48 protein-coding genes and 1 tRNA gene (1 of these 49 cut by a window edge) are annotated in these 57,412 nt (G+C 69.3%); 24 read left to right on the top strand and 25 right to left on the bottom strand.

Annotated features, from left to right (window positions below; translation table 11 throughout):
* A protein-coding gene (locus ACFQ7F_RS08585; protein WP_383268101.1) for an SCP2 sterol-binding domain-containing protein crosses the window boundary here: on the bottom strand, positions 1 to 19 show its start. It extends 470 nt beyond the left edge of the window; 19 of the gene's 489 nt are visible here — the first part of the coding sequence; the start codon lies at positions 17 to 19; its stop codon lies beyond the left edge, outside the window.
* Between the two features lie 69 nt (positions 20 to 88).
* Here ACFQ7F_RS08585 and ACFQ7F_RS08580 point away from each other — a divergent pair, with 69 nt between their 5' ends.
* Both ACFQ7F_RS08580 and ACFQ7F_RS08575 read left to right on the top strand, forming a co-directional pair.
* The gene (locus ACFQ7F_RS08580; protein ID WP_383268098.1) at positions 89 to 829 is read left to right on the top strand and encodes a TetR/AcrR family transcriptional regulator; all 741 of its coding nucleotides are present in this window, start codon (positions 89 to 91) and stop codon (positions 827 to 829) included.
* A 171-nt stretch (positions 830 to 1,000) separates the two neighbouring features.
* Positions 1,001 to 2,923, top strand: a complete 1,923-nt coding sequence (locus tag ACFQ7F_RS08575; protein ID WP_383268096.1) for an AMP-dependent synthetase/ligase — start codon at positions 1,001 to 1,003, stop codon at positions 2,921 to 2,923.
* A gap of 437 nt (positions 2,924 to 3,360) precedes the next feature.
* On the opposite strand, the gene ACFQ7F_RS08570 is transcribed toward ACFQ7F_RS08575, so the two are convergent.
* Both ACFQ7F_RS08570 and ACFQ7F_RS08565 read right to left on the bottom strand, forming a co-directional pair.
* Positions 3,361 to 7,302, bottom strand: a complete 3,942-nt coding sequence (locus ACFQ7F_RS08570) for a trypsin-like peptidase domain-containing protein (RefSeq protein WP_383268093.1) — start codon at positions 7,300 to 7,302, stop codon at positions 3,361 to 3,363.
* A 38-nt stretch (positions 7,303 to 7,340) separates the two neighbouring features.
* Positions 7,341 to 7,718, bottom strand: a complete 378-nt coding sequence (locus tag ACFQ7F_RS08565; RefSeq protein ID WP_383268091.1) for a trypco2 family protein — start codon at positions 7,716 to 7,718, stop codon at positions 7,341 to 7,343.
* Between the two features lie 145 nt (positions 7,719 to 7,863).
* Between ACFQ7F_RS08565 and ACFQ7F_RS08560 the strand changes: the two genes are divergently transcribed.
* The 3 genes from ACFQ7F_RS08560 (at position 7,864) to ACFQ7F_RS08550 (ending at position 9,729) form a co-directional block, all read left to right on the top strand.
* Positions 7,864 to 8,247: a nuclease-related domain-containing protein gene (locus ACFQ7F_RS08560; protein ID WP_383268089.1), complete on the top strand. Its 384-nt coding sequence runs from the start codon at positions 7,864 to 7,866 to the stop codon at positions 8,245 to 8,247.
* Positions 8,248 to 8,418: 171 nt separating this feature from the next.
* Entirely contained in the window at positions 8,419 to 8,991 is a 573-nt protein-coding gene (locus tag ACFQ7F_RS08555; RefSeq protein ID WP_383268086.1) for a hypothetical protein, read from the top strand.
* 297 nt (positions 8,992 to 9,288) lie between these two features.
* Entirely contained in the window at positions 9,289 to 9,729 is a 441-nt protein-coding gene (locus ACFQ7F_RS08550; protein ID WP_383268083.1) for a VOC family protein, read from the top strand.
* A 187-nt stretch (positions 9,730 to 9,916) separates the two neighbouring features.
* Here ACFQ7F_RS08550 and ACFQ7F_RS08545 read toward each other — a convergent pair.
* Positions 9,917 to 9,989: transfer RNA gene (locus ACFQ7F_RS08545), tRNA-Arg, on the bottom strand.
* Positions 9,990 to 10,258: 269 nt separating this feature from the next.
* Here ACFQ7F_RS08545 and ACFQ7F_RS08540 point away from each other — a divergent pair.
* The 4 genes from ACFQ7F_RS08540 (at position 10,259) to ACFQ7F_RS08525 (ending at position 16,206) form a co-directional block, all read left to right on the top strand.
* Complete coding sequence (locus tag ACFQ7F_RS08540; protein ID WP_383268080.1) at positions 10,259 to 11,950, top strand: dynamin family protein; 1,692 nt, start codon at positions 10,259 to 10,261, stop codon at positions 11,948 to 11,950.
* Positions 11,951 to 11,955: 5 nt separating this feature from the next.
* A complete protein-coding gene (locus tag ACFQ7F_RS08535) occupies positions 11,956 to 13,845 on the top strand; it encodes a GTPase (RefSeq protein ID WP_383268078.1) in 1,890 nt (629 codons plus the stop codon).
* 173 nt (positions 13,846 to 14,018) lie between these two features.
* A complete protein-coding gene (locus ACFQ7F_RS08530) occupies positions 14,019 to 14,438 on the top strand; it encodes a single-stranded DNA-binding protein (RefSeq protein WP_383268075.1) in 420 nt (139 codons plus the stop codon).
* 310 nt (positions 14,439 to 14,748) lie between these two features.
* On the top strand, positions 14,749 to 16,206 hold the full coding sequence (locus tag ACFQ7F_RS08525) for a Cys-Gln thioester bond-forming surface protein (RefSeq protein WP_383268072.1): 1,458 nt from the start codon (positions 14,749 to 14,751) through the stop codon (positions 16,204 to 16,206).
* 170 nt (positions 16,207 to 16,376) lie between these two features.
* Here ACFQ7F_RS08525 and ACFQ7F_RS08520 read toward each other — a convergent pair whose 3' ends face one another.
* A complete protein-coding gene (locus tag ACFQ7F_RS08520) occupies positions 16,377 to 16,718 on the bottom strand; it encodes a hypothetical protein (RefSeq protein WP_383268071.1) in 342 nt (113 codons plus the stop codon).
* A 212-nt stretch (positions 16,719 to 16,930) separates the two neighbouring features.
* On the opposite strand from ACFQ7F_RS08520, the gene ACFQ7F_RS08515 reads away from it, so the two are divergent.
* From ACFQ7F_RS08515 to ACFQ7F_RS08495, 5 genes are all read left to right on the top strand, one after another.
* Positions 16,931 to 18,166 carry a helix-turn-helix domain-containing protein gene (locus ACFQ7F_RS08515; protein ID WP_383268068.1) on the top strand — a complete coding sequence of 412 codons (1,236 nt, stop codon included), beginning with the start codon at positions 16,931 to 16,933 and terminating at the stop codon, positions 18,164 to 18,166.
* A 142-nt stretch (positions 18,167 to 18,308) separates the two neighbouring features.
* Complete coding sequence (locus ACFQ7F_RS08510) at positions 18,309 to 18,695, top strand: NUDIX hydrolase (protein WP_383268185.1); 387 nt, start codon at positions 18,309 to 18,311, stop codon at positions 18,693 to 18,695.
* Between the two features lie 34 nt (positions 18,696 to 18,729).
* On the top strand, positions 18,730 to 19,017 hold the full coding sequence (locus tag ACFQ7F_RS08505) for a hypothetical protein (protein WP_383268065.1): 288 nt from the start codon (positions 18,730 to 18,732) through the stop codon (positions 19,015 to 19,017).
* Positions 19,017 to 19,828, top strand: a protein-coding gene (locus ACFQ7F_RS08500; RefSeq protein ID WP_383268062.1) for an IS5 family transposase whose coding sequence is annotated in 2 segments (ribosomal slippage) — positions 19,017 to 19,364 and positions 19,367 to 19,828 — 810 coding nt in all. Because the reading frame shifts where the segments join, the coding sequence is not laid out codon by codon here. The genes ACFQ7F_RS08505 and ACFQ7F_RS08500 overlap by 1 nt, the downstream gene beginning before the upstream one ends.
* Before the next feature lie 262 nt (positions 19,829 to 20,090).
* Positions 20,091 to 20,729 carry a hypothetical protein gene (locus tag ACFQ7F_RS08495; RefSeq protein ID WP_383268060.1) on the top strand — a complete coding sequence of 213 codons (639 nt, stop codon included), beginning with the start codon at positions 20,091 to 20,093 and terminating at the stop codon, positions 20,727 to 20,729.
* A 483-nt stretch (positions 20,730 to 21,212) separates the two neighbouring features.
* Here the strand turns inward: ACFQ7F_RS08495 and ACFQ7F_RS08490 are convergent, their stop codons facing one another.
* A complete protein-coding gene (locus tag ACFQ7F_RS08490; RefSeq protein ID WP_383268057.1) occupies positions 21,213 to 21,746 on the bottom strand; it encodes a hypothetical protein in 534 nt (177 codons plus the stop codon).
* A 269-nt stretch (positions 21,747 to 22,015) separates the two neighbouring features.
* On the opposite strand from ACFQ7F_RS08490, the gene ettA reads away from it, so the two are divergent.
* Genes ettA through ACFQ7F_RS08475 form a run of 3 tightly spaced genes read left to right on the top strand, consistent with a single transcriptional unit; the run spans position 22,016 to position 24,817 of the window.
* A complete protein-coding gene (gene ettA, locus ACFQ7F_RS08485; RefSeq protein ID WP_383268054.1) occupies positions 22,016 to 23,680 on the top strand; it encodes an energy-dependent translational throttle protein EttA in 1,665 nt (554 codons plus the stop codon).
* Between the two features lie 7 nt (positions 23,681 to 23,687).
* The gene (locus ACFQ7F_RS08480; RefSeq protein WP_383268051.1) at positions 23,688 to 24,134 is read left to right on the top strand and encodes an acyl-CoA thioesterase; all 447 of its coding nucleotides are present in this window, start codon (positions 23,688 to 23,690) and stop codon (positions 24,132 to 24,134) included.
* Complete coding sequence (locus tag ACFQ7F_RS08475) at positions 24,131 to 24,817, top strand: hypothetical protein (protein WP_383268048.1); 687 nt, start codon at positions 24,131 to 24,133, stop codon at positions 24,815 to 24,817. The genes ACFQ7F_RS08480 and ACFQ7F_RS08475 overlap by 4 nt, the downstream gene beginning before the upstream one ends.
* A 30-nt stretch (positions 24,818 to 24,847) precedes the next feature.
* Here the strand turns inward: ACFQ7F_RS08475 and ACFQ7F_RS08470 are convergent, their stop codons facing one another.
* A complete protein-coding gene (locus ACFQ7F_RS08470) occupies positions 24,848 to 25,762 on the bottom strand; it encodes a PDR/VanB family oxidoreductase (RefSeq protein WP_383268046.1) in 915 nt (304 codons plus the stop codon).
* Between the two features lie 36 nt (positions 25,763 to 25,798).
* Positions 25,799 to 26,428 carry an MSMEG_1061 family FMN-dependent PPOX-type flavoprotein gene (locus ACFQ7F_RS08465; protein WP_383268183.1) on the bottom strand — a complete coding sequence of 210 codons (630 nt, stop codon included), beginning with the start codon at positions 26,426 to 26,428 and terminating at the stop codon, positions 25,799 to 25,801.
* 212 nt (positions 26,429 to 26,640) lie between these two features.
* Between ACFQ7F_RS08465 and ACFQ7F_RS08460 the strand changes: the two genes are divergently transcribed.
* A complete protein-coding gene (locus tag ACFQ7F_RS08460; protein ID WP_383268043.1) occupies positions 26,641 to 27,312 on the top strand; it encodes a TetR/AcrR family transcriptional regulator in 672 nt (223 codons plus the stop codon).
* A 16-nt stretch (positions 27,313 to 27,328) separates the two neighbouring features.
* Here ACFQ7F_RS08460 and ACFQ7F_RS08455 read toward each other — a convergent pair whose 3' ends face one another.
* The gene (locus tag ACFQ7F_RS08455) at positions 27,329 to 27,742 is read right to left on the bottom strand and encodes a globin (protein ID WP_383268040.1); all 414 of its coding nucleotides are present in this window, start codon (positions 27,740 to 27,742) and stop codon (positions 27,329 to 27,331) included.
* A 202-nt stretch (positions 27,743 to 27,944) separates the two neighbouring features.
* Between ACFQ7F_RS08455 and ACFQ7F_RS08450 the strand changes: the two genes are divergently transcribed.
* Complete coding sequence (locus ACFQ7F_RS08450) at positions 27,945 to 28,919, top strand: methyltransferase domain-containing protein (protein ID WP_383268038.1); 975 nt, start codon at positions 27,945 to 27,947, stop codon at positions 28,917 to 28,919.
* A 59-nt stretch (positions 28,920 to 28,978) separates the two neighbouring features.
* Here the strand turns inward: ACFQ7F_RS08450 and ACFQ7F_RS08445 are convergent, their stop codons facing one another.
* The 13 genes from ACFQ7F_RS08445 to ACFQ7F_RS08385 form a co-directional block, all read right to left on the bottom strand.
* A complete protein-coding gene (locus ACFQ7F_RS08445) occupies positions 28,979 to 30,340 on the bottom strand; it encodes an FHA domain-containing protein (RefSeq protein WP_383268036.1) in 1,362 nt (453 codons plus the stop codon).
* Positions 30,341 to 30,449: 109 nt separating this feature from the next.
* Entirely contained in the window at positions 30,450 to 31,793 is a 1,344-nt protein-coding gene (locus ACFQ7F_RS08440) for a VWA domain-containing protein (RefSeq protein ID WP_383268034.1), read from the bottom strand.
* Positions 31,794 to 31,908: 115 nt separating this feature from the next.
* Entirely contained in the window at positions 31,909 to 33,273 is a 1,365-nt protein-coding gene (locus ACFQ7F_RS08435; RefSeq protein ID WP_383268032.1) for a protein phosphatase 2C domain-containing protein, read from the bottom strand.
* A 2-nt stretch (positions 33,274 to 33,275) separates the two neighbouring features.
* Entirely contained in the window at positions 33,276 to 35,879 is a 2,604-nt protein-coding gene (locus tag ACFQ7F_RS08430) for a tetratricopeptide repeat protein (RefSeq protein ID WP_383268029.1), read from the bottom strand.
* On the bottom strand, positions 35,876 to 37,195 hold the full coding sequence (locus tag ACFQ7F_RS08425; RefSeq protein ID WP_383268027.1) for a hypothetical protein: 1,320 nt from the start codon (positions 37,193 to 37,195) through the stop codon (positions 35,876 to 35,878). The genes ACFQ7F_RS08430 and ACFQ7F_RS08425 overlap by 4 nt, the downstream gene beginning before the upstream one ends.
* A gap of 39 nt (positions 37,196 to 37,234) precedes the next feature.
* Entirely contained in the window at positions 37,235 to 38,251 is a 1,017-nt protein-coding gene (locus ACFQ7F_RS08420; RefSeq protein ID WP_383268024.1) for a glutamate ABC transporter substrate-binding protein, read from the bottom strand.
* 17 nt (positions 38,252 to 38,268) lie between these two features.
* Positions 38,269 to 39,732 carry a hypothetical protein gene (locus tag ACFQ7F_RS08415; RefSeq protein ID WP_383268180.1) on the bottom strand — a complete coding sequence of 488 codons (1,464 nt, stop codon included), beginning with the start codon at positions 39,730 to 39,732 and terminating at the stop codon, positions 38,269 to 38,271.
* Positions 39,733 to 40,018: 286 nt separating this feature from the next.
* Complete coding sequence (locus ACFQ7F_RS08410; protein WP_383268021.1) at positions 40,019 to 41,026, bottom strand: N-acetylglucosamine kinase; 1,008 nt, start codon at positions 41,024 to 41,026, stop codon at positions 40,019 to 40,021.
* Positions 41,017 to 42,282, bottom strand: coding sequence for a 6-phospho-beta-glucosidase (locus tag ACFQ7F_RS08405; RefSeq protein WP_383268018.1), 1,266 nt, complete (start codon positions 42,280 to 42,282; stop codon positions 41,017 to 41,019). Before ACFQ7F_RS08405 ends, ACFQ7F_RS08410 begins: the two co-directional genes overlap by 10 nt.
* An 8-nt stretch (positions 42,283 to 42,290) precedes the next feature.
* The gene (locus ACFQ7F_RS08400) at positions 42,291 to 43,199 is read right to left on the bottom strand and encodes a carbohydrate ABC transporter permease (RefSeq protein WP_383268015.1); all 909 of its coding nucleotides are present in this window, start codon (positions 43,197 to 43,199) and stop codon (positions 42,291 to 42,293) included.
* 8 nt (positions 43,200 to 43,207) lie between these two features.
* Positions 43,208 to 44,143, bottom strand: coding sequence for a carbohydrate ABC transporter permease (locus ACFQ7F_RS08395; protein ID WP_383268012.1), 936 nt, complete (start codon positions 44,141 to 44,143; stop codon positions 43,208 to 43,210).
* Between the two features lie 10 nt (positions 44,144 to 44,153).
* Positions 44,154 to 45,494 (bottom strand): ABC transporter substrate-binding protein, encoded by a 1,341-nt coding sequence (locus ACFQ7F_RS08390; protein ID WP_383268009.1) that lies wholly within the window; start codon positions 45,492 to 45,494, stop codon positions 44,154 to 44,156.
* 62 nt (positions 45,495 to 45,556) lie between these two features.
* On the bottom strand, positions 45,557 to 46,735 hold the full coding sequence (locus ACFQ7F_RS08385) for an ROK family protein (RefSeq protein WP_383268007.1): 1,179 nt from the start codon (positions 46,733 to 46,735) through the stop codon (positions 45,557 to 45,559).
* A 365-nt stretch (positions 46,736 to 47,100) separates the two neighbouring features.
* Here ACFQ7F_RS08385 and istB point away from each other — a divergent pair, with 365 nt between their 5' ends.
* Positions 47,101 to 48,315 (top strand): IS21-like element helper ATPase IstB, encoded by a 1,215-nt coding sequence (istB, locus tag ACFQ7F_RS08380; protein WP_383268004.1) that lies wholly within the window; start codon positions 47,101 to 47,103, stop codon positions 48,313 to 48,315.
* Positions 48,316 to 48,385: 70 nt separating this feature from the next.
* On the opposite strand, the gene ACFQ7F_RS08375 is transcribed toward istB, so the two are convergent.
* Positions 48,386 to 49,465, bottom strand: coding sequence for a mechanosensitive ion channel family protein (locus ACFQ7F_RS08375; RefSeq protein WP_383268001.1), 1,080 nt, complete (start codon positions 49,463 to 49,465; stop codon positions 48,386 to 48,388).
* A gap of 266 nt (positions 49,466 to 49,731) precedes the next feature.
* On the opposite strand from ACFQ7F_RS08375, the gene ACFQ7F_RS08370 reads away from it, so the two are divergent.
* Positions 49,732 to 50,268, top strand: a complete 537-nt coding sequence (locus tag ACFQ7F_RS08370) for an HNH endonuclease (protein WP_190080400.1) — start codon at positions 49,732 to 49,734, stop codon at positions 50,266 to 50,268.
* Positions 50,269 to 50,327: 59 nt separating this feature from the next.
* Here the strand turns inward: ACFQ7F_RS08370 and ACFQ7F_RS08365 are convergent, their stop codons facing one another.
* Complete coding sequence (locus tag ACFQ7F_RS08365; RefSeq protein ID WP_383267999.1) at positions 50,328 to 51,116, bottom strand: hypothetical protein; 789 nt, start codon at positions 51,114 to 51,116, stop codon at positions 50,328 to 50,330.
* A 99-nt stretch (positions 51,117 to 51,215) separates the two neighbouring features.
* A complete protein-coding gene (locus tag ACFQ7F_RS08360; protein WP_383268177.1) occupies positions 51,216 to 54,206 on the bottom strand; it encodes a beta-N-acetylglucosaminidase domain-containing protein in 2,991 nt (996 codons plus the stop codon).
* Between the two features lie 359 nt (positions 54,207 to 54,565).
* On the opposite strand from ACFQ7F_RS08360, the gene ACFQ7F_RS08355 reads away from it, so the two are divergent.
* The 3 genes from ACFQ7F_RS08355 to ACFQ7F_RS08345 all read left to right on the top strand — a co-directional run.
* Positions 54,566 to 54,784, top strand: coding sequence for a hypothetical protein (locus tag ACFQ7F_RS08355; protein ID WP_383268174.1), 219 nt, complete (start codon positions 54,566 to 54,568; stop codon positions 54,782 to 54,784).
* Between the two features lie 72 nt (positions 54,785 to 54,856).
* A complete protein-coding gene (malQ, locus tag ACFQ7F_RS08350; RefSeq protein WP_383268171.1) occupies positions 54,857 to 57,178 on the top strand; it encodes a 4-alpha-glucanotransferase in 2,322 nt (773 codons plus the stop codon).
* A gap of 20 nt (positions 57,179 to 57,198) precedes the next feature.
* Positions 57,199 to 57,412, top strand: a 214-nt coding sequence (locus tag ACFQ7F_RS08345; protein WP_383267997.1) for a hypothetical protein, incomplete at its 3' end; no start/stop codon positions are given.

Genomic DNA, 57,412 nt, shown 5'->3' with positions numbered 1-57,412 from the left:
CGCCGACGCCGTCCGTCATGACAATCTCCTTACTCAACAGTAAACTTACTAAAGGGTAAGGTAGCCCCGAGTCTGGGAGGCTGCAAGGGTGACGGTCAACGGGAGAACTGAGGGACGGCGGAAGCGCGTTCCGCGCCAGGAGCGCGAGCAGCAGATCATCGATGTGGCGGTGACGGTCTTCGCCAAGCGCGGCTATCACGCCGCGTCCGTGGACGAGATCGCCGAACTGGCCGGGATCTCCAAGCCGATGGTCTATCTCTACCTCGACTCGAAGGAGGGGCTCTTCCTCGCCTGTCTGCGGCGCGAGGCCGACCGCCTTGTGGCCGCCTTCCAGGGCGCCGCGCAGGCAGTGGGGGGCGCGCAGGCCGGTGGGGGCGCGCCCGAACTGCGCCTGCACGCGGGCCTCTCGGCGTTCTTCGCCTTCGTCGCCGAGCACCGCGACAGCTGGGTCGTCCTGCACCGCCAGGCGTCGGAGCTGAGCGAGGCGATCGCGTCCGCGGTCGCCGACGCGCGGCGCGCGGTGATGACCGAGGTCGCGGGCCTCGTCCGGGACGGCATCACGGAGAGCGCCGGCGGATCGCAACTCGACGACGAGGACGCCGACTTCGTCGCGTACGCACTGGTCGGCGCCGCGGACTCGCTCACCGACTGGATGAGCGGCCATCCGGGCCAGTCACCGGAGGGTGTGACGCTGCGCCTCATGAACATGGTGTGGGTGGGGATGGGGCGGGTGCTCGAGGGGGAGGTCTGGGTGCCGGGCGAGGGGGCCGTACCGGCTTCGGCGCCAGCTTCGGTACCGGCCTCCGCGCCGGCCTCCTCGCCTGAGTGAGCCTCTTGTCACCGAAATGACGGCCGCCCGCTGCCTTCTTCGCTGTCCGCCCCATTGAACTTTCCTTACGCATGAGTAAGTTGACTTCCCGGTAAGTACGACCACCGCACCACCGCACCACCGCATCACCTCTGCACGTCAGCTGGTAGCAGCCGGGAGCCGGGAGCCGTCATGGGCGTACGCAAGGATCTGAAACGGGCGCAACGCCACAGCGAGCTGGCGGAGCGCGCCACGGTGGAGCTCATCCGGGACGAGCACGGCACCGTGCGCGAGGCGCGTACCGCCCGGCTCGCGGCGAAGGCCACCGCGGGCAGCACCGCCGACATCCCCTTCACCAACGCCGCCGAGGCACCCGACGCAGTCGTCATGCGCCGCAAGCAGGGCGACCAGTGGCGCCCGGTCACCGCGGCGGCCTTCGCGCGCGAAGTCACGGCCGCGGCCAAGGGGTTGATGGCCGCCGGGCTCGAACCGGGCGGCCGGGTCGCACTGATGTCCCGTACGCGATACGAGTGGGCCGTACTGGACTTCGCGATCTGGGCGGCGGGCGGACAGACCGTGCCCGTGTACGCGACGTCGGCGGCTGAACAGATCGAGTGGATCGTGCGGGACTCCGGCGCGACACTGCTGATCACGGAGGCGGCGGAGAACGTCGCGACGGCCGAATCGGCGATCGGAGGCCTCGCAGAGCCGCCCCGAGTCCTCTGCATTGACGAGGGCGCCCTGAGCGAACTCGAAGCACAGGGGCGGGAACTGTCGGACGAGGAAGTGACCAAGCGAAGGTCCGCCCTCACCCCGGACTCCATCGCCACCATCTGCTACACGTCGGGCACGACCGGCAAGCCCAAGGGCTGCGTCCTGACCCACGGCAACCTGCACGCCGAGGCCGCGAACACGGTCGACCTGCTGCACCCCATCTTCCAGGAGATCACGGGCCAGGTCGCCTCCACGCTCCTCTTCCTGCCGCTCGCCCACATCCTGGGCCGCACCATCCAGATCGCCTGCATGCTCGCCCGTATCGAGCTCGGCCACTGCCCGAGCATCAAGCCGGACGACCTGCGGCCCGAACTGCGCTCGTTCAGGCCGACGTTCGTCGTCGGCGTTCCGTACCTCTTCGAGAAGATCCATGACACGGGGCGCGCGACCGCGGAGAAGATCGGGCGCGGGGCGTCCTTCGACCGGGCCGAAGGGATCGCGGTGCGGTTCGGCGATGCGTATCTGAACAAGTTCCTCGACCAGCGCGGCCCCGGCCCCTCGATCGGGCTCCGCATCGGCTGGGCGCTGTACGAAGTGCTCGTCTACCGCCGCATCCGCAAGGAGGTCGGCGGCAGGCTGCGGTACGCGATCAGCGGCGGCTCACCTCTCGACCGGCGCCTCAACCTCTTCTTCTTCGCCGCGGGCATCGTCATCTACGAGGGGTACGGCCTGACGGAGACCACGGCCGCCGCGACCATCACGCCACCGCTGAAGCCCCGCCCCGGCACGGTGGGCCTTCCGGTGCCGGGCACGGCCGTGCGCATCGCGGACGACGGCGAGGTGCTCATCAAGGGCGGCATCGTCTTCGGCTCGTACTGGAACAACCCGGCCGCGACGGACGCCGTACTGCGGGACGAGTGGTTCGCGACCGGTGACCTGGGGGCGCTCGACGAGGACGGCTATCTCACGATCACCGGGCGCAAGAAGGACATCATCGTCACGTCCGGGGGCAAGAACGTCTCCCCGGCGATCCTGGAGGACCGGCTGCGCAGCCGGACGCCGATCGGTCAGTGCATCGTCGTCGGCGACAACCGGTCGTACGTCGGGGCGCTCATCACGTTGGACCCGGAGGCCGTCGAACACTGGCTCGCCGTACGCAAACGCCCGAAGAACACCCCGCTCGCCGAAGTGTGCCGGGACCCGAAGATGATCGCGGAGGTCCAGAAGGCGGTGGACTACGCCAACACGGCGGTCTCACGGGCCGAGTCCATCCGCAAATTCTCACTCGTCGAGGGCGAGTTCACAGAGGACAACGGACTTCTCACCCCGTCGCTGAAGATCAAGCGGCATGCGGTGGCGGCGGCGTACGAGGGCGAGATCGAGGCGCTCTACGGTGAGTGAGGCGAGGGGGTGCCCCGGCCCTCTCAGGAGGAGCATCTGCGGGCGGCAATGACGTGGGTGATGGCGGTGCCGGTGGCGCCACCGGTTCCAGTCTTTCAACGGCCGGATCACGCCCGGAAGTTCCCGATCCGTACTTCGGTGGGGCAGGATCGGGCCGAGCGGGCGATGGCGCACTGGCCCACCAAGGGGGAGGCGGGCGGGCGCCCGGCACAGAACACGGGGTACGTGCGCGTGCAGGCCGGGCGGGGAGCCTCATGGCGTAGAGGAAATGCGCCGGTCTCCTCCGTTCTGCGCCCGGTTAGGGGAGGACGGTGGAGGGCAGGGCGTACCGCCCGCGCTGAGCTCCCCTCCACGGCCGGTACTGCTCGACCACGGGCGTCGGCATTGCGGGAAGACGCCGGCGCCTGTGGGGTCTGCTGCCTGGTCGTGATCCCCCGTCACTCTTCACTGGTGAGGTGAAGCAATAAGGGGGAAACTGTATCGCCTGCGGCGGCGGACCTGACCCAGTATCCTCGTGAGGCTTTATCACCGGCTTCATGAAGTGCCAGGCCCACAAAATTCAATGCATCTGTATCTCGTTCTTCTAGTTTTAGAATTTCACAGGCGACCTGGCGTTCCTTCAGGTCCGGATCGAGCACAGCACGACATCGGGACGCGATGGATGAGCCGCTATGGCTGGCCGCCTCGAGCAACACTCTGGCCTCTCCCCAATCGCCGTCGAGAGTTGCAAGTGCGGCCAAACTAAGACGTGCCGCTATGAGGATTTCGGGCGGCCGCCCGTCTGAAATATCAAGGACCCTCCGCCACGCATCAACAGCACCTTCCTTGTCCCCTTGACTTGCCAGTAGGTTGCCCAGGTTGTTCATGGCGCCCGTATGGTCGGCGGCGGCGGCCTTGCGATACCAGGTCCGGGCGCGCGCCGGGTCCGGCGGAACAAGCTGCTCGGCCAGGAGGTAGCCCAGGTTGTTCATGGCGTCGGTGTTGCCGGCTTCGGCGGCTCTGCGGTACCAGGCCCGGGCGTTTTCCAGGTCCGGGGGATCGAGTCGGTCGGCCAGGAGGTAGCCCAGGTTGAACATGGCGTTGGTGTCGCCGGCTTCGGCGGCTCTGCGGTACCAGGTCCGGGCGCTTTTCAGGTCCGGCGGATCGAGCCGGTCGGACAGCAGGTTGCCAAGGCTGAACATGGCGCCGGTGTCGCCGGTTTCGGCGGCTTTGCGGTACCAGGTCCGGGCGCTTTTCAGGTTTGGTGGATCGAGCTGGTTGGACAGGAGGTAGCCGAGGTTGTTCATGGCGTTGGTGTTGCCGGTTTCGGCGGCTTTGCGGTACCAGGTCCGGGCGCTTTCCAGGTTCGGTGGATCGAGCTGATTGGACAGGAGGTAGCCGAGGTTGAACATGGCGTCGGTGTTGCCGGCGTCGGCGGCTTTGCGGTACCACGTCTGGGCGCTTTCCAGGTCCGGCGGATCGAGCTGGTCGGACAGCAGGTTGCCCAGGTTGTTCGTGGCATTGGTGTTGCCGGCCTCGGCGCCCATGCGGTACCACGTCTGGGCGCCTTCCAGGTTCGGTGGATCGAGCTGCATGGCCAGGAGGTAGCCGAGGTTGTTCATGGCGATGGTGTTGCCGGCGTCGGCGGCTTTGCGGTACCAGGTCTGGGCGCCTTCCAGGTCCGGTGGATCGACCTGGATGGCCAGGACGTAGCCCAGGCTGAACATGGCGTTGGTGTGGCCGGCGTCGGCGGCTTTGCGGTACCACGTCTGGGCACCCTCCAGGTCCGGCGGATCGAGTTTGTCGGCCAGCAGGTTGCCCAGGTTGAACATGGCGTTGGTGTGGCCGGTGGCGGCGGCTTTGCGGTACCACGTCTGGGCGCTTTCCAGGTCCGGCGGATCGAGTTTGTCGGCCAGGAGGTAGCCGAGGTTGAACATGGCGTCGGTGTTGCCGGTGGCGGCGGCTTTGCGGTACCACGTCTGGGCGCTTTCCAGGTCCGGCGGATCGAGCTGGTCGGACAGGAGGTTGCCCAGGTTGTTCATGGCGTCGGTGTTGCCGGCCTCGGCACCCATGAGGTACCAGGTCCGGGCGCCTTCCAGGTCCGGCGGATCAAGCTGTTTGGACATGAGGTAGCCCAGGCTGAACATGGCGTCGGTGTGGCCGGCTTCGGCGGCTTTGCGGTACCACGTCTGGGCGCCCTCCAGGTCCAGTGGATCGAACTTTTCGGACAGGAGGTAGCCCAGGTTGTTCATGGCGTCGGTGTTGCCGAGGGCGGCCGCCTTGAGGTACCACGCCTGGGCGCCCTCAAGATCGGGAGGATCGATCTTTCTCTCCAAGAGCAATCCGTAACTCCGCATAGCTGAGCTATTGCCCCGATCGGCAGCTCGCTGATACCAGTTTCGGGCGGCGTTCAGATCAATTGGTGAAGTCTCGTTGGCGTACAGCCAACCTAGGTTTCGCATGGAAAGTGCGTCGCCTGATTCAGCGGCAGCCAGAAGAGCCACCTGGGACATTTTTATATTGCCGCGGTTATAGGCAGCAGTGCCGATCAGAGGGGCATCGTCCGTGTCGGCCGCGGATAGCCCGCGGGTCCAGAACCAGTCCGGGATCGGGCGGGTTTCCCCATTCTGGCCATCGTCGTAGTCAACCAAGTAGGGGTATGGGGTGTATTTCCATGTTGCGTCGTCCAGGCGCTCGACGAGCAGACCGGCAACTCGACCTGTGTTGCGGCCGTCAGGGTCCTGAGGCGGAGTTCGGGCTTGTTCGATGGCGTGGGTGAACTCTGCGGTTCCGGGATCCAGGTAACTGGCGATATCTCGGAGGTACTCCTGTGCCAGATCTCTGAGATTCAGCTCTGGCACCGGGCTTGGTATGCCGATGCGCTGCCAGTCGATTGCTGCCTGAAGTACCGCGCGCAACACCGGGAATGCATCGGTGTACTGACGCAGGAGGGCGGGCGCCCCCGCCAACTGTTCGGCCAGTCCGTACCGGGTCAGGTCCAAGCCGGGATAGCTGATGGCGGCAGCGGCCTGTTCCTCAGGGTCTGCACTGGTCGGCTTGAGCGCGATCGTTGTGGGCGCGGCGTTGTCGAGAAGCTGGCGTGTTCCGGGTGTCAGGTCCGCGTGTTCGTTGAGTCGGGCCCGCTCTTCCTGCCGGAGTGTCGCCAGCACGATCGTGGGCCCCGGCCTTTTGCGCAAAGCTGTGAGCCGGGCCGGTGTCAGCGCGCCCTCGCCGACGAGGAAGCGCTGCAGGTCGTCCAGCCATATCGCCAATGGCCAGTTGCTGGCTGCGATGCGGGGGTGTGCGACCAGGGACGCCAGGCGAGCCGGGTCAGGTTTTGCGAGGCGGGCCTCGGGACAGGCTGCGCGGAGCCCCTCGAACGCGGTGCGGGTCTTACCGGCCTTTGAGGGACCGACCAGAAGCACCAACTGGCCTGGAATGCAAAGAGCCTCCTGAAGGCGGTGGTCGACCTGATGAGCGGTGCGTGACACGTAAGGGTCTTGGTCGCCGTGTCGATGAATGTCGCCGAATTCTGTCGGGTCGGCTCCAAGCTGGTACGGAGTCAGGTCGGCCACCACGGGCAAATCGCCGTGCGGGCCGAGGAGTTCCACCAGGCCGGACAGTTCTTCTGCTGCTCCGATCGCGGTTGGTATCGAGTTCTGGTCGGAGAGGCCGAGCGCGGTCGCGATGTGTCGGGCGCGTTGACCTTTGGCTCGGGCGAGCCTGTCGATCGGAACCACGACGAGTGGGTTGTTGCCCAGGTGAGGCCGATGTTGAACGACGTGCCCCAGGGCGTACCCCTGGTGGAAGACGAGTGCTCCTGACAGGCCGCCCCATGGCGACTTTCGCGTGGTCTGCTCGTGACCGACTTGCCGCGGAGGCTGCACTGCCCCGAGCTTCTCGTCGCGCAGCACAAGGAAATTGGCCTTGGCGCCTCCGCCTTCGCCCTGTCGTATGAAGCCGCGAACTTCAGCCGACCGCACATCTGTGTTCGGCTCCAGCATGTACATCGGGTAGCCGATCGCTACGCAATCGGCCAGTTCCCCTGACTGGCTGTGATCCACGCGCGCGAACAGTGGGAGATCCCAGTTTGCGCTGGCCCAGGGCGCGTCCTCCAGGGTGAGCAGTGCTATGTCCAGTCCCCAGCTTTCATGCCTGGACCCGGAGCCGTAAGAGGCGGTGATGTGGCTGACCCTGGCGGCCTGCCATGCGTTATCCGCCCAGCGGCGTACTTCCAAGTGGGTCTTCTTGACCCTGGTGGGGTCGTCCACCGTGCAATGCCAAGCCGTCAGTACTTGGTTGGGTGTTACGAGAAACCCGGATCCCCACCTTCGCCGTCCGTCAGGTAATTCCGCAACTACAGCGGTGACCCGCTCCAAGGGAACCTGCCTGAAGATCACTACCCACCCCCGTGTGATTCCTGACCCTCACCTGAGGACTAGTGCTCGTCCTCAGGGCCAGAATCAACTTCTGGTAGTTGATCGCGGTGGTGGACAGGAGGGACGGGGCGGGTCTGCCTTGTGGGAGTCTCGCCCGAAACCAGCCACTGGTTGGTGTAATCGCCCTGCGAGGTATTCCACCACTGTGGCGTCAGCGTCAAACTGACTTTCTGCGTCCTCGCCGAATCGACAGATCCGCCCGCCTCCAGCACCTTCCAACCGATCTTTCCTTGCGCGTTCTTCGTCACCACCAACTGCAGTTCCAAGTCAACCGGGCTGACTTGGAAGCGCATCCAGGATCCCTCGCCTTCCCCTTTGGCTTCGGTCAGTTCTTCGCGGAGCGCCTTGATGGCTTCCCCTAGTCCGATCTCATTCACCGTCCCACCACCCCTCTGCTCCCACACGCACCACAAATCAAACGACTTTTCGATGACGGGCGACGCTGCGGTATCGACGCCTATTATCGGCTAAAGGGACCTGCCCATGAGGCTCTTCTTGAGAGATCCTTCGCGCGGATCTTTGGTGCGGGAGACCAATGGCGGCGACATCGACCATCTACTCATCGGGCCCGGTGGGGTGTTCAGCATCAACACCAAGAACCACGACGGGAAGTCGGGCTGGATCGGCGACACGATGGCGCGTGTCGATCACGGGAAGCCCGTCCCGTACGCCGCGGCCAGCAAGGCGGAAGCGGCGTACGTGAAGGTCGTCCTTGAGCGGCACTGCGGCTTCGAAGTCCCTGTGGAGCCGGTCCTCGTCTTCGTCGGTGTGACGGAACTGAAGCGAGCCGCAACACGGTTCACCGTACGGATCTGTCAAGAACGCGAGGTGTCGGCACTCGGCACCTGCGGCGATGGCTCCATCTCACCGTCTTCACCAGCATCGTCCGCGCGGCCACTGTCATGACGCCGCCACTGTCATGTCACGAACGTGTCTTGGGAACGATCAAGAGGCAACCGGGGCAACCACAATGACTCTCTGAGAGGACAGAAAGCGACACGGACGAACAGTCGCCCAGTTCGCTCGCCCGCTCGCTCCTCAGGAGCGACGCCCCCACACGCAGAGGACAGGCCCAGCATGCGCACTCGGAAGATCTCGGTACTGACCATGACCGCAGTGGCTCTCAGCCTGGCGCTGACGGCATGCAACAACGACGGCGCCGACAGCGGATCCTCTTCCTCGAGTAGCTCATCGTCGGCCACGAGCACCCCGAAGTCCGACACCGCGAAGCCCGACGCTGCGAAGTCCGACTCTGCGGGGGGCAAGTCCTCGGGCACGCCCGCCAAGTCCGACGCGAAGTGCACGGACCAGGTCGACTACGCGGGTGACTCGCGCTCCAATGCCGAGATCAACTCGATCGGCGAGGACACGGGTACGTGTCCGCCGGTCCAGAAGTCGCCGTCCGACACGAAGTGCACGGACCAGCTCGACTATGCGGGTGACTCGCGCTCGAACGCCGAGATCAACTCCATCGGCGAGGACACGGGCACGTGCCCCCAGCCCCAGAAGGCCGAAGAGGCGACGGGTACGCCGAAGAAGGCCGACACGAAGTGCACGGACCAGGTCGACTACGCGGGTGACTCGCGCTCGAACGCCGAGATCAACTCGATCGGCGAGGACACGGGCACGTGCCCGCCGGTCAAGCAGTAGTGAATGGCTGACCGTCCCTGAGAGCCTGAGAGAAAGAGCGCCGGACCCTCCCCGCGATGACCTGGGGGCGGTCCGGCGCTTGCATGCGCTCTGCTCGTCGTGCGTGCCCGCTGCTCGCCGCCCGCTCTGGTACATCCGGATGAATCTCACCTGAGGCGCGATCCAGATTTTTCTGAGTCCGGCGGTCTGCGGATGTCGAGAACGTGCCACAGGCTCCGTCCCAGGGACATCAGCGGCCACCACCGGCCGGTAGAGGAAGAACTCGAGGAAGAGCTCGAGGAAGAAGGAGAAGCCAGCATGGCGATTCAGCGGATGGACAACGTCGGCATCGTCGTCGAGGACATGGATGCCGCCATCGCGTTCTTCGTGGAACTCGGTATGGAGCTGGAGGGCAGGGCGGAGGTCAAGGGCCTCTTCGCCGACCAGTGCACCGGACTCGACGGCGTCCACTGTGACATCGCGATGGTCCGGACCCCGGACGGCCACAGCCGGCTCGAGCTGGCGAAGTACCGCAGCCCCGCGGCTACCAGCGCCGGTCCGCGCAACCAGCCGCACAACATTCTGGGCACACACCGGGTCATGTTCGCCGTCGACGACATCAAGGACACCGTTGCCCGCCTGCGCCCTCACGGTGCCGAACTCGTCGGCGAGATCGCCCGGTTCGAGGACAGCTATCTGCTCTGCTACCTCCGCGGGCCGGAGGGCATCATCGTCGGACTGGCCGAGCAACTGGGCTGAGAACTTCCCCGCGTATTCGCCGCGGCCGCCCGCAGAAACCCGGCAACAGCCGGCCGGCGTCGGACCCTCCCCGCGATGACCTGGGGGCGGTCCGGCGCTTACGTGTCCGCTACGCGCCGCCCGCTAGTGTCCCCGCACCAGCAAAAAGGCCCTCCCGGAGGGAGGGCCGAACAGGGATCGTGTAAAGCGCCCCCGGCAGGACTCGAACCTGCGGCCAAGCGCTTAGAAGGCGCCTGCTCTATCCACTGAGCTACGGGGGCCGGATGGTGGCCGGTGGCCTGGAGCCCGGGTGGGGACGAGCCGTGACCTTGCCGGGGACAAGGATAGGGCTCCCGGGTCCTTGTCCCTGGCGCTTCGCCTCCGAGGTGCTATGTGGAGGTTCAGTGAAGCGGTCCTGATAATCGCAGGCAGGTGCGAATCTCGCATCGCTTTTGGCGCCTCACGCCCCGGGTGTTGTGCACTCGTTATGCCTGCGCCCCAGTCGCCCCTTCCGTCCCATGTGTCCGATCGGCGCGCAGGTAGTGCCCATATGCTTCAGAATGCCGCCAAAATTGGGCATTCTTCGCATGTGGTGACCTTGGACGTACGGCCTCAACTGCTCGACGCACTCTCCGCCCTGCGCGAGCGTGTCGCCGCCGCACGCTTTCCGCTCCCCTTGGTGGGGGCGCCACGCGCGCGTGCCAACCGGGGTGAGCTCCTTGCCCAGCTCGACGACTATTTGGTGCCCCGCCTGCGGGCGCCCGAAGCACCGCTGCTCGCCGTGATCGGGGGATCCACCGGGGCGGGCAAGTCGACCCTGGTGAACTCCCTCGTCGGGCGGCAGGTCAGTGAGGCGGGGGTGCTGCGCCCGACGACTCGGACGCCCGTGCTTGTGTGCCATCCGGATGATCATCACTGGTTCGCCGACATGCGCGTACTGCCCGACCTCACGCGCGTATGGCTGCCGCGCCCGGAGCCCTCGCACGCCGGGGACGACGGGGACGACGGGAGCGAGGACCTGCTGCCGATCGGGCCCGACGGTGAGCGCGCACTGCGCATCGAGACCGCGGAGACCCTGCCGCGAGGGCTCGCCCTCCTGGACGCCCCCGACGTCGACTCGCTCCTCTCCGACAACCGGATCCTCGCCGCCGAGCTGATCTCCGCGGCCGACGTCTGGGTCATGGTGACCACCGCGTCCCGGTACGCGGACGCCGTGCCCTGGCATCTGCTGCGTACCGCCAAGGAGCACGACGCCACCCTCGTCACCGTTCTCGACCGGGTGCCGCACCAGCTGGTGGCCGAGGTGTCCCGGCAGTACGGAGCACTGCTCGCCAAGGCGGGCCTGGGCGATGTGCCGCGCTTCACCGTGCCCGAGCTGCCCGAGTCCGCGGGCGGCGGCGGGCTGCTCCCGTCCACCGCCGTCGCGCCGCTGCGGGCCTGGCTCACGCACCGGTCCCAGGAGCCCACGGCCCGTGCGCAGGCCATCGCGCGGACCGCGTACGGCGTCATCCAGTCCCTCAATGTGCGGGTACCGGAGCTCGCGGGCGCCGTCGCCATGCAGTACGCGGCCACGCTGCGTCTCACCTCCGCTGTGGACGACGCGTACGCATACGAGCACGCGCGCGTGCGGGAACGTCTGCAGTCGGGGGCCGTCCTCGCGGGCGACGCGCTGAAGCGGTGGCGCAGCTACCCCCTGGACTGTGGCGCGGGCGAACTCCTCGAAGCCGTGGCCGAGAGCCTGGAGGCACTGCTGCTGTGCGCGGTGACCGCCGCCGACGAGCGGATCGACGAGGCATGGCGCCGTGAACCGGCCGCCGACGCCCCTGGGCTCGGCGACCGCGACCGCGACCGGGACGCGGAGAGCGCCGAGCACCGCATCGGGATGGCGGTACGACGCTGGCGGCGGGTCCTGGAGGAGTACGCCGAGGACGAGATCCGCGGGCTCGACAGGATCGAGAAGAACTTCCTTCCCGACCCCGAGATGGTGGCCGCCCTGCTCGCCACGGCCCTGCTCGGCGGGGACCGCGGGCGCTCGGCGGGCGAGACGCTCGCCGAGCGGATCGGCGCTCAGGGAGCGCTCCGGCTGCGGGACCGGGGCGGATCCCTGCTCACCACGTACCTGAACAACGTCCTGGACACGGAGCGCGAGCGACGCCTGGCCCCGCTCGACGCCCTGGACGTGAACCCCGAACCCCAGGCCGACCTGATCGCCGCGCTGTCCGTACTGCAGAAGGAGAGGTGACCGCGGTGACTGCCATCACTGATCACACCGAACACGAACGTGAGCGCGAGGGTGGGCGCGAAGGTGGGCGCGATGAGGACACCCGCGACACCCGTGATACCCGTGACGGCTCCGAAGGCGTCTGGGACGACGGGCTGATCGCACGGCGTGGCGGTAGTGGCGTACGCGGTGGTGACGCTCACGGGGCGGGAGGCGGCGCAGACGCGTACGCCCCGGCGGAGACCCCGTCCGGGGCGCCGTCGGGTACGCCGTCCGGTGCTCCCTCCGGCACCCCGCCCGGCATTTCGACCGCGTACGAAGGGCCCCTGCGCGCCCGGCTCGACGCCCTGCGCGAACTCGTCGGGCTCTCCCGCACCCGCCTCGACAGCGCCACGCTCGCCGAGGCGGGCAGGGTCCTCGACGAGGCCGCGGCCCGGCGCAGGCTCTCCGGACGGCACACCGTCGTCGCCATCGCGGGCGCCACGGGGAGCGGCAAGTCGACGCTGTTCAACGCCCTGGCCGGGGTGACGATCTCGGAGACCGGCGTCCGCAGACCGACCACGGCGGCCCCCATCGGCTGCAGCTGGACCGACGGCGCCGCGGGGCTTCTTGACCGGCTCGGCATCCCGGGGCGGCTGCGCAGGCGCCCGCTCCAGGGCCCGGACACGAGCACGCTTGAGGGGCTCGTCCTGATCGACCTGCCCGACCACGACTCGGCGGTCGGCGAGCACCGCGCGCACGTGGACCGGATCCTCACGCTCGTCGACGCGGTCATCTGGGTCGTCGACCCCGAGAAGTACGCCGACGCGATGCTGCACGAGCGCTATCTGCGGCCCATGGCGGGGCACGCCGAGGTCACGTTCGTCGTGCTCAACCAGGTGGACCGGCTCCCGGGCGACGCCGCCGACCAGGTGCTCGACGACCTGCGGCGGCTGCTCGACGAGGACGGCATCGCCCTCGGCGAGCACGGCGAACCCGGTGCCACCGTGCTCGCCCTCTCGGCCCTGACCGGCGACGGAGTCGGTGAACTTCGGGAGTCGCTCGGGCAATTCACCAAGGAGCGGGGCGCCGCCGCCCGGCGGGTCTCGGCCGACCTGGACGCCGCCGCCGACCGGCTGTGGCCCGTGTACGCGGCCGGGTCGAACGGGGGCCGGGGCGGCGCGCGGATCGGGCTCAGTGAGGAGGCGCGCGAGGAGTTCGCCGACCGGCTCGCGGACGCGGTGGGCGCCGCGGCGGCCGGGCAGGCGGCGGAGCGGGCCTGGCGGCGCCACGCGGGCAAGGCGTGCGGGACTCCCTGGCTGCGGCTGTGGCGCTGGTACGAGGCTCAGCGCTCGCCACAGAGCCTCGGCTGGCCCGTGGCGCAGGTGCCGCCCGACGAGGAGGCCACGGCTCGCCAGCGCGTCGAGCACGCGGTGCGCACGGTGGCCGACGAGGCCGCTTCCGGGCTGCCCCAGCCCTGGGGCCAGGCCGTGCGGGAGGCGGCGGTGCGCGGCGCGGAGGGTCTGCCCGAGGCGCTCGACCAGCTGACGGTGACGGCCGGGGTGCCGGAGGGAAAACCGCCGCGGCCCGGGTGGTGGCCGGTAGCGGTACTCGCCCAGGCGGCGATGACACTGCTGCAAGTCGTGGGCGGGATCTGGCTTGTGGCGCAGATCATCGGGGTCGCCGTACCGAACCTGGGCGTGCCGGTGCTGTTGATGCTGGTCGGCATCGTGGGCGGCCCCTGCGTGGAGTGGGGGAGCCGGATGGCGGCACGGGGTCCTGCGCGACGCTACGGCCTGGACGCGGAACGGCGGCTGCGGGAGGCGGCTGCCGGGTGCGGGCGGGCGAGGGTCCTGGATCCGGTGGCGGCGGAGCTGCTGCGCTACCGGGAGGTTCGGGAGCAGTACGTGCGGATGACGGGGGCGTCGGTCGGCTGAACGGCGGGTGGCCGGAGCCGGGGTGGGCCCCGTTCGGGTGAGGGAGTTTTCCACAACTGCCCGGTAGACCACAGGGCTCAGCGGGATCTTCCCGACCGGTCCACTCTGAGACCGAAGCCGCGGAACCGACCGCCGCGGCGGCGGAAGCGGAGCGGATGAGGGAGGGGTTCGGCATGAACGAGACCTTGGTGACGGTGGTGGGGAACGTCGCGACGACGCCGGTGTTCCGGGAGCTGGCGTCCGGGCCGGTGGCGCGGTTCCGGCTCGCGGTGACGGCGCGGTACTACGACGCGGTGCAGAACGTCTGGGCGGACGGGCACACCAACTTCTTCACGGTGTGGGCGAAGCGGTCGCTCGGATCGAATGTGCAGGGTTCTCTGACCATCGGTGAACCCGTGATCGTGCAGGGGAGGTTGAAGGTGCGCGACGAGGAGCGGGGCGGCCAGCACTGGACGTCGGCGGACATCGACGCGATCACCGTCGGCCACGATCTCTCGCGTGGGACGGCGGCGTTTCGGCGCGTGCTGAAGGCGAACGCGGCACTGACGGAACCGGCGGCGGCGCGCGAACAGGAGCCAGAGCCGGTGGGATGACGGGCCATCAGAGGGTGGCGACCGATGTGCGGCTTATCGGCGAATGGGTGCCGTTGATTTGTCGATAAGCCCAGTTCCGAAAGGTTGTTGCCGATAACGATTCCGATTCGGATCGGTTATCGAACGGCAGTACTGGGGATCGTGGTCTGCCGCATCCCTAGGATGCCGAACATAGCTAACGGGGCAGTTGGTAGTGGATGCCACGCAGGTGGCAGGTGATTCTGCCCCTTTTCGATCTGCTGGCGGGATCTCCCCCCTCGAAGTGAACGGGTCCCGTCCGGAGGGGAATTCTGTGTCTTTTGCGCGTTCTGTGTTCTCTGCGTTCTCCGCTCTCTCCGGGGGGCGTGCGTGCTCTGCGCCGGCCCGGCGGAGACGGGGCGCCGCGCGCCTCGCCGCGGTGACGCTGGCGACCGGGGCCGTCGCTGCGGGCGCGATAGCCACCGCGGTTCCTGCGGTGGCGGAAGAGGTCCCCCAGCACCGGGGCGGAGCGGTCGCGACACTGGGCGGGCTCCAGACGTACGACCAGGCGGTCATCCGTGACAACGGGGAGAGCCAGCAGGTACCCGCCGGACTCTTCGAGATGTCCGTGGACGGCGGCGGCACCCTGCAGACGTACTGCATCGACATCCTCAACCCCACGCAGAAGGACGCGGAGTACCAGGAGACCCCCTGGAGCGGCACCTCGCTGAACGGCAACAAGAACGCGGGCAGGATCGGCTGGATCCTGCAGAACTCCTACCCCCAGGTGAACGACCTCGCCGCGCTGGCCCACAAGGCGGGCGCGCGAGCGCTCACCGAGCAGGCGGCGGCAGCCGGCACGCAGGTGGCGATCTGGCGGTACTCGGACGGCGCCGACGTGGAGGCGGTCGACCCGCAGGCCGAGAAGCTCGCGGACTACCTCTACAAGAGCGCTCGCGGCGCGGCGGAGCCCAAGGCCTCGCTGACCCTCGACCCGCCCGCCGTCTCCGGGCGTGCGGGGGAGCGGCTCGGCCCGGTCACCGTGCGGACGGACGCGGACACCGTGTCCGTGACCCCGCCCGCGGACTCGGTGGCGAGCGGAGTGAAGGTCGTCGGCAAGGACGGCAAGCCCGTCACCTCCGCGGCCAACGGCAGCCAGCTGTTCTTCGACATCCCCAAGGACGCATCGGACGGCTCGGCGACACTCGCCGTGCAGGCGTCGACCACGGTGCCGGTAGGCAGGGCCTTCGCCTCCGAGAGCCGGAGCCAGACGCAGATCCTCGCGGGCTCCAGCGAGTCCACGGTCTCCGCGACGGCGAGCGCCACCTGGGCCAAGAAGGGCGCGATACCGGCGCTCTCCGCGGAGAAGAACTGCGCCAAGAGCGGCGTGGACATCACGGCGAGCAACAAGGGCGACAAGCCGTTCACCTTCCGCCTCATGGGCCTCAAGTACACGATCGAGGCCGAAGCGTCGCGGACGGTGACGATCCCGCTGCAGGAGGACCAGCCCTACGACTTCACGATCAACGGGCCGAACGGTTTCGAGCAGCGGTTCAAGGGCGTGCTCGACTGCAAGACCGAGGGCAGCACGATCGGCAACAAGACGGAGCCCGTCGCCGCACCTAGCCCCGCATCGGCAGGAGGCACCGGCACCGGCGGCGGCGACCTCGCGGAGACGGGCGGCTCCAGCGCGACGCCGATGATCGCCGCAATAGCGGTCCTCATGGTCGTGCTCGGCGCGGCGGCCATGTTCTTCCTCCGCCAGAAGAAGGACCCGACGCCCACGCCGGAGACGCCGACCGAGGACTGATCCGGAAGGCACGCCGAGAGCTAGAGGCCCTGTGGAGCAGTCCACAGGGCCTCTGCTATTGCGGTGAGGGCAGTCGTTGACGGCAACCGCCGTAGATCGCGACGGATGACCGAGCTAGGCCGTCATCGTCATACGGCCGGTTGCCGGCGTCCGACGCCCGACGCCCGCGCTCATCCGAACACCTCAGCGGGAAGCTGTGGACCATCCCCCTCGTCGGGATCGTCGTCTGGCGTGGGCAGCCGTGAACCCCTGCTGTCAGCGATCCGCTTCGTGTCGCGAAGCGACTGGCTCATACAGGCCAGCGCGAACCAGAGCTGATCGGCAGTGGCCTTACCGTCGTCGAGCAACTCGGCAACATGGCTGAGCAGGTCGCCCGCCATGCCGAGCTGCACAGATTCGACGTTGTCCGCCACGCGGGCCAAGTACCCGCTGCCGTCACTGGACAGATAGCACGGCTTGCCCTCGGGGCTCGACCAAGGAAGCAGCCGGGCCGTGTAGGTCGTGACCCTCACTCCGCCACCCCGCCCTCTGCCGCAGGAACAGTGTTCGAAGTTTCGCGGTAGTTCTCGCGGTAGTTTGAGTCATGTCGTCAACCTCCTGGGTTGATGGCCACGCCCCCGGGCCGTCCACCACGGTCGCGGGGGTCCTTCGTCAGCAAGACCCTGACGCCGAAGCCCCGTTGATCCCATCCCAGGGCCCTATAGACCCGTCCTATATTGGAGATATGGGAGAAAGCCCCGGGCGCCTGTGGTCCCACCCACAGCTAGTAGCGGCAGTCACCAGCGAGGACTGGGGCGCCGTCTTCCGCACGTACCGCAAGCTCACCGGCGTGAGTCAGACGAAGCTGGGGGAACGGGTCGGCCTCGCCCAGTCCGACGTGTCCGACATCGAGCGGGAGCGCCGCCGGATCACCTCTGTCGAGGTACGGCAACGCATCGTGTCCGGACTCGGAATTCCGCTCAACCCCCAGACCGTGACAGCGACACCGGTACCAGGGCTTTCACTTCCGGGAACCACACCAGATGAGGACCTACTGACCCGCGTGACGAGCGTGGTCGACTCCTCCCACCGAGTCGACGCGGCCACCCTCGACTGGCTTGACCGACTGCTCGCCGAGCACCGTCGCGCAGAGGACCGCATCGGGTCACGTCCACTCGTCGACGTGATGCGCCAACAACTTCGGACGGTCGTCGACTTGTACGCGGGCGCACGCGGCCCACTCGCAGACCGCGTCGTACGACTTGCCTCCGAACACGCGCAGTTCCTCGCATGGATGGCCCAGGACCAGGCACAGGCCGCCGCAGCCTTGGTCTGGTACGACCGCTCGCACGAGTGGGCATTGGAAGCGGGCGACGCCAACATGGCCGCCACGACGCTCAGCATGAAGGCCCACATGGCGTGGTCCGGTGGCCGCGGAACCCGCTGTGTACGCCTCGCCGAGGCAGCACACTGGTCGGCGCCCGGCACATCGCAGGGCGTCCAGGGCATGGCTGCTCAGATGGCGGCCCGAGGTCACGCGCTCGAAGGCGAGGCCGACGACGCCCACCGTCTGCTAGCTGAGGCACAAGGACTCATCCACCGGGCATCCGAGAACCCCGAGGACGAGCCGGTATGGATGTACTTCTACGACGAGACGTGGTTCACCCTGCAACGCGGCATGGCGGCACTGCACTTGCGCGACTGGCGAGAAGCCGTCAACCAGATCACGGTCGGGCTCGCCGCACTACCGGACGAGTACCGCCGCGACAAGACCTGGTACCGCGCCTGCCTCGCGCACGCACTCGCCGGCGCCGATGAGCCCGCGCAGGCCGCATCAGTAGCTGTGGCAATCGTCCCGGACGCCGCCGCCATCGGACGCCCACACTCATGGAACGAACTGCACACCACAGCAGCCGTGTTGAAGCGCCGGGGAGCAAAGGAAGGCTCAGAACTGGTCGCTGCCTTACGCGAGTACGACTAGAGACCGCGCCAAGGCAATGACCAGGCCGCGCCTGCCCCGCCAGACGCCACCTGCAGCGCTGCGGTCGTCGGCTTGCCGGGCGCGACGTATCTGCAGGGCCTTGAGGCAGAGTGCGGGCAAGGGCAGGGAGCCGGTCTGAGTCATCGGACTTGGCCTTGCGTTGAAGGATCTGGCGGCCGGAGTGCTGGATCTGATCGTCCAAGTGTGGCGCGAAGCCCTGGAAGAGACGGGTATCCACATCGAGGTGGACGAGCTCACCGGCGTCTACAAGAACACGACTCGGGGCATCGTGGCGTTGGTCTTCCGCTGCAAGCAGGTCGGCGGCACCGAGCGCACGTCCAGCGAATCAACAGCGGTCGACTGGCTCACGCCCGAAGAGGTCGCCGGGTGGATGTCCGAGGTCTACGCGATCCGGCTCCTGGATGCCCTGGAGGGGGCAGGCCCTCACGTGCGAAGCCGCGATGGCAAGCGCCTGACGCCTGTCGAGTCTCAGTTGATGGTTGACGGGTCGGCGTCGGGTGATGCTTGACGTCTGGCCTAGACATCGTGGCTTACTGGCTGGCATGGCGGATCGTTTCCCTGAGATCACCTCCGTGAAGGAGTTCATCCGGCTGCGGGAGAGCGAGGCCCCGGCGGAGTACAACCGCTCGGCGTGGGCGACCATGCCGCTGCCCGTCTGGTGGGACCTTGTGCGCAACCATCCCGAGATGCGTTTTTGGGCCGCGCATAACAGGACGGTGCCGTCGGAGATCCTGACCGAGCTGATCAAGGATCCGGACTGGCGAGTCCGAGACCGGGTGGCCAGTAAGACGCCATTTCAGTTGGCGGGATCTCGCGGCAGTCTGGGGTGATGGCTGCTGGGCTTGTCGAACGGTTGGCGCCGGATGATCTGTGGGAGTTGTTCCAGCGCGTGGTCCCGCCGGCCCCGGAACGGCCGCAAGGTGGAGGGCATCGTCGCCGAGGGGACCGCGAGGTGCTGGCCGCGATCATCTTCGTGGCCACCTCGGGGTGCACCTGGAATCAGTTGCCGCCTGGCTTCGGTCTGTCGGGGGTGACGGCCTTTCGCCGGTTCACCGTGTGGACCGAGGCCAGGGTGTGGGCCAAGCTTCATCGCTTGGTCCTGGACGAACTCGGGGCTCAGGGCGTGCTGGACTGGTCGCGATGCGCGATCGACTCCGTCAGCGTCCGGGCCCTCAAAGGGGGCGGCTGACGGGACCGAATCCGACCGACCGCGGCAAGAGCGGATCGAAAATCCACCTCATCGTTGACCGCAGCAGCGGGCTGCCTCTGTCCATCGGCATCTCCGCCGCGAACCTCCACGACAGCCAGGCCCTCATTCCGCTGGTCCGCGGAATCCCGCCCATCCGCTCACGTCGCGGCCCCCGACGCCGCCGGCCCGGGAAGCTGCACGGAGACAAGGGCTACGACTACCGGCACCTGCGGCGCTGGCTGGCCTCCCGCGGCATTCGGCACCGCCTCGCCCGTAAGGGCATCGAGTCATCCCAACGACTGGGACGACACCGCTGGGTCGTAGAGCGAACCGTGTCCTGGTTGTCAGGCTGCCGACGTCTTCATCACCGCTACGAGCGCAAGCCGGAACACTTCCTCGCCTTCACAGCCATCGCTTCGACCCTCATATGCCACCGCAGACTCACCAACTGAAAGGGCGTCCCCTGCTGCGATTCGCACACGGGCTGTTCGCCAAGGCCCTTGTCGGGCCCGATCGCTGCCGTCAGGCGCCCGCCTCCTGCTTCCCCGCGCTGCCTCGTCTGCGCAGGTCGCCCCTCGTGGCAGCTCGCTCGGAACCAACCGGCGAGAAAAGTGATCAATGCATGTGTAGGCACTGAATGGCCCGATGCTGTTCGAGAACGGGAGTCTTGAGTTGAGGTTCACGGTCCGTCCCCTGTTGTCTGGCAGACCCGCTGTGGCTGTGTTGGCCGCGGTCGGTATCACCGCGGGTTTGCTGATCGGCCGGGAGGGGCTGCGCACTGTGGTGGGCTGCGGCGCGGCCGACGACCCCTACCCCTCCCAGACCGCGGCGGACTGGAAAGCGGGCGCGGACCACGTGGTGGTGGCGGTGCCGGCCTCCGAGCGGGAGAGCAACAGGCAGGACGTCGCCAAGGGGGCGGTGCGGTACACCGTCGACCGGGCGGTGACGTTCCGGAAGGAGAAGGTGCTGTGGTCCGCTGCCACCCCTCGGCATGAGCTGGGCACCGAGTTCGACATGACCGCCCCGGGCTGGTCGGTGTACCGCAACGGCAAGCGGATCAAGGGCACCGCCCCGGAGGCGCCCCGGCTGGAGACCGGTCACACCTACGTCCTCGCCCTGCGCTGGGACGCCGACCAGTGGATTGTCCTCGGCGAGGGCGCGGCCGTGCCGTTCGACGACCATGTGGCGGGGCGAGGGGAGTGGTGCGGCCAGGTGCTGAGCGAGGACGACTTCGCCAAGGGCGAGCGGTTCTCACAGCGCGACGACCACGGTCTGGAGCAGGCCGTGCGCGGACAGGACGAACACGCCATCTCCCGCGAACTCGCGAAGGTGAGCAGCGGGAAGGGGCCGTAGCCCAGCTCGGCAAACGCACCGGGTCGGCCGTCAGCTCCCTCGCGGAGGGCCTCAGGCAGACGGTCCCGGAGTGACACCGGAGTGCGCCCCGGGCCGCCACAGCGGTGTCCCGTCGCCTGCCCACGCATACGAGCGCCCCGGGGCTCGACAAGCCCAGCAGCCATCACCCCAGACTGCCGCGAGATCCCGCCAACTGAAATGGCGTCTAAGTGGTGGAGCGGTCACCGCCAAGACGTGACTGCGGCTGGTCGCTACGCGGAGCGCGTCCCGCAAGGCTCCCGTCATGGCCGTTGCCAGAAGTAGCAGTGCCTCCGGCTCCGCATCCTCGTCGTCCAGTACTTCCTGCGTTTGCTCCAGCAGTTCGGCCGCCATCCCGCGCTGTACCGCCTCGATGTTGTCCGCCAAGCGGAACATGTGGTCATTGCTGCTGTCGGTGCTGAGGTAGTAGGCGGCATCAGTCACGGCGGACAGTTTGCTTGGGGATCAGCGAGATTCGGCATCGGCGGCCAAGGCTGCACGCGCAACTGCGATCATCGTGCCCACCGCGATCTGTCGTTGTTCTCCTGCCTCCCGGACCGCATCGGCTGTGCCGGTCTGCTCACGAACTGCGCGGGCGGCGTCCAGCTCGGACTGGAGGGTGGACCGAACCTGCCGTACGGCTTCGGTCATTTCCGCAGGGTCCTCAATAAGTACAAGCGCACCTGCTTGAAAGACCAGCGTCAAAGAGTCCGAGGCTGCTGCACACCGGCTCTGAAACAGCTCCTCCGAGATTTCGTGTTGCCGTGCCTGGCTGATCATTGCGGCGGCGGAGGTCGCTTCCGACAAGAAGCGTGCGTAGGCATCCCTTCGGGCCGCGCGGTGCTCGGTGGACCTGCGTTCAGCACGCTCCTCCCGGGCGAGGAGCAGTTGTTGTTCAACTTGCTGTCGCGCGTTGCGCAGTGTGATCCATGACGTAAGGCTGGAGGCGCTTACTGCGGCGCCTGCCGTGATGACAGCCACTGCAACGGTTTGGTCCATCGTGAGATTGCAGCAGCTGTCTGCCCAGTAGGGGTATGCCCCGGACCACCCGCCACCATTGAGAGGGCCCACGCTCAGGGGCAGCGCCCCTGGGCCGTGCGAGGTTGATCGGCAGCGACCGAGGATGACAGCCAGTGGTGGGTCGACTACCCAAGCAGTTGATGAACGTCCAGCTCATGGCCCCCCGAGCATACTGGTTTCCTCGGGGAGGTGGCCGTCAGGCAAGATGGGGTGTATCTGCCCACTCACTGATTGCCGGACGGTTTCTCTTGGCTGAGTACATCTACACCATGCGCAAGACGCGCAAGGCGCACGGCGACAAGGTGATTCTTGATGACGTCACCCTGAGCTTCCTTCCTGGCGCCAAGATCGGTGTCGTGGGTCCCAACGGCGCCGGTAAGTCCACGGTGCTGAAGATCATGGCCGGGCTCGAGCAGCCGTCCAACGGTGACGCGTTCCTCGCGCCCGGGTACAGCGTCGGCATCCTCATGCAGGAGCCGCAGCTCGACGAGACGAAGACCGTTCTGGAGAACGTCCAGGACGGCGCCGCCGAGATCATGGGCAAGCTCAAGCGCTTCAACGAGGTCGCCGAGCTCATGGCGACCGACTACTCCGACGCGCTCATGGACGAGATGGGCAAGCTCCAGGAGGACCTGGACCACTCCAACGCGTGGGACCTCGACGCCCAGCTCGAGCAGGCCATGGACGCCCTCGGCTGCCCGCCCGGCGACTGGCCCGTCACCACGCTCTCCGGTGGTGAGAAGCGCCGCGTCGCGCTCTGCAAGCTCCTCATCGAGGCGCCCGACCTGCTCCTCCTCGACGAGCCCACTAACCACCTCGACGCCGAGTCGGTGAACTGGCTGGAGCAGCACCTCGCGCAGTACGCGGGTTGCGTCATCGCCGTCACCCACGACCGGTACTTCCTGGACAACGTCGCCCAGTGGATCCTCGAGCTCGACCGCGGGCGTGCCATCGCCTACGAGGGCAACTACTCCACCTACCTGGAGAAGAAGCAGACCCGCCTCAAGGTCGAGGGCCGCAAGGACGAGAAGCGCGCCAAGCGGCTCAAGGAAGAGCTTGAGTGGGTGCGCTCCAACGCCAAGGGGCGCCAGGCCAAGTCCAAGGCGCGCCTTGCGCGTTACGAGGAGATGGCCGCCGAGGCGGACAAGATGCGGAAGCTGGACTTCGAGGAGATCCAGATTCCGCCGGGCCCGCGGCTCGGTTCGATCGTCGTCGAGGTCGAGAATCTTTCGAAGGCCTTCGGCGACAAGGTGCTCATCGATGACCTGAGCTTCACGCTGCCGCGCAACGGCATCGTCGGCATCATCGGTCCGAACGGCGCGGGCAAGACCACGCTGTTCAAGATGCTCCAGGGCCTGGAGACGCCGGACTCCGGCGCGATCAAGGTCGGCGACACGGTCAAGATCTCGTACGTCGACCAGAGCCGTGCCAACATCGATCCGAAGAAGACGTTGTGGGCCGTCGTGAGTGACGAGCTCGACTACATCAACGTCGGCCAGGTCGAGATGCCCTCGCGGGCGTACGTCTCCGCCTTCGGGTTCAAGGGTCCTGACCAGCAGAAGCCGGCCGGCGTGCTCTCCGGTGGTGAGCGCAACCGCCTCAACCTGGCGCTGACCCTCAAGGAGGGCGGCAACCTGCTCCTCCTCGACGAACCGACGAACGACCTGGACGTCGAGACCCTCTCCTCGCTCGAGAACGCCCTCCTGGAGTTCCCGGGTGCGGCCGTGGTCATCTCCCACGACCGGTGGTTCCTCGACAGGGTCGCCACGCACATCCTTGCTTACGAGGGTGACTCCAGCTGGTACTGGTTCGAGGGCAACTTCGAGTCGTACGAGAAGAACAAGATCGAGCGCCTTGGTGCCGATGCGGCCCGTCCGCACCGCGCCACCTACAAGAAGCTCACCCGAGGTTGAGACTGACATGAGTCGCCATATCTACAGTTGCCCCCTCCGGTGGTCGGACATGGATGCCTTCGGGCACGTCAACAACGTCGTCTTCCTGCGGTACTTGGAAGAGGCGCGGATCGACTTCATGTTCCGGCTCGCACCTGGGGACGGCAGCCCGTCGTTCTCGGGCGGGTCCGTCGTGGCCCGCCATGAGATCGACTACGTACGGCCGTTGGTCCACCGGCACTCGCCGGTGACCATCGAGTCGTGGGTGACGAAGATAAGCGCGGCCTCGCTCACCATCTCGTACGAGGTCAAGGACCCCGATCAGGTGTACGTGCGGGCCTCGACGATCGTCGTCCCGTTCAACCTGGAGGCGCAGCGCCCCCGGCGGATCACCGCTGAGGAGAAGGCCATGCTCCTGACATTCATGGACGACGACGGCGATGTTGCCGGAGGCTCGGAGGCGCTCGTCGCATGACGGCGCAGCTGCACTTCGCCGACGCCGGGGAGGCGGGGGACCTCGCCGCCTTCCTGGCCCGGCTGATCCACTACGACAAGGCCGCCGCGGTCCGGCTGCAGGCGGCGGGCGACACGCTCGCCGTGTTCGGCCGGCCGCCGTCGTTCGAAGTGCTCGCCATCCGTACGGCCCGGCTCGCGAAGCCGTACGCGCACGGGCTCGACTCCTCGCTCGATGTCACCGTCTCCGCCGGTGAACTCCTCGAATCCGTTGGGGAGTCGGGGGAGTCCACCCAATCGGCGGGTGTGGCCGTTGTGCCGCAGGCCGTTACCGGGCCGCCCTGGGCCGGGATTCTGCCGCCACGCGGCGGCTGGCAGCCGGAGCCCGGGCTTCCGCCGGTGGACGCGGTGCGGGGACTCGTGGCGGCCGCTGTCGCCGAATTCAAGTCCCGCGTCGAAGAGTTGCCGCACGAGCGGCGGATCCGGGCCGAGCTCGACCAGTTGGGCCGGGAGATCTGGTCCCGGACCATCGGGGACACGGGCCTGCCCGTACGGGCCGCGCATGCCGCGCAGGCCCTGGGGTTCCTGCGGGGAGACTCGTTCGACCTGCTGTCGTCCGGGGCGTGGCTGCGGCTGCGTACGGATTACGGGTCTATTGCTGTGCGTCGGGCCGGAGTTGGCGGGCTCTCCGTGACACCGGCCTAGCCAGTGCCATAACAGACCTGTGGCAGCCTCTCAGAGGTCGAGGATCAGCCGGGGCGACCGCGCCCGGGACACGCACGCGTACATACTGCCCTCGGCGGCGCCGATGTCGTCCCGGTGCTCTGGTGCGCCGTCCAGGACGGTGACCTCGCAGCTGCCGCAGACGCCTTCGCGGCAGCCGGACGGGAGTTGATGTCCGGCGTGGGCGAGGGCGTCCAGGAGTGACTCGTCGGGCGGTACGGCGACGGTTTTCCCGGATCGGGCGCAGACCGCATCGAACGCCGTGTCGGGGCCGAACGTCCGGGGCACCGGCTGGAACCGCTCGGCGTGCAGCCGCTCGGCGGGGAACGCCGCATCGGCCGCCGCCAGCATCGCCGCGGGACCGCAGCAGTAGACCAGCGTGTCTGTCTCCAGCGTGGCCGCGAGGGCGTCGAGGTCCGGCCTGCTCTGGCCTTCGGCCCTGGTTTCTGTGATGCGTACCCGGTCACCGTACGAGCCGCGCAGCTCGTCGGCGAAAGGCATGCCGGCCGCCGACTGCCCCACGTACAGCAGCGTCGCCGGAAGTCCCGCGGCAGCCACCGCGCGCAGCATCGGCAGCAAGGGCGTGATTCCGATCCCGCCCGCGAGGAACAGGTACCGCGGTGCCGGGACGAGCGGGAAGTGGTTGCGGGGCAGGGAGACGTCCAGGGCGCGGCCCGGGCGCAGGAACCGGTGGACGTACTCCGAGCCGCCCCGGCTGAGCGGGTCGTAGCGAACGGCGACGCGGTAGGCGTCCCGGTCGGCGGGGTCCCCGCACAACGAGTACTGCCGGGTCAGCCAGTTGGGCAGGGACAGGTCGATGTGGGCGCCGGGGTCCCAGGGCGCGAGATCCCCGGTGGCGGTGCGCAGGGTGAGGGCTACGACGTCCTCGGCGACCCGGTCGATGTGATCGACGACAGTCTGTTGCATCGGTGATTCCTCTGGCTTGGCTTGGTCAGTGCCTGGTCAGTAGAGCTTTCGGTAGCCGTCCTCCAGGGCCTGTTCGAGCAGGCTCGGGTCCACGTCGGCACCGAACTGCGCGGCCGCGATCTCACCGAATGACGGCATCCCCTCGGCGAGCGCCTGGCTTGCGGGGTCCCACAGCCGGGAGCGGATCAGCGCCCGCCCGCAGTGGAAGTACGCCTCGGCCACCTCGACGACGATCGCAAGATCCGGCTGCTTGGCCTCCGTGCGCATCCGGACCAGCACATCGGGTTCGTCGGTGACGTAGCCGCTGCCGTTGACGCGCAGGACCTCGCGCATGCCGGGGACGAAGAAGCACAGCCCGACGCCGTCGTTCTCGGCGAGGTTGCGGAAGGAGTCGGCGATCTTGTTGCCGGGGCGGTCGGGGAGGGCGATGGTCTGCTCGTCGAGGACCTTCACGAAGCCCGGGTAGTCGCCGCGGGGCGAGCAGTCGGCGCGTCCGGCGGCGTCCGCCGTGGCCATCGTCAGGAACGGCGAGTGGGCGATGAAGTAGCGGAAGTAGTCGTCGATACGGTCCTTCAGCTTCGCTTTGACCGTGGCATCGGGCTGTCCGAGCCGTGCAAGCACCTCCTGCGGGGAGACCCGGCGGGGGCGTGTGGGGGCATGAGTCAGGGCATGCGTCGGGGAATGCGTGATGGCAGTCATAGCACCTTCCTAGGGCTTCCCAGGGCTTCCTCAAGCGGGCTTCGGCATACGGCTGCGGGCGCTCGGCTCTGCATCGGCTGCGAGCACTCGGATCCGCATCGCCGCAGTTCATGGCACTATTGTGAGCAATTACTCAGGTCGTGCGCTACTCGCTTTCACGGCCCCTCGCAGGAGGTGTCATGACGGCCGACCGCCGTGGACTTCAGCCACGTAAACAGCCCCGTCAGGTCCGGGCCGAGCTGACCCGGCAGCGCATCCTCGACGCCGCTGCTCGCGTTTTCGCCGAGTACGGGTATGCGGCGGGGACCACCAACCGGATCGCGGAGCGGGCCCGGGTCTCGATCGGCTCGCTGTATCAGTACTACCCGAACAAGGACGCGATCCTGGTCGAGTTGCTGACCCGGCATCTCGACGCCGGGATGGCCGCGGCCCCGCTGGACCAGGACGAACTGCTGCCGGAGTCCATCGAGGGCATCATGCGTTTCTATGTGCGCGGCGCGATCGAGAACCACCGCGAGGACCCGCAGTTGCTCCGCGTGATGATGGAACAGGGGCCCCGCGCACCGGAGTTGCTGGAGCGGATCGCGGACAGCGAGCGGAGACGGATCGCCTACGCCCGCAAGCTGCTCCGGAACCATCCGGAGGTGCGGGTCGCGGACGTCGACATCGCCGCACGGCTCTTCGTCTCCACGGTGGAGATGGTGGTGCACCGGGTGATGGCCGGGTCCGACCTTGAGCCCAGGCCCAAGCCCAAGCCCGGGTCCGGGCCCGGCCAGGTCGACATCGCGCGGTTCGAGGACGAACTCGTCACCATGCTCACCCGCTATCTGACGGGTGGCCCGGCCGGCTGACCCGGCCCCGCATGCGTCAGCCCTCGGTGTTGACCATGGACGCCGCCGCGTACGTCAGGTAGTTCCACAGTGTCCGCTCATGTTCCTCGGAGAGCTTCAGCTCCTCGACGGCGGCCCGCATGTGCTTCAGCCAGGCGTCGTGCGCGGCCCTGTCGACGGTGAACGGGGCGTGGCGCATCCGCAGCCGGGGGTGGCCGCGGTTGTCGCTGTACGTACGGGGGCCGCCCCAGTACTGCATGAGGAACAGCGCGAGGCGCTCCTCGGCGGGGCCCAGATCCTCCTCCGGGTACATCGGTCGCAGCAGCGGGTCCTCCGCGACCCCCTGGTAGAAGTGGTGCACCAGGCGCCTGAAGGTCTCCTCGCCGCCGACCTGTTCGTAGAAGGTCTGCTCCTGAAGCGTGCCGCGCGGGATCTCTATCACGCCGTCCATGGTCTCAGACGCGGCGGCCGAGGACGGAAGACTTAGGACCGATGGCTTCCTGAGCGGGAGCGATCCGGGGCCGAGCCGCGAGCGATCCGGGCCGATCCGGGAGCGATCCAGGTCCGATCCAGGACCCATCCCAGACCGATCTCCTCCGGATCGGTACGTCCTGCCGCTCGCCTCGCAGGCAATACCGCAGCACAGTGGCTCTATGGGACCCACAGTCGACCCCCTTCTCGCCGCGGAGGCCGGATCCGCTCTGGTCCGCGAGGTCGAGGCCAGCGGTGCCTGGACGCGGGACCCGGAGCTGCGTGCGGCGTTCGAGCAGGTTCCGCGGCACCTGTTCGTGCCGTACTACTACGTCACCTCGCCGGTCGGCGGCTACGAACGCCTGTGGGGCGAGGACCCCGACCCCGTACGCCGGGCGCGCTGGCTGCAGGGTGCCTACGCGGACGCCCCGCTCGCCACCCGCGTACGCGACGGAGAGCTCCTCTCGTCCAGCAGTCAGCCCTCCCTGATGGCGAAGATGCTGGACGAGCTTGATCTGCGCGACGGGGACTGCGACGTCCTGGAGATCGGCGCGGGCACCGGCTACAACGCCGCCCTGCTCGCCCACCGGCTCGGCGACGAGCACGTGACCACCGTCGATCTGGACCCGGAGATCACCGAGTCCGCGCGGCGGCATCTCACAGCCGCCGGGTACCACCCGGCCGTCGTCACCGGCGACGGCACCGCGGGGTGCCCCGAGCGTGCCCCGTACGACCGGATCATCGCGACCTGCACCCTGAACTCCGTGCCGCGCCCCTGGCTGACCCAGAGCCGCCCGGGCGCCCGCATCCTGGCCCCGCTGGCCACCGGCCTGATCGCGCTTACGGTGCGGGACGCCGAGCACGCCGAAGGCCGCTTCCTGCACACCCCCGCGTACTTCGTGCCGCTGCGGGGCGGCAGCCGAAGAGCCCCGCACGAGCAGCACCTCGGAGGGCTGCCGCGCGGGGCTCTGCAGAACGAGCGGTTCCGCTTCTTGCTGGAGCTGACCGAAGGCAGCCTCGACCCCTACGAGGCCCTCGCCCTGTGGCAGCGCGAGGACCGGCCGGTGCGCGAGCGCTTCGGGGTCACCGTCAGGGGGCCGCACGAGTGGGCCTGGCTCGACGACCCCGAAGGGCCGTACGCCTGGCCACTCGCCTAAGCCCTTCAAGCCTTCAAGCCTTCAAGCCTTCAAGCCCTCACGCCCTTAAGGCTCGCGCCTCAGCTGTGCCGGATCGTGATCGTCGTCCAGGCGCCCACGTGCACCCGGTCGCCGTCCTGGAGCGGCACGGGAACGAACGGCTGGATGGGCTCCTCGCCGTTGTTGACCGTGGTGCCGTTGGTCGAATTCTGGTCGACGACCGCCCAGGTGCCGTCCGGCTGCTGGACCAGGACCGCGTGCTGGTGCGATACGCCCGGGTCCTCCGGCGGCACCGAAAGATCGATGTCCGGGGTGTCTCCGGTCGAGTGCCGGCGGCGGCCGATGGTGATCTGGTTGCCGGCCAGCGGGCGCTGCTGCTCGGGCGAGTACGCGGGCAGGTTCAGGCCCGACGCCTCGGGACCGCTGCGGTGCATCATCGCCATGAAGTACTCGCGGTCGGGACCGATCGTCGCCGACCAGGAGACCGTGCCCGTGCCGGGCCCCGGCACGGCCTGGAAGCCCGGAGGGCTCTGCGGCGCCTGCGTCTGCTGCGGCGGCTGGCCCGGCTGCGGCTGCCGGACCCACTCGCCCTGCTCGGGAGCCTGCGGAGCGCCACCGGGAGCGCCGGGCCCCGGAGCGGCCGACGAGGGCGGTGAGATCACCCAGTCGTCGTCACCGCCACCGAAAGCCGGACCGCCAGGGCCGGGCTGACCCGGGCCAGGCTGATGCGGAGGCGGCGGAGTCCCCGTCTCCTGCGGGAACGCGGGCGGCGCCTGCTGCTGGAAGCCTTGTGGAGGCCCCGACTGCTCACCGCCGCTGTACGGCGGCGGCACCTGCCCGGGCGGGTTGCCATTGCCGTACGGCGAAGGCGGCGGAGGCGCCTGACCGGAAGACGGGTTGCCGTTGCCGAACGGCGGGATCGGCTCGGCGGGCCGGTTCATCTGCGAGGGCCGCGAGCCCTGGTACCCGAACGGGTCCTGGCCCGGCTGCGTGCCGTGAGGCTGCTGGGGCTGCTGAGGCTGCTGGAACTGCTGCGCCGGGTTCGACGCGGGCGGGTGCGGGGCGGCCGGGGTGTACGAGGTCGCCGTGTTCGTCAGGAAGTTCCAGCGGCACTCCTCGCAGAACGGCGCGTTCGCCTCGCGGGGCGTGCGGCACTGCGGGCAGAGCTGGGGCTCGGCGGGCTGGTCGGGCACGGCCGACAGATGCGGGCGGCCGGGGGCCTGCTGGGGGTAGCCGTATCCGGGGTCCTGGCCGGGGCCGGGGCTGGGCGGCGGATAGCCGTACCCAGGGTCCTGACCGGGTCCGGGCGGCGGCGGATAGCCGTATCCGGGAGCGGCCGGTGGCGGCGGCGGGGGCGGCGGTACGGCACCGGCCATGCGGTGACCGCAGACCTCGCACCAGTCGTCGGAACCCGACTGGTGTCCGTTCGGGCAGGTCGGCATGTCGGCGCTTCCCCCTCTCCTTCTCCGGCCCTGGGGCCGTACGTGCTGCTGTGGACCCACTGAATGAGTACCGATGAGTATGGGTGGTGCTTGCTACTTCTTCATGCTGCTACTTCTTCACGCGAACAGTCTTCGTGGACCGCGTCTCGAGTGTCATCTCGTCGGCCTCGGCAACCCTCGCTTTCAATCGAACAGTACCTGCCACGGCATCGACGACGTCGACCACCTTCGAAAGCAGCTTCGCGGTGTCCTCGTTGCCCGAGGCGCTCGCGAGCTGAACGGCACGGCCCAGTTTGGCCGTCGCTCCGTCCATATCTCCCGACTTGCGCGCATCCAGGCCCTGTTGGATCACTTGTGCCAGTTCCGCCTGGCCGGTGTAGTGCGCCACCTGCGGATTGATCGACGTCGAAGCGGACATGTCATCCGTCCACACGGCCCGTACGAGGCCCTGCGAGAGCGTCTGGGCGCTGCCGTCCGGCTGCGGCACGATCAGCGAGACGCGGGCCGCGAGCATCTCCTGGCCGAGCTCGGCGTTCGGCACCTCGACACAGATGTGGTAATCGCGGGACTCGTCGCCCCAGGACCCGGTGGGATAGTCGCCGGCGCGCGGTCCCGCCTCCGTGCGACGCCCGGTCAACTCCTCGACCGTCGGCGCCACTTGCTTGACGAACTTGATCTCCGCGCCCATCGGCGTCCACACCCGCAGGCTGACGTCGGCGACCTCCTTGCCCATCGCCGTCTCCATCATCTGTGTGAAGTCGGCGGACAGGCCCGAGGGGTCGGCGACGATGTCGGCGGTGCCGAGAAGCGCGGAGGCGATGCCGGTGACCTCCTTGACCTCCCAGTCGGTGCCGACACCGCGGGCGTCGCAGGTGAAGCGGCCCGCGCAGGCGTCGAGGGAGGCCTGCAGGTCCTCGGGTGACTCGTGTTCATTGCGGCCGTCCGTCAGGACGATTCCGTGCCGGATCGAGACGTCGGCCGAGGAGAGCAGCCGGTCGGCCAGGCGCAGCCAGGTGCCGATCGCCGTGCCGCCGCCCGCGCTGAGCTTGCGCAGGGCCTGCTTGGCCTGCCCCCGGGTCTGTGCGTCGGCGACGGCGAGGCGGCCGTTGCCCGGATAGACCTCTTTGGCGACATGGGTGCCGCCGATCACCGCGAAGTGGACTCCGTCACGTACGGCGTCGATCGCGGCGGACGTGGCGTCACGGGCGCCGCGCATCTTCGTCGGCGGGTAGTCCATCGATCCTGAACAGTCGACCATGATCGCCACAGCCGCGTCCGGGGTCTGCCCCGCCGAGTAGAGGTGCGGGGCGCTCACCGCGGACCCCACCGTGCCACCGCCGGTCGAGGTGACCGTGGCGATGGCGTTGACCTCGCGGCCGCCCTCCGGGAGGTACTCGTTCTGGTACACGTCGACCGAGAACTGCGGCACGTTCGACTTCGAGAAGTTGGCCATGAAATTTTGCTCCCCCTAAATGTTCCCACCGGCTTCCCCAAGCCGGTGGGTGACAAGTACGCGTTGTCGGCACCCGTTTCGAACGCGTGGTCGGCATCCGTCGCGGGGGCCTCCGCTAGGCGGATCCTGCCCCTTGCGGCACGACACGGAACGGCAGAATCGCCACTGTTACGTTGTCGTGGCCCCCGCCGTCCAGCGCGTGGCCGACCAGAACCTGGGCGCTGTGCAGCGGGCGCACGGCGGAATCGACCGGCACGGCCCGTGCCATCTCCTCCACCGCTTCCGCGTAGTTCCAGAGCCCGTCCGTGCATACCACCACTACACCCGCACGGTCCGGCTTGAAGGAAGCGGTGTGCGGCTCCAGTTCGTACGCGTCGGCGCCGAGCCAGCCCGTGATGGCGTGCGCGCGCTCGTCGGCATACGCCTCCGCCTCGTTCATCAGGCCCGCGGCCACCATCTGCGCGGCCCACGAGTCGTCCTCGGTGAGCCGGACGGTGGGACCGCTGCGGTCGTCGGGGACCCAGTAGGCGCGGCTGTCGCCGACCCAGCCGACGACCAGGAGGCCACCGGCGATGATCGAGCCGACGAGGGTGCACGCGGGCGCGTTCTGGTGCGGGGAGTGCTCCCTGGCCTGAGTGGGCTCCGCGGCAAGGGCGTTGACGGCGTCGGCCGCCGAGAGGATCGCGTCGTGCATCGCCTGCTGCGGGTGCGTACCGCGCGGCAGGGCGTCCAGGAGCGACTCGTTGGCCGCGCGTGACGCGGCGAGGGATGCCTCGTCGGGGCGGGTCGCGGACGAGACACCGTCGCAGACGATCGCGACGACGGCGGGGGAACCGTCCGGCAGTGCGGCCGACGAGATCGCGAACGCGTCCTCGTTGCGGTGGTGGCGCAGGCCCCGGTCGCTGACCGCGGCGACCGCGTCGAGCTCCTGCTCCATGTGGTCGCGCTCGCGGGGCTGGGCGTGCCCGCAGTTCTCGCAGTAGCCGTCGGGGTCGACGCGGCCCGAGCGGCACGCCACGCAGAGCTTGGTGCCCGCGGGTGGCGTGGGGTCGGAGAGAACCGTCCGGGGATCGGCGGGCTCGGCCTCCGGCGGGGCGCCGGGCGCGGGCAGCGGGTAATCGTCCGGCTCGGCGGGCCGCGTCACGGGGGCGTCCGTCCGTACGTCCCGTGCATCCCCCGCGTTCGGGGAGAGCTCGCCGCCCGACGACTCCGTGACCGGCAGGTCGGTGGGCAGGTGCGCGGGCACCGGCATGTCGGAGCTGTCCACGTCCGGGGCGATGGGCCACTGCGATGACGCGTCGGCTCGCGGCGCGGGCGACGAGCCGTTCATCGCGACGGTGGGGCGGTCGTCCGACCCGGCCGGCTGCGCCGACAGGTCGAACCCGCACGCGCCGCAGAACAGGTCACCCGATTCCAGCGGCTCCTGGCAGCCGGGGCACGTGGAACCCGTCCCGGCAGTCTGCTGGTGAATCTGCGACATCTTCACACCCACGTCCGAGGGCGGAAACGGTTGGCCCGCTCCACCAGTTCGATCCTTTCCTCGCCACCCTGTGCGAGCCGGGCAAGCGTTCGGTACGAGCGCTCCAGGCCGTAGCGGAGGCCGCGCTCGTCCAGATCGCTGCCGAGCAGCACGGTCCGCGAGCCGCCCGCCGGTGCAGCGGGTGCTGTCGGTGGAGCGGATGCGTGACCAGGGTGCCTACCGGAGAGTACCCAGTCCAGCGCGGTACCAAGGACCTCGGTGGAGAGTCGCTCGCGGCGCACCGCGTCGAGGCCGAAGCCCGCGAGGGCCTCCACCTGGCCTGCCGCAGCCGTCAGGTCGTCCAGGACGTCGAGGAAGGGGGCGCCGGGCGACGGCGCGGTGTCCAACGTCATACGGTGCCGCAGCCTGGCCCGCACCGCCGCGACGCGGGCCGCGGTGTAGTGGATCGAGGACTCGGGCACCGACTCCAGGGTGCGCACGGCGCCGCGCCGGTCGTCCGACGCGAGCTGTACGCGGGCCAGCCCGAACGCGGCGCTGACATAGCTGGGGTCGGTGGCCCACACGAGGCGGTAGTACTCGGCCGCGTTGTCCAGCTGCTCCAGGACCTCGGCGCAGACCCCGAGGGCCAGCTTGGGCGCGGGCTCGCCGGGGAACGCGTCGTACACGGCGTCGAAGGACAGGGCCGCGTTCTCGTGGTCACCGATCGCGAGGGAGGCGATGCCGCGGTACCAGACCACCCGCCAGTCGTCCGGATGCCGTATCTCCAGGTCGGCCAGCGCCTGCGCCGCGGGCTTGAGTTCACCCATCGCCAGGCGGGCGCGGAGTCCGCGCAGCTGGAGCTCCACGGAGTCGGTGGCCGCGGCGTCGAGGGCGGTGATCAGCTCGGCGGGTGCGGAGGCCATGAGCCCGGCGAGGAACCCGGCGTTCGGGTCGTTCGGGTCGACGCGCGGCACCGGAAGGGCGAGGGCCGTAGCGGGGGCGTCGAGAGAGCGGACGATCCGGGCGGGCGGAGCGGCCGGAGGCACCGGCGGCGCGATCGCCGGGGTGCCGTTGCCCTCACTCCGGCCATTTCCATTACCCGCCGCCAGTTCCGGGCGCCCCTTCCGCCGCCCCGTCGGCAGCACGCGTACCCCGAAGTGCGAGACGTCCCCGGTCAGCTCAGCGAACAGCTCCGTGTCCGTGACCTTCACCTCGGGCCCGAACAGCGTGGAGAGCGCGGGGCGCGGCCGGCCCGTCTGGAGGGCCACGACCTCCCTCAGGACGCCCGTGAGCTGCTCCGCCATCTCCTGCGCCGAGGCGAACCTGCGGGCCGGGTCGGGGTCGGTGGCGCGTACGAGGAGGCGGTAGAACGACTCGTACTTACGGAAGACCTCGATGTTGTCGGGGTCGGGCAGGGAGTCCACGAAGACGTTCGTGTACCCCTGGAAGTCGAAGGTGAGCACGGCCAGGGTGCGCGCGACCGTATAGAGGTCGGAGGCCACCGAGGGGCCGAGCTCGGCCACTTCGGGGCCTTGGTAGCCGACCGTGCCGTAGATCGCCGACTCGTCGTCGTCCATGCGGCGGACCGCGCCCATGTCGATCAGCTTGAGCTGGTCCTCGGTCTGGATCGCGTTGTCGACCTTGAAGTCGCAGTACAGGAGATTGCGGCTGTGCAGGTGCCCGAGGGCTTCGAGCGCCTCGATACCGAACGCGCAGGCCTGTTCGACCGGCAGCGGGTCGCGCTTGCCCTGCGGCGTACGGCGTTCGTTGGCGATCTCCTTGAGGGACTTGCCGCCGACGTACTCCATGACGATGTAGCCGTCCATGGAGCCCGTGCGCTGGTCGAGGTGCTCGACGAAGTTGTAGATGCGCACGATGTTGCTGTGCTCGATCTCGGCGAGGAAGCGGCGCTCGGAGATCGCGGCGGCCATGGCGTCCTGGTCGCCCGTGTCGAGCAGGCCCTTGAGGACCACCCAGCGGTCGGAGACCGCGCGGTCGACGGCGAGATAGACCCAGCCGAGCCCGCCGTGCGCCAGACAGCCCACGACTTCGTACTGACCGTGCACGATGTCGCCGGCGTCGAGCTTTGGCACGAACGAGTACGGGTGGCCGCACTTGGTGCAGAACCCCTCGGTGCGGCCGGGGCGCTCACCCCGGGCGCGGCCCACCGGAGCCCCGCAGTCGGAGCGCGAGCAGAATCGCTTCCGCTCCGGAACCTCGGGGTTCTCCTGCACCGCCTGGCGAGGATCGGGGCGCGGCACCTCGGGCACGAGGACCAGGCCCACGCCCAGCCTGCTGCGGGCCGACGAACTCGCCGCCGCGCCGGAGCTGCGCACCGACACCGACCGGGACGTCGAGGCGCCGGACAGTGAGCGCGAGAGGCGCCCCGACACCGACCTGCGTGAGGACTGGGAGCGCGCCGAGCGGGACGAGGAGCGCGAACTCGACCGGGAGCTGCTGCCCGAACCCTTTCCGCCGCCGGTGATGCCGGTCGGGGGAGAGGACACCATGCCCGTCGGTGAGACGACCGGGGCCAGGCCGCAGGTGTCGCAGTACAGCTCGCCGCCGCCCACGTCCTCGTAGGACCCTGTGCATCCGGGTCGCTGGCACTTCCGCTGCTCACTCATGCTTCCCCCCTCCGGTCGGTGGGGCCGCCCTGTTGCGGCACCCTCGGTGCAAGGACTTCGGCTGCCGCCTGCTGATAGCGCAGGACGGCCTGTTCGGCGACGCGCAGATCACAGGGCGCGCTCCACAGCATCCGGCGCGCCGCGTCGTACCGCTCGACGAGGAACGGGTCCTCCGCGTGGCCGAGCCGGGCGACCTTCGCCTTGTACGCGTCCAGGCGCCCGCGCAGCTCCGCACGGACCGCCAGGGGCTGCGTGACGGCGCTCAACGACTCGCGGGCCCGCAGGAGTTCGTCCTCGGCCTTCTCTTCGAGCGACTCCAGGAGCGGGGAAAGGCGGTGCCACTGGGCGTGTCTGCGGTAGTCGGACGCCATGGCCAGCTGCTCCTGCAGCGCGGTCGAGGGGCCGCTGACGGCGGGCACTTCGGACGCGGCGATCTTGGCGAGGACCTCGCCGCGCGCGGAACGTGCCTCGGCCAGGGTGCGGTCGGCGCGCGAGAGCACGTCACGCAGCCTGCCGAGCCGCAGCTCCGCGTCCTGCCGGACGGTGAGCACCGCGTCGATCTCGCGGCGCACGTCCTCAAGGGCGCGGGCCTCGCGGTCGTACCGCTCGGTGTGCGGGCGTCCGCCGCCGGGCGCCGAACTGCCCTTCGCGGGCTGCCAGAAGGCCAGCGGATCGGACACCACCTGCTCGCGCAGGAGCGTCAGCTCAGCCGTGATCCGCTCCAGGTCGTCGCCCGCTGGATGCTCACCAGGCCGGACTCCCACGGAGTGCGCGAGCTGGCGGGTGCGGTGCAGCTCGGCGGCCAGGAGGTCTATCCGGGCGGGCAGCGCTGACCAGACCGCGTCGGCGGCGACGACCATGTCGAGCGAGTGCGCGTACAGGTCGTTCATCCGTGAGACGAGCTCGATGAGGGTGAAGCGTTCGGTGAGCTTGGCAGGACCGGTGATCGAGGCCGACGGCGCGGGGGCGGCGCCGCCGGCGACGGTGATGCTCTCACCGCGCAGCAGCTCGGTCAGCTCCATCAGGTCGTCCCTGTTGGGCCATCGTCTGCGCACCCGCACGTCGTGCGCCGTGCGCAGGGCGGCGGCATACGCGTCGAAGTACGCCCAGAGAAGGGTGATCTGCTGCTCGGTGGACTGCCAGCGCTCCTGTGTGGTGCCGGTGAGACCGGCGCCTTCGAGGAGTCGGCGGCCCGCGTGATCCTGAAGGGCGAGGAGTGAGGTCTCGATCGCTTCGTGCTCGGCGTCGAGCCGCGCCAGCGCACGGTCCACCTCGTCCCGGTCCATCACAGGACCGGGGGGTCCCGCGACGCTCATCGATCACCTCTCCGCTCTGCGTTGCTGTTCACGTCCGGCTCAGTCGCTGTACTTCGGCGCGGGCGGACCCGCCGATTTGCCGAGGGCCGGCTTCAGCCAGTGGTCGTACGACTTCTGCCAGCCGCTCTTGCGATAGTCCTCCAGGACTTGGTTGACCCGCCGCACCAGGTCGTCGTCGCCGTTCTCCGGCTTCTTCATCGCCACGCCGTAGTACTCGGTGTTGAGCGGCGCGTCGCCCTTCAGCTCGACCGTCGGGTCCTGCGCGGCCTGGCTCGCGGCGAGCGCGCTGTCGGTCACGACGGCGTCGACTTCACCGAGCTGGAGCCTTACCAGGCAGTCGAGTTGGTTGGGGACCGTAGTACCGATGTCGGCACCCAGGCCCTTCTTCTTGAGCTCCCCCAGCTCGGTGAGTGCTGTGGAACCCTTCGCCGAGCAGACCTTCTTGCCGTCCAGTGTGTCGTTGAACCCGGTGATGTCCGAGGACTTGGGGGCGAGAACCTGCTGGCCGGTCTTGAAGTAGGCGGTGGAGAAGGAGACTTCATCCTCGCGCTTGCAGGTGATCGTCATCGTCCGCACGACCATGTCGACCTGCCCGGTCTGTATCGCCTTGACGCGCTGGTTGGTGGGGATGGCGCGGAAGAGCACGGCGTCGCGGTCGCCGAGGATGTCCTCGGCGATCTTGTGCGCGAGGTCGATGTCGAAGCCTTCGAGCGTCGCCGTCTTCTTGTTCGGGTCGCGATACCCCCAGCGGTAGCTGTTCTGGTCGACGCCGACGATGAGCTTCTTGACCTTGCGGTTGCGGATGGCCTCGATGGTCGGGCCATCCTTGTCGGCGGGCGACAGGCTCGCCTCCGGGGCCTCGCACTCCTCGGCGCGCGCGGGAGCCGCCTCGGCGGAACGCTGGAACGCACGGCTCGCACCGGCGTCCCCGCCCGACCCGGCCGCGTCGCCCGCCTCCGGCAGCACCAGGACGAGGGAGCCCGTGAGCGCGCAGGCCACCGCCATGGCGGCAGCTCCACCCCAGCCGCGCAGCCTCGCCAGTCCTCGCGTACGCATCGTCCGCTCGCCCCCTCTCACCTGTACTCCGACAGCCTGCGCCCGATGCCGAGCACGGCGCCGGCGGCTGCGAGCACCGCGAGCACGGCGGCGCCCTCCGGGAGCCCGGTCATCGCCCCCTTGCCGTCCTTGGCCGCCTGCTCGAACTCGCCCTGCTCGTGCTTCAGCGCGACATCGAGTGCCTCGTCGACATTGTCGAAGCACTCGCCGGTGGGCTTGTCCTTCTTGTCGCCGACGACCTTGGCGAGCGCGCCCTTGTAGTCACCCGCGTCGTCGCTGTCCCGCGCGGTCTTGTGACGGTCCTTCCAGACCGACACGTTGTCCGCGGCGGCCTTGACCGGGTTCCTGCCCGCGGCGTTGTCGGCGATGGCCGCGGCCTTGCCGAGCAGTCCGCTGTCGACGCTGCCGAGCTGCTTCATCTGCGCCTGGTAGTCGACGTCGAACTTGTCCTTGACCTCTTTGTCCGCGCCGACCTCGACGGTCTCCGCGCCGCGGCTGACCAGCGTGAGGTTCTCGTTGCTGCGGGCCTTGAGCGAGCTGATGCGGGCGTCGTTCAGGACGTTCAGGGACTTCACGCCGTGGTCGTACGAGTCGCTCAGCCCCGAGCGCGCGAAGGTGTGTCCGGCGACCAGCCAGAGCAGGACGACCGTGGAGGCGGTGGTCGCGGCGACCAGACCGTGGTTCAACACCCGGTTCGTGCGGAGGTAGTTGCGGCGCTGGGCCCAGAACAGGGCGCCGAGCGCGAGGACTCCGAGCGCGATGGCGAGCCACGGATACGGCTTCGCGTCGTCGTAGTCCGACTTCAGCCGCTCCTTCTCCACGGTGTAGAGCTCCTCGGCGGCCGGGAGCATCTGGGTCTGCATCTTGTCGTTGGCGTACCGCAGATAGGCGCCGCCCAGGGGGAGGCCCTGGCGGTTGCTCGCGCGGGCCCGCTCGATCAGGCCGGTGTACTCCGGGAGGAGCTTGTTCAGCTTGCTCACCGAGGCGGCGGCCGTCGATCCCGCGCCCGCGTTCGACGCGGCGTTGGCCAGCTTCTCGGATGCGCGGTCGATGTCGCGGTTGTACCGGTCGCGCACCGAGGCCGGTTCCTGGCCGCCCGCCAAGAATCCGCTTGAGGCGGCCGTGTTGGCGTCCGCGAGGGAGCGGTAGATGGCCGCCGCGTCGTCGCTCAGCGGCTGGCTTCGGGTCAGGACGCTGTTCGCGGCGTCCGAGCGGTCGGTCATCTGCCAGGTGGTGACCGCGCCGAACGCCACGACGAGCAGCGCGAGGACGGCGCCGATGATCCGCAGCCTGCCCGGCTCGGTCGTCGCCGCCGCGCGCAGCCGGTCGCGGCCTTCTATCCAGGCGGGGCGGCGGGGCGCCGCGCTCTGCACGGTCTCAGCGGGCGCCGCGGAGCCCGGTCCCGCCTGAGGCGGGACCGTGGGCCTCGTCGGCGCGGCCTGTCCCGGCGGCGCGGCACTGCCGTTCGGCGGGTGTGTCACCTCGGCCTCGACCTCCCCCTTGGTCATCGGACGCTCACTTCCGCCCGACGTGCTCGGTGCGGGAAGAAGTGCACGGCCGCAAGTATCGCCGCAGGGACTGACATCCGCACAGGCATTGACTCGATCTTGTGCTGATCATCGTGTCTGTATCACTGTGTCCGGATCCCCCTGTCCAGATCACGCGACCCCTCTGCCCGGATCACGCGAAGATCGCACACCGCCCCTGCCCTTGAATACGCGATTCAGTACGGTTCGGTTCCCTGCCGGGCCTATGAACTCCGCCGCGTCAGACTCCCACGCCACTCTCATGGTGCCCAGTCTCATAGTGCCCCCGCACGCGCGCGTGCACCCCGTTGGGCGCCCCGACCTGGTCGAGGCCGAGCAGCGCCGCGCCGAGCACGGGACGGGCGACGACCACCCGGGGCACCGCCTTGGGGGCCCGGTCGGCGAGCAACGCCCGGATGCGGTCGTCAAGTTGCGGGTGGCGGGCCGCGAGGACGCTGCCGCCGAGCAGGACCGGGGCCTCCTCGCCGAGCAGGCCGAGGCGGTCGAGAGCCACGGTCGACATGGCGACGACCTCGTCGGCCATCCGGTCCACCAGCGAGCGCGCCACCGCGTCGCCCGCCGCCGCCGTGGCGAAGAGCACCGGCGTCAGCTCGTGCCGCCGTACCGGAGCGATGCCACCCAGATGCAGCGCTTCTATCAGCGCGTACATGGAGGGCAGGCCGAAGTGCGCGGGCAGCGTCTCGCGCAGCGCGGTCGCGTCGCCGCGGCCGTCCTCGGCCCGCGCCGCGAACCAGAGCGCCTCCTCGGCGAGGGCGCCGCCCCCGCCCCAGTCGCCGGATATCCGGCCGATGGCGGGGAAGCGGGCGGTGCGCCCGTCGGGCAGCATGCCCACGCAGTTGATGCCCGCGCCGCACACCACGGCGACGCCCCGCGGCTCGGTGTCCTCCAGGAGACCGGCCCGCAGGATGGCGAAGGTGTCGTTGCGTACGTCGACAGAGGGACCCCACGCGCGGCGGCGCAGGGCGTCGGCCAACTCCCGCTCCTCCACCGGCAGATCGGCGTTGGCCAGACAGGCGGACACATGCCCGACGGAGTCGGCGCCCGCCTCGGCCAGGGCCCGCGTCACCGCCTCCTCCAGGATGTCCACCGCGGTCTCGACGCCGACCTGGGGCGGCTGGAACCCGCCGCCGCGTGCCGCGCCGACGACCGAGCCGTCGGCCGCGACCACCGCGACGTCGGTCTTGCTGTTGCCCGCGTCGATCGCGAGCACGCTCGTGCCTACGCCCACGCCAGGTGCTCCCGGTTGTGCGCGATGAGCCGGTCGGTGAGCTGCTCCGCGTACGTGTACTGGCCGACAAGGGGGTGGGCGAGCAGCGCCTTGAAGACACGCTCGCGTCCACCGTGCACCGCGGCCTGGAGGGCCAGGTCCTCGTACCCGGTGACGTTCGCGATGAGTCCGGCGTACAGCGGGTCCAGCTTCGGCACCGCGAGGGGCGTGGCGCCCGAGCCGTCCACCGAGGCCTGTACCTCGATGACGGCGTCGTCCGGCAGGAACGGCAGCGTGCCGTTGTTGACGGTGTTCACCACCTGGAAGGGGCTGCCGCCGTTGCCGAGCAGCGAGGCCGCGAGGTCGACGGCCGCCTCCGAGTAGAAGGCGCCGCCGCGCTTGCCGAGCAGGGCCGGCTTCTCGTCGAGCGTCGGGTCGCCGTACATCTTCAGGAGCTCGCGCTCCATCTCGGCCACTTCGGCGGCCCGCGACGGCTTGGTCTTCAGCTCTTCCACCACGGCGTCGTGCTGGTAGAAGTAGCGCAGGTAGTACGAGGGCACGACGCCGAGCCGGTCGACGATCTCGCGCGGCATGCGCAGATCCGCGGCGACCGCGTCCCCGTGCTCGGCGAGCAGCTTGGGCAGGATGTCGTCGCCGTCAGGCCCCCCGAGACGTACGCCCGTCTCCCACGTCAGGTGGTTGAGCCCCACGTGATCGAGGTGGACGTCGCCCGGGGCGACGTCGAGCAGCTTCGCGAACTTGCGCTGGAAGCCGATCGCCACGTTGCACAGGCCGACGGCCTTGTGGCCCGCCTGGAGCAGCGCCCGCGTGACGATGCCCACCGGGTTGGTGAAGTCGATGATCCAGGCGTCCGGGTTGGTGCGCCGTACGCGCTCGGCGATGTCGAGGACGACGGGCACGGTGCGCAGGGCCTTCGCGAGGCCGCCCGCCCCCGTGGTCTCCTGGCCGACGCAGCCGCACTCCAGGGGCCACGTCTCGTCCTGGTTGCGGGCCGCCTGTCCGCCGACGCGCAGCTGGAGCAGGACCGCGTCGGCGTCCGCGACGCCCGCGTCCACGTCGGACGTGGTGACGATGCGGCCGGGGTGCCCCTGCTTGGCGAAGATGCGCCGGGCGAGGCCGCCCACCAGCTCAAGACGGTCGGCTGCCGGGTCCACGAGGACCAGTTCCTCGATCGGCAGGGAGTCCCTCAACCGTGCGAATCCGTCGATCAGTTCAGGTGTGTAGGTCGACCCTCCGCCGACCACTGCGAGCTTCATATCGGTTCTCAGCCCTTTACTCCGGTGAGGGTGACGCCTTCTACGAAGGCCTTCTGTGCGAAGAAGAAGATGATGATGACGGGCGCCATGACGAGCAGGGTCGCCGCCATGGTCATGTTCCAGTTCACGGCGTGGGCGCTCTTGAACGACTCGAGGCCGTAACTCAGCGTCCAGGCGCCGGGGTTCTGGGCGGCGTAGATCTGCGGCCCGAAGTAGTCGTTCCAGCAGTAGAAGAACTGGAAGAGCGCGATGGCGGTGATGCCGGGCTTGGCCATCGGCACCACGATCTTGATCATGGTACGGAACTCGCTGCAGCCGTCGACCTTCGCGGACTCGATGTACTCCTTGGGGATGGTGAGGAGGAACTGCCTCAGCAGGAAGATCGAGTACGCGTCACCGAACGCCATCGGGATGATCAGCGGCCACAGGGTGCCCGACAGATGGAACTGCTGAGCCCACACCAGGTACATCGGGATCACGATGACCTGCGGCGGCAGCATCATCGTCGAGATGACGAGCAGCATCGCCGTACGGCGCCCGCGGAAGCGGAACTTGGCCAGCGCGTACGCCACGGGGATCGCCGAGCAGACGGTGAAGAGGGTGCCGAGCCCCGCGTACATCAGCGAGTTGCGCCACCAGTCGAGGAAGCCCGGTGTCTCGAACACGGTCTTGTAGTTCGACCAGTGCCAGGAGTCGGGCCACAGGTCGCCGCTCATCGCCTGCGAGTCGCTCATCACCGACGTCAGGAAGACGAAGACGAACGGCAGGATGAAGAGCAGCGCGACGCCTATCGCCACGCTGTGCACGGCGATCCAGTGCAGGATCCGCTTGCGGCGGGCGCGGGCGGCGGCGGGGCCTCTGGTCGGGACGGTGCGTTCGGGCGCCGAAGCGGGCGCGCTGAGAGTCGTGGAAGTCATCGAAGTCCTCAGTCCTCCGCCGCGAGCAGCCCGGAGCGCTTGCGCATCAGGAGCAGCGTGACGGCCATGGCGATGGCGAAGAGCACGAGCGAGAGCACGCACGCGGCACCGGTGTTGAAGTTCTGGAAGCCCATTTGGTAGACGAGCTGGGGGACCGTGAGGGTCGAGTGGTCCGGATAGCCGGGCTGGATCACCGATCCCGGGCCGATGTTGACGCCGGACGCGACTTTCCCCGCGACCAGGGCCTGCGTGTAGTACTGCATGGTCTGTACGACGCCGGTGACCACCGCGAACATCACGATCGGCGTGATCGCGGGCCAGGTCACGTAGCGGAACTTGGCGAACGCTCCGGCGCCGTCGAGGTCCGCGGCCTCGTACTGCTCCTTCGGTACGTCGAGCAGCGACGCCATGAAGATGACCATAAGATCGCCGATGCCCCAAAGGGACAACAGCACCAGCGAGGGCTTGGCGGTGTCCGGGTCGTTGAACCAGTTGGGCCCCGAGATCCCGACCGTGTCGAGGATCTCGTTCACCGGGCCCGTGCCCGGGTTGAGCAGGAAGACGAAGGCGACGGTGGCGGCCACCGGCGGGGCGAGGTACGGGAGATAGAAGGCGGTGCGGAAGAATCCGGCGCCCGTCTTGATCTTCGTGATGAGCAGCCCGAGCGAGAGCCCGAAGACGACGCGCACCGCCACCATGATCACGACCAGCCACAGCGTGTTCCACAGGGCCGGGCCGAACAGGGGCATCTGCTCGAACACGTACTTCCAGTTCCGCAGGCCCACGAAGGTGGGCTCCTTGATCTGGTTGTAGTGCATGAACGAGAAGTAGACGGTGGCGATCAGCGGATACGCGAAGAAGACGCTGAAGCCGACGAGCCAGGGGGAGAGGAAGCCGAGCGTACGCAGTCTGCGGCGCGCGGGGTTGGAGAGGGAGATTGCCATGGCGGGGTCCTCAGCTCTTCGACTGGAGGGTGTCGGCGTCGATCTGCTCGTCGAGCTTCTTCAGGCGCTCGCGCAGGTCGGGGACGCGCCCGGCCTCGACGCCGTACGCGAAGTCCTGGAGCGAGACGACGTAGGCGCCGCCGTTCACGGAGGCCGGCAGGGCCTTGCTGTGCTTGTTCTCCAGGATGTCGAAGAAGGTCCGGAAGGTCGGATCGGCGTCCAGGTCGGGCGACTTGAGCGCCGCGAACGTGGAGGGCACGTTGTGGATGGCGTTCGCGAAGTTCACGACCTGCTTGGTGTCGGCGGTCAGGAACCGCACCAGCTCCCACGCGGCGTTCTGGTGCTTGCTGCTGTGTGCGATCCCCGCGACGGTGCCGGTGATGAAACCGCGCCCGTACGTGTCGGCCTGGTCGTCGGGGACGGGCAGCGGCGCCACACCCCAGTTGAACTTCGCCTTCGCCTCGTCCAGCATCAGGCCGCGCCACTCACCGTCGAGGTGCATGGCGACCTTGCCGGTCAGGAAGGCGTTCTGGTTGGACATCTCGTCGCCGAAGGTCAGCCGGAACCGCTCCAGGTCATTGAATCCGCCCTGTGCCGCAGCGAGTTGGCCTGCGGTCTTGAAGAACTTGTACGTCTTCGGGTCGTCGGCGAGGGTCGCGTCGCCCTTGGCGTCGAAGTACTGGGGGCCCCACTGGGCGAAGAGGCGGTCAGGACTGTTCTGGTAGAAGCGGAAGTTGGGCATGTACCCGACCCGCTTGTACGAGTTCTTGCCGCTGCGCACGGTCAGCTTCTTGGAGACCTTCTCGAACTCGGACATCGTGCGCGGCGGACGCTTGATGCCCGCCTCCTTGTAGGCGTCCTTGTTGTAGTACATCCCGAAGGCGTCCGCGAGCAGCGGCAGGGCGCACTGGCTGCCCCGGTAACTCGTGTAGTCGAGCAGCGTCTTGGGGAAGGTCTTGCGCTTGTCGAGGCCGGTCTTCTTCATGAACGGATCGAGGTCCGCCCACATCCCGGAGTCGCAGTACTGGCCCACGTTGTTGGTGGTGAAGGAGGAAACGACGTCAGGGGCCTTGTCGCCGCCCGCCCGCAGGGCCTGGTTCACGGTCTCGTCGGAGACGTTCCCGGTGGCCTGCACCTTGATGTTCGGGTGCAGCTTCTCGAAGCGGTCGATGCTGTCGTTGACGGCCTTGACCTCGCCGGGCGTCGACCAGCCGTGCCAGAACTTCAGGGTGACCGGCTCGGTCGGGTCGTCGTTCGCACTGCCGACGCTCGGATTGGCGCAGCCGGAGAGCAAGAGACCGGCTGCGGCGAGCGCCGCGGACGCGCAGGTGGGCATGCGCCATCGCGGCATGGCGGACTTCCTTTACGGGGGAGGGAGTTGACGAGCAGGGAGTGGTACGGCGAGGGGGTGCTTCAGGCCGTGTCGAAGACCTGGTCGCGGGCCTGGGTGAGGGCCGAGCGCAGGGCGCCGGTGAGGATCGGGTCGCCGTCGAGTTCGCTGATGCGGATCTGCGGGCGCGGCAGTGCGAGGCCGGTCAGCTCCTCCTCGACCTTGACGCGCAGCTTGTCGCCGCCCGCCTGGGCCACCGATCCTGAGAGCACGACGAGTTCGGGGTCGACGACGGCGACGACCGCGGCGATGCCGGTGGCGAGGCGGCGTGCGACCTCGCCGAGCACGGTGTCGTCGGCGAAGGCGTCCGCCAACGTGGCCGCGCCGCCCGCGAGTTGCTTGACGACCGGCGCGGAGACGAGGCTCTGGAAGCCGCCGCCCCCGTCAGGGCCGCGCGTCGCCTCGGGGCCGCCGTGCGCCAGGGGAGCGCCGGGCAGCGGCATGTAGCCGATCTCGCCCGCGCCGCCGGTCGCGCCGCGCAGCAGGGTGCCGCCGAGCACGATGGCGGCACCGACGCCGTCGTCGAGCCAGGTGAGCACGTAGTTGTCGTTGTCCTGGGCGGCGCCCTCGTACTGCTCGGCGACGGCGGCCAGGTTCACGTCGTTCTCGATGTCGACGGGCGTGCCGAGGACGGCGGCGAGATCGTCGCGCAGCGTCCGCGAGTGCCAGCCCGGCAGATGCGGGGCGTACCGCAGCTCACCGGTGTGCGGGTCGATCGCGCCGGGTGTGCCGATCACCGCGGCCCGCAGGTCGTCGTGGCCGAGTCCCGCTTGGCGCAGCGCCTCGTCGACGGCCTCGGCGACCAGTTGCGCCGTGCGGTGACGCACATCCTCGGCCACGGCTTCCGCCTCGACGCGCGCCTGCCCGATGACGGTGCCGGTGATGTCGGCGACGAGCGCGGTGATCCCCGTGGGGTCGGCGGACAGCGCGGCGACATGTGCGGCGCCCGGGTCGATCTCGTACAGCAGGGCGTTGGGGCCAGGGCGCCCGCTGAGGCTGCCGGTGGTGTGTACGAGGCCGGCGGCTTCGAGGCGCCCGAGCAGCTGCGAGGTGGTGGGCTTGGAGAGCCCGGTCAGCTCACCGATGCGGGTGCGGGTGAGCGGCCCGTGCGCGACAAGCAGGTCGAGCACCGCCCGGTCGTTCATGGCGCGCAGGACGCTCGGCGTGCCCGGGGTCCCCGGAGTGCTGCTTGCTGCTGCCATGACGACACCTGCCTATCGGCTGCCCGAAGGTTAGCGGCCGTGCGCAGGTCGGCGCTTGCCCGCTAACTGTTAGGAAACTTTCCAATTCGTGAGGACCGTACGGCTGGCGTGAATGAGGCGTCAATAGCGCACGCCCCCGCGGCAACCAAGTCGTTACCTGGTGGGGGCCGGTGTTGCACGGAGTGCTCGCGCCCTGCCCGGAGCCGGGACCCCCGTGGCCGTCGGGCCGCAGGTCTTGTCCGACTGGATTCCTATTAATCCCAACGGGTGGCTCGAATTCAGATTGTCGGCCGCGGGCCACAAGAATGACGACCCTCACGGCTGTTGGAGGTCTGGTGTCCCGCTCCGCCTCATCCCCACCGAACATGACCACCCTGGGGTGTTCCCTCTTCGCGACCCGTTGGCTCCAAGCGCCCCTGTATTTCGGCCTGGTGGCCGCTCAGGGCGTGTACGTCTACAAGTTCTTCAACGAGCTGTGGCACCTCATCCACCACGTCGTCAGCGGACACGCGGACGAGACGCACGTCATGCTCGCCGTCCTGAAGCTCGTCGATGTGGTGATGATCGCCAATCTGCTGATCATGGTGATCGTCGGCGGATACGAGACCTTCGTCTCGCGGATCGGTCTCCAGGGCCACCGGGATCAGCCCGAGTGGCTGTCGCACGTGAACTCCAACGTGCTGAAGGTCAAGCTGGCCACGGCCATCGTGGGGATCTCGTCGGTGCATCTGCTCCAGATGTTCGTCGACGTCCACCACACGCCCCGGCACGACCTTCTCTGGGGCACGGTCATCCACATGGCGTTCATCGCCTCGGCGGCCATCCTCGCCTACATGTCCGGGCCCATGGCGGCGCAGGAGGCGAGGGTGCGGGGCGTGCTGCACCGGGAAGAGGACTCGCGGGCCGTGGTCATCCCGGCCCAGCGGGACGGCGGGGATGCGGCGGAGCCGTACGCGGGTGCGGGTACGGGTGCGGGTACGGGTGCGGAGGAGCGCATCGAGGCCGCCGGGTTCCCTGCCAGGAAGGTCCTGGAGATGTTCGACGAAGGGCGTCTGCGGGCGCCCGAACCGCATGTGATCACCCGGCTCGGCAAGGTCGACTTCGTCACGCGCAAGGCGAACGTGGTGCTGCTCGGTGCGCCCGGCACGGGCAAGACGCACCTGGCGGTAGCCCTGGGCGCACGGGCCTGCCAGGCCGGACACCAGGTGCTGTTCGCGACAGCCGCCGAGTGGGGCGCACGGCTCGCGGACGCCAAGGCCGCAGGCCGGCTGCGCAAGGAACTTGCCCGGTTGGACGCGTATCCCCTGCTCGTCGTGGACGAGATCGGCTACGTGCCCTTCGACTCCGAGGTCGCCCACCTCCTCTTCCAGCTCGTCTCGCACCGCTACGAGCGGGCGTCGCTGATCGTCACCAGCAACTTGGCCCTTGGACGCTGGGGCGAGGTGTTCGGCGACGGCGCGGCAGCTTCCGCGATGGTGGACCGCCTGGCCCACCATGCGGAGGTCGTCGCCCTCGACGCCGACAGCTATCGCACGCGTCGCCCGGCGATGGTTCCGGGGGCGACCGTGTTCGCGGAGTGAGGGGAGTGAGGGGAGTAAGAGGAGCGAGGCGCCGGGATTCCGGGCGCCCCGCTCACCTGCGTACGTACCGCTACTTCGCCAGGTTCGGCGGCGGTGCTATCGGGGAGGCAGCGAGGGACTGGGGGGAGGTCGCGGACGCGTAGGCCGAAGGGGCCGCGACGCCTGCCGACGTGTCGGCCGCCTCCTCCGTCGCCTGGAGCGGGAGGCCGCCCACGATGCGGATGCCCGCAGCGTCGAAGGCCCGCTTGATGCGCCAGCGCAGCTCGCGCTCCACGCCGAGGGCGTTGCCCGGCATCGTCTTCGCGGAGACCCTCACGACCATCGAGTCGAGCAGCACGCTGTCCAGGCCGAGGACCTCGACCGGGCCCCAGAGGCGCTCGTTCCACGGCTCGTCCTTCGCCATGGACTCGCCGACCTCGAGCAGCTTCGCCTGCACCTTGTCCAGATCCTCGTCCGGGCGGACGGTGACGTCGACGCCCGCCGTGGACCAGCCCTGGCTGAGGTTGCCGATGCGCTTGACCTCGCCGTTGCGGACGTACCAGATCTCGCCCGCGTCGCCGCGCAGCTTGGTGACCCGCAGGCCGACCTCGATGACCTCGCCCGACGCGACACCCGCGTCGATCGAGTCGCCGACGCCGTACTGGTCCTCAAGGATCATGAAGACGCCGGAGAGGAAGTCCGTGACCAGGTTGCGGGCACCGAAACCGATCGCCACACCCGCGACACCCGCCGACGCGAGCAGCGGGGCGAGGTTGATCTGGAATGTGCCCAAAATCATCAGCGCGGCCGTGCCCAGGATCAGGAACGACGCCACCGAACGGAGCACCGAACCGATGGCCTGCGAGCGCTGGCGGCGCCGCTCCACGTTCACCAGGAGACCGCCGAGCGCCGAGCCGTTCATGGACTGGGCCGTGCGGTTCATGCGCTCGATGAGCTTGGTGATGGAGCGCCGGATGACCACGCGAAGGACGACGGCGACAGCGACGATCAGCAGGATGCGGAGCCCGATGCCCAGCCACGCCGACCAGTTCTGCTCGACCCAGCTCGCGGCGTTCGTCGCGCTCTCCTGGGCATCTTCCAAGGTCGGGGACTTCGGCGTCGTCTTGTCGTCCGGGTCCGTTCCGGCTGCTGACAGGACGGACAGGAACACGGCAGGTACCTCCAGGCATAGCGGCCTGCCCAGGAGATGCACCGGGCAGAGACACCACACTAACGGGGCATTGTGTGTGGATCGTTGTGATGTTCGAGGGAGAGACAGTGCTCACTTGGGGAAGATGAGGGTGTTGTACATCTGTGGTCGAAAACACTCCGAGCCCGTTACCGGCACATGGTGGCGCTTGGACCAGGCATGAGGGGAGACTGGCTACAGATCGTCCCGGCGCGAGCCACGCGCCGCCGGCGTAATAGGAGGCATCCGTGCCGCACGTCCTGGTCCTCAATGCGTCGTACGAGCCTCTAGGCGTCGTACCGCTCCGCCGCGCGCTCGTCCTCGTCCTGGAGAACAAGGCTCTCTGCCTCGAGGAATCCGGCGCCTTCATGCACAGCGCAACGCGCACTGTCCCCGCACCCAGCGTGGTCCGCCTCAAGCGGTTCGTCCGGGTCCCCTACCGGGGGCCCGTTCCTCTGACCAGGCGGGCGCTCTTCGCCCGCGACGGCGGTCGGTGCATGTACTGCGGTGGCGTCGCAACCAGCGTCGACCACGTCATTCCGAAGAGCCGTGGCGGTCAGCACGCCTGGGAGAACGTGGTGGCGTCCTGCCGCCGCTGCAACCACACCAAGGCGGACCGTCACCTACTGGAGCTGGGGTGGCGCCTGCGTCACAAGCCCGCGCCGCCCTCTGGGCTCGCGTGGCGCATCATCGGGACCGGGCATAGGGATCCGCGCTGGCTGCCGTACTTGCAGCCGTTCGGCGCGGACGACGCGATGGCCCGGATCGATGGCATTTCTGCCTGAGAGATCCGGGCTTTTACGTGTGGCCGGAGCGTCGGCGTCTGCACCGCTCCGGTCACACGTCATGAGCCGTTGCCCGACAGCAGTACGTCGCGGCCGTACGCCCTCAGCAGGACCTGCGCCCGCGGGTGGGCGGCGAGCGTGCGCACGGAGAGCGGGCTGCCGGTGCCGAGCGCGTCGGCCAGGAACGGGCGGGGAGACCAGCGGGCCGGGTTGGCGACGATCAGAGTGAGATGGCCTCGATAGCGCCGCATCAGGTGTTCGTACCGGCGGCGGAACTCCGCCACCGGTGGGACCTGGTCCGACCGGTCCGGTTCCAGGACCACGACGATGTGCCTGGCCGGGGCCGGCTCGATCAAATCGAACAGCGAGACGAACGGCAGGCCGCCCCGGCCGGAGGCCCGGTCACGGGGGTCGTCGGCGTCCAGCACACCCGTGTCCAGGACACCCGCGTAGTGGACGAGCAGCAGCTCGCTCGTGTCGCGGACGGCTTCGTGGAGCCTGTACGAGCTGTCCGGGAAGGCGGTGTCGAGCGCGACGACACGGCCGGGTTCGGTGCGGAAGAAGCTGTCGGGCCAGCGGGTCAGGGAGTCCCGGACGGCCAGCATGGCGGGAGGGAGAGGGGGAGGGGGAGACAGGGTAGGAGGGGGAGGCCAGGACGAGCGCGGTCCGCCTCCCGTCCGGTCGTACCGCTCCCGCTCGGACCACTCACGCTCACGGCGCTCCCGCTCGTACGGATCGTCCTCGTGACCGGGCCGGTGACGATAGGCGTCCGGCCAGCCGACGTCGCCCTCGTACAGCAGAACGGCCAACGAGCGGCGCGCATCCGGCCGGTGCGCCAGTAGTCGCATGTCGCCCCCCCCCGATGAGGCCTCGCCTCCATCATCTCGCGCCCGACCGCCCAACTGGCAAGCAAGGCAAGCGACTTGCTGATACTCGGGGGCGCCAGCTTACGAAGGGTCAGCCACCGCGTACGCCTCCACCGACCAGAGGGAGTAGCCGAAGCGCGTGGCCCGCTTGTCCCCCTGTACCCGGACGTAGCGGGTGTCGCGGGCGTCCATGCGGACCGCCTCGCGGCCGCCCTTGCCGTCCTTCACGGTCGCCGCCGTGCGCCAGGTCCTGCCGTCGGCGGACGTCTGTACGCGGTAGCCCGCCGCGTACGCGTCCTGCCAGCGCAGGACGACCTGACCGAGCCTGATCGGCTCCGCGAGCTCCGTCTGCCACCAGGCGCCGTCCTCGTACCGCGAGGACCAACGGGTCCTGGGGTCACCGTCGTTGGCGCCGGACGCCGGGAAGTCCTTCGTCTCGTCGCCCGATGACGACGCCTTCGCGCCGCGCGCCAGGTCGGGTCCTTCGGTGCGCGGGTAGGCGCGGACCGAGACCGTCCTGGTCCGGCCGTCGAAGGTGAGCGGGATCTCGTACGTTCCCGCGCGCGTGCCCGCCGGGACGGTGACGTCGACGGGGACGTCCACCTGCGTGCCGCGCGGCAGCGTCGACTTCTCCGGGGTGCGCACCTCGATGCCCCTGGGGGTCTTCGCCGTGACCTTGCCCTGGACGTCGCCGGGGCGCAGCGACGTCAGCTTCGCCGTGACCCGCTGTGGGCCGCCGCCGATCTCCACGTCGGCCTCGGCGCGGTCCAGGGAGAGGCGGGCGTCGGGGGAGTCGGCGTACCAGGGGACCACGTGGCGGACCGTGCCCGCGGTGACCGTGACGCGGACGGCGTCGGCGCGAAGGCCCCTCATCCTGGGCTCGGCCTCGGTGAAGCCCGTGTCGGACAGGACTCCGACGCGGCGCCAGCCATCGCCGGGGACGTGGGCCTCGACGCTGCCCTTGGTGCCGGGGTCGGTCAGCGCGGTCACCGCCGTGAGGGGGCGGGCGCGGGGGACACGGAGCGTCGCCCGGTCGGACGCCTGCTCGCTGTCGAGCCCCACCCATGCCTCGTACGCCTTCTGCGACCGCGAGAGGAAGGGGGCCAGGACGCCCTTGCCGACAGTGACCTGACCGGCGGCCTTCAGCTCCTTCTGGAGTCCGGTCAAGGTGCGCGAGGCGCGCCAGGCGGTCGCGCCGTCGCCGGTGGACTGCGCGCGCAGCATGTCGACCGCCGTCTCGCCCGCTTCCCCGTAGCGGGCCAACTGCTCGACCCAGGGCCGTACTTCGCTGTAGAGCCCGCTTTCGCTGTCGGCGAGTCGCTGCGGCGCTTCCTTCATGACGGTGAAGGCGTCCCGCAGGGCCTGCCCGGACTTCTTGATGCGGGCGGTGTCCGTCGTCGTACGCGCGCGCCAGAAGTCGTCCATGAGCGGGCGCACATACGCCGATTCGTCGGCGCCGAGCACGGACGACGCGTCATTGCCCGCGAGGGCCCGCAGCGCGCCCCGCGTCTTCTTGTCGCCGCCCGCGAGGTCGTCGATCGCGGCGAGCCAGGACTCGTGCGGGCGGTAGGCGCGGGGGTTCCAGGCGTAGTCGGCCGCGGTGAACAGCGGGATGCGGGACGCGGACGGCTGCTCCATGGCGTTGCCGAGCAGCGCCGCGGAGCCGGTGGCCACGGCGGGCTCGCGGCCGGTGTAGGGGCCGAGGAAGACGCGGTCCTGCGCGTAGTCGTTGACGGGGTAGTTGTCCATCGTCACGAGTGGGTGAGCGCCGAACGCCTCGCGGGCGCCCGTGAGTTCTCGCCCGGTGATGGTCCTGGGGACCACGCCGACGCCGGTCCACGCCACCTCGATGCCGTGGTCGAGGCGGTCCGCGATGGCGTCGCGGTACTCGGTCGAGCCGTTCTGGTAGTACTCCGTGGGCATCAGCGAGAGCGGCTTCGCGTCCGGGTGGCGCTCGGCGAGGTGCGCGGAGACGGCGTCGGCGACGCGGGACTGCGCCTTCGCGGCGGCCTCGGGGCCCGAACCGAAGGCGTCGGCGTCCGCCTCGCAGTGCCACTCGCTGTAGCTGACGTCCTGGAACTGCAGCTGGAAGGCGCGCACGCCCAGGGCCCACATCGCGTCGATCTTGCGGTTCAGGGCCTTGATGTCCTTCTCGGACGACATGCACATGGCCTGGCCGGGGGCGACGGCCCAGGCGAGCGTCACGTGGTTGCGCTTCGCCCGCTCGGCGAGGGCGCGGAAGTCGGCGCGCTGGCCCGCGGGGTACGGCTCGCGCCAGCGTGCCTGGCGGTACAGGTCGTCGCCGGGGGCGTAGAGATAGCGGTTCTGCTTCGTGCGGCCCATGAAGTCCAGCTGCTTCAGGCGCTGTTCGCGGGTCCACGGGGTGCCGTAGAAGCCCTCCGTCATGCCGCGGACCGCGGTGCCCGGCCAGTCGCGGATCTGGACTCCGGGGACGGTCTTCCGGGCGCCGCCGGCGCTCTCACTGCTCTTGGTGACCAGCTGGCGCAGGGTCTGTACGCCGTGGAAGAGGCCGTCGTCACCCACGCCCGCGAGGGCGATGGTGTCCTGGCCGCCGATCCGGCCCACCGCGAGGCGGTAGCCGCCGGACGGGAGGTCGCGTCGGTCGCGGGCGCCGAGGGTGCGCAGCGCTTCGTCGGCGCGCGCGCCTCCGGCACGGACGACGAGGTTCCCGCTGCCCGCGGGGAGCTGGTCACCGTCCTCGACCTCGGTGATCCTGCGGGCGCCCGCGTCATGCAGGAGGGCGCGCAGGACGTCCATGGCGTACGGGTCCGGGGCCCGGCCCGTGACCAGGACGACCTCGTCGGTGACGGTGACCGGAGTCCCTGCCGTGCTCATCGCCTGGGGGCGGGGCCAGACCGGGGGGAGGGCGCCGTCGGTCTCCCGGCCGTCGCTCTCCTGATCGCCCTCGCGGTCGTCGTCCGCGGAAGTGGCCGGGGGGCCGGGCTTTCCGGGGAGGCCGGGGGCGGCGACAGCGCCGGGGGCGCCGCCGAGTGCGCCTGCGATGACGGCGACGGCGACGGCCGTCGCGCCCTTCCTGCGCCGCAGCTGCACGGCACTCTCCTCGTGTCCCTCGTCCTGGGGCCTGGTGATCACGTTTGGTGCATGATTCGTCTCAGTGAGTGACAGAGCCCATCACTCGCGTGGCGCGGGTGTCAACGGGCGTGGGCGTTGTGGGGGTTTTCTTCCGAGTGGCGGTGTCGCCTGGCAGCGCCGGGTGATGCTCCCGGGGCAGGAGGGGGCGGAACAGGGAAAAAGGAAGATCTTGCGTCTATGCCCCTGCTCCGGGAAACGAATGTGAGTACGCGCACGTTCATACAACGGATATGTCTGCGATCGCGCTTACGGGGTAGGGCTGCTGCCGAAGACCCGTCCCGCCCCCTGACAAGGAGCCCTACGTGCCCGCTTCCACGATGCTTCTCTCCGCTCTCTCCAAACAGGTCTCCGGTCCTGACTCCGGACTCGACGGCTCCTGCTCCTGCGGCTGCCTCGAGCCGCCCCTGACCAGCGAGCCCCCGCTCGCCGATGCCGCACCCCTGACCAGCGAGCCCCCGCTCGCCGACGCCGCCCCGCTGACCAGCGAGCCGACCTCCACCGGCACCGCGTCGGGCCTGGACTACATGGGGGTCTAGATGGCCCCAACCGGAGCTACCGGTCCCACCGGCCCCACTGAGCCCGCCGGACTGACCGGATCCACTGGACCCATCGGACTTTCCCGCCTTGCCGCCCTGTATGGCGTGGCGACTTCTTACTCCCCGTCACCGGACCTGACCGTCCCGGCCACCGACGCCGCGGTGATCGCGGCCCTGGCCGCCCTCGACGTGGACGCGAGCACACCCGAGGCGGTGCGCCGCGCCCTCACGGCCCGTGAGACGGAGTCGAGCGCTCGGTTGCTGCCGCCGACGGTGGTGGTGTGGCAGGGCGGCTCTCCCGCAGCCCCACCCTGGTCAGGCCTGCCACCGGGCACGAGGCTGTCCGTGGAGACGGAGCAGGGGGAGCGGCTGGAGTGGGAGATGCCGGGGGTGGGAGGGGGATTCCCGGGGACGGACCCGTCGGGCATGGGCCCGGCAGGCGCGGACGCCCCGAACAGCGACCCCTTGAACACGGACCCCCTGAGCCCAGATCCTCAGATGCCGGGTAATCAGGTGGCCGGGTGGGAGACATCGCCGCGAAGCGGCGTAAAGAAGGCCGAGCCCCACTCCCAGCCGCAGCCCCAGCCACAGCTTCAAGCGGCGGCGCTGCCGCTGGGTGTGCACCGGATCCGGGCCGAGACCCCGGACGCCCACACGGCCACCGCCCACCTCGTCGTCGCCCCGGACCACTTGCCGCCCCCGCGCGAGAACACGTACGGAATACTCGTCCAGCTCTACTCCCTCCTCTCCAGCCGCTCCTGGGGCATGGGCGACCTCGGTGACCTCGCCGAGCTGGCCGCCTGGTCCGGGCGGACGCTGGATGCGGGATTCGTGCAGGTCAACCCGTTGCACGGGGCGGTGCCGAAACCGCCGGACGGGTCGTCCGACCCCTCTCCCTACCGCCCTTCGTCGCGCCGCTTCCCCGACCCCGTCCATCTCCGGATCGAGGACATTCCCGAGTACGCCCATCTGGAAGGCGAGGCCCGCGACCAGGCCGCCGACCTCACGCGCCGAGCCGCCGCACTGCGCGAGTCCGTACTCCAGCAGGGGCAGTTGATCGACCGCGACGCGGTCTGGGCGCTCAAGCTCGAGGCCCTGGAGCTGATCCGCGAGGTCCCGCTCGGCCCCGGACGGCGCGCCGCCTACAACGACTTCCTCGCCGAGCACGGCGAAGCCCTTGAGGATCACGCCACTTGGTACGCGCTCGCCGAGCGGTACGGCCCCGACTGGCACACCTGGCCCGCGCCCCTGCGCGACCCCGCGTCGCCCCAATCCGCCCGCGCACGGCGTGAGTTGATGGATCGCGTCGACTTCCACTGCCGTCTCGCCTGGCTCACCGACGCCCAGCTCGCCGCCGCGCAGCGCTCCGCGCGCGACGCGGGCATGGACATCGGCCTCGTGCACGACCTCGCGGTCGGTGTGCATCCGGCAGGGGCCGACGCCTGGGCGCAGCAGTGGCACTTCGCCGCGGGCATGTCGGCCGGTGCCCCGCCGGACGCGTTCAACGCGCGCGGCCAGGACTGGGGCCTCCCGCCCTGGCGCCCGGACCGCCTCGCCGAGTCCGGATACGCCCCCTACCGCGCCCTCCTGCGCGGACTGCTCCGCCGCGCCGGCGCGATCCGCATCGACCATGTGATGGGGCTCTTCCGGCTCTGGTGGGTCCCGGAGGGCCGCGCGCCCACCGAGGGAACGTATGTCCATTACGACGCCGATGCGATGCTCGCCGTCCTCGCTCTGGAGGCGCACCGCGCGGGTTCTCTCGTCATCGGCGAGGACCTCGGCACCGTAGAGCCGGGTGTTCGCGAGACCTTGCAGCGGCACGGGGTGCTCGGCACGTCCGTGCTCTGGTTCGAGCGGGACTGGGCGGGTACGGGACGGCCGTTGCCGCCCGAGCGGTGGCGTGCGGACTGCCTGGCCACCGCCACCACCCACGACCTGCCCTCCACCGCGGCCCGTCTCACGGGCGAGCACGTCCAACTCCGCGACCGGCTCGGTCTTCTGACCCGCCCGGTGGCCGTGGAGCAGGCCGAAGCCGCGGCCGACGTGTCCGAGTGGCTCGCGCTGCTCTCCCGGCTCGGGATGCTGCCCGGCGGCGGCGGGAACGAGCAGGAGGAGATCCGCGCCGTGCACCGCTTCCTGCGCGCCACCCCGGCCCGCATGATCGGCGTATGGCTGCCGGACACCGTCGGCGACCGCCGCCCGCAGAACCTCCCCGGCACCTGGGACCAGTACCCCAATTGGCGGCTGCCGATCGCCGACGCCGAAGGCCGCCCCGTCACCCTGGAGGAACTCGCCGCGGCGCCGCGCCTGCACGCGTTCATGGACGTGTTCACGGACGCGTTCCGCGGACGCCGGGAACCCCGTACGGCACCCCCGGGCGCGCGGCCCGTTTAGCCATTCGCTACGTTGGCACCGTGGACAAGAAGAACGCTCTGCGCGCCGGTGCCCTGGCTTCCGGTACGACGCTGATGATGCTGCTCATGTCGTCCCCCGCGTTTGCGTACATGCAGGACGACGGTGACGACCCGGGTCCGGGCCTGAGCGTGGTCGAGACGCTGGGCCTCTATGTCGTGGCGCCCATCGTGCTGTTCCTGGTGATCGCGGGCCTCGTCATGGTCGGTGACAAGT

This window comes from Streptomyces sp. NPDC056486, assembly GCF_042795295.1.
GTDB lineage: Bacteria > Actinomycetota > Actinomycetes > Streptomycetales > Streptomycetaceae > Streptomyces.
Note: the sequence above shows the minus strand (reverse complement) of the source record. Positions and strands in the feature narration are given on the sequence as shown.

Bases quoted from the DNA above. Each gene is read 5' to 3' on its own strand.
- ACFQ7F_RS08575 (WP_383268096.1), top strand. From the start codon at position 1,001: ATGGGCGTACGCAAGGATCTGAAACGGGCGCAACGCCACAGCGAGCTG.
- ACFQ7F_RS08555 (WP_383268086.1), top strand. From the start codon at position 8,419: ATGCGCACTCGGAAGATCTCGGTACTGACCATGACCGCAGTGGCTCTC.
- ACFQ7F_RS08550 (WP_383268083.1), top strand. From the start codon at position 9,289: ATGGCGATTCAGCGGATGGACAACGTCGGCATCGTCGTCGAGGACATG.
- ACFQ7F_RS08540 (WP_383268080.1), top strand. From the start codon at position 10,259: ATGCTTCAGAATGCCGCCAAAATTGGGCATTCTTCGCATGTGGTGACC.
- ACFQ7F_RS08530 (WP_383268075.1), top strand. From the start codon at position 14,019: ATGAACGAGACCTTGGTGACGGTGGTGGGGAACGTCGCGACGACGCCG.
- ACFQ7F_RS08515 (WP_383268068.1), top strand. From the start codon at position 16,931: ATGGGAGAAAGCCCCGGGCGCCTGTGGTCCCACCCACAGCTAGTAGCG.
- ACFQ7F_RS08505 (WP_383268065.1), top strand. From the start codon at position 18,730: ATGGCGGATCGTTTCCCTGAGATCACCTCCGTGAAGGAGTTCATCCGG.
- ACFQ7F_RS08490 (WP_383268057.1), bottom strand. From the start codon at position 21,746: ATGGACCAAACCGTTGCAGTGGCTGTCATCACGGCAGGCGCCGCAGTA.
- ACFQ7F_RS08480 (WP_383268051.1), top strand. From the start codon at position 23,688: ATGAGTCGCCATATCTACAGTTGCCCCCTCCGGTGGTCGGACATGGAT.
- ACFQ7F_RS08475 (WP_383268048.1), top strand. From the start codon at position 24,131: ATGACGGCGCAGCTGCACTTCGCCGACGCCGGGGAGGCGGGGGACCTC.
- ACFQ7F_RS08470 (WP_383268046.1), bottom strand. From the start codon at position 25,762: ATGCAACAGACTGTCGTCGATCACATCGACCGGGTCGCCGAGGACGTC.
- ACFQ7F_RS08460 (WP_383268043.1), top strand. From the start codon at position 26,641: ATGACGGCCGACCGCCGTGGACTTCAGCCACGTAAACAGCCCCGTCAG.
- ACFQ7F_RS08455 (WP_383268040.1), bottom strand. From the start codon at position 27,742: ATGGACGGCGTGATAGAGATCCCGCGCGGCACGCTTCAGGAGCAGACC.
- ACFQ7F_RS08450 (WP_383268038.1), top strand. From the start codon at position 27,945: ATGGGACCCACAGTCGACCCCCTTCTCGCCGCGGAGGCCGGATCCGCT.
- ACFQ7F_RS08445 (WP_383268036.1), bottom strand. From the start codon at position 30,340: ATGCCGACCTGCCCGAACGGACACCAGTCGGGTTCCGACGACTGGTGC.
- ACFQ7F_RS08440 (WP_383268034.1), bottom strand. From the start codon at position 31,793: ATGGCCAACTTCTCGAAGTCGAACGTGCCGCAGTTCTCGGTCGACGTG.
- ACFQ7F_RS08435 (WP_383268032.1), bottom strand. From the start codon at position 33,273: ATGTCGCAGATTCACCAGCAGACTGCCGGGACGGGTTCCACGTGCCCC.
- ACFQ7F_RS08430 (WP_383268029.1), bottom strand. From the start codon at position 35,879: ATGAGTGAGCAGCGGAAGTGCCAGCGACCCGGATGCACAGGGTCCTAC.
- ACFQ7F_RS08425 (WP_383268027.1), bottom strand. From the start codon at position 37,195: ATGAGCGTCGCGGGACCCCCCGGTCCTGTGATGGACCGGGACGAGGTG.
- ACFQ7F_RS08420 (WP_383268024.1), bottom strand. From the start codon at position 38,251: ATGCGTACGCGAGGACTGGCGAGGCTGCGCGGCTGGGGTGGAGCTGCC.
- ACFQ7F_RS08405 (WP_383268018.1), bottom strand. From the start codon at position 42,282: ATGAAGCTCGCAGTGGTCGGCGGAGGGTCGACCTACACACCTGAACTG.
- ACFQ7F_RS08400 (WP_383268015.1), bottom strand. From the start codon at position 43,199: ATGACTTCCACGACTCTCAGCGCGCCCGCTTCGGCGCCCGAACGCACC.
- ACFQ7F_RS08395 (WP_383268012.1), bottom strand. From the start codon at position 44,143: ATGGCAATCTCCCTCTCCAACCCCGCGCGCCGCAGACTGCGTACGCTC.
- ACFQ7F_RS08390 (WP_383268009.1), bottom strand. From the start codon at position 45,494: ATGCCGCGATGGCGCATGCCCACCTGCGCGTCCGCGGCGCTCGCCGCA.
- ACFQ7F_RS08385 (WP_383268007.1), bottom strand. From the start codon at position 46,735: ATGGCAGCAGCAAGCAGCACTCCGGGGACCCCGGGCACGCCGAGCGTC.
- istB (WP_383268004.1), top strand. From the start codon at position 47,101: ATGACCACCCTGGGGTGTTCCCTCTTCGCGACCCGTTGGCTCCAAGCG.
- ACFQ7F_RS08365 (WP_383267999.1), bottom strand. From the start codon at position 51,116: ATGCGACTACTGGCGCACCGGCCGGATGCGCGCCGCTCGTTGGCCGTT.
- ACFQ7F_RS08355 (WP_383268174.1), top strand. From the start codon at position 54,566: ATGCTTCTCTCCGCTCTCTCCAAACAGGTCTCCGGTCCTGACTCCGGA.